55 protein-coding genes, 1 tRNA gene, 4 pseudogenes and 1 riboswitch (1 of these 61 only partly in view) are annotated in these 45541 nt (G+C 58.4%); of the genes and pseudogenes, 20 read left to right on the forward strand and 40 right to left on the reverse strand.

Annotated elements, in window-relative coordinates:
• From ACVWXZ_RS04310 to glmU, 8 genes and pseudogenes are all read right to left on the reverse strand, one after another.
• On the reverse strand, positions 1–1163 hold the 5' portion of the coding sequence (locus ACVWXZ_RS04310; protein WP_414388748.1) for a 4-hydroxy-3-methylbut-2-enyl diphosphate reductase. 97 nt of this gene lie to the left of the window's left edge; only the first 1163 of its 1260 coding nucleotides appear in the window; it begins with the start codon at positions 1161–1163; the stop codon falls past the left edge of the window.
• Between the two features lie 197 nt (positions 1164–1360).
• On the reverse strand, positions 1361–1636 hold the full coding sequence (locus ACVWXZ_RS04315; protein WP_011434193.1) for a lipopolysaccharide assembly protein LapA domain-containing protein: 276 nt from the start codon (positions 1634–1636) through the stop codon (positions 1361–1363).
• Between the two features lie 52 nt (positions 1637–1688).
• Positions 1689–2135 carry a pentapeptide repeat-containing protein gene (locus ACVWXZ_RS04320; protein WP_414328976.1) on the reverse strand — a complete coding sequence of 149 codons (447 nt, stop codon included), beginning with the start codon at positions 2133–2135 and terminating at the stop codon, positions 1689–1691.
• A gap of 89 nt (positions 2136–2224) precedes the next feature.
• Entirely contained in the window at positions 2225–3073 is an 849-nt protein-coding gene (locus ACVWXZ_RS04325; protein WP_457482203.1) for an RNA-guided endonuclease InsQ/TnpB family protein, read from the reverse strand.
• A gap of 20 nt (positions 3074–3093) precedes the next feature.
• Positions 3094–3277 (reverse strand): annotated as a pseudogene (locus ACVWXZ_RS04330) (hypothetical protein); the annotation flags it as partial.
• Between the two features lie 48 nt (positions 3278–3325).
• Positions 3326–3787: an RNA-guided endonuclease InsQ/TnpB family protein gene (locus ACVWXZ_RS04335; protein ID WP_457403007.1), complete on the reverse strand. Its 462-nt coding sequence runs from the start codon at positions 3785–3787 to the stop codon at positions 3326–3328.
• 81 nt (positions 3788–3868) lie between these two features.
• A complete protein-coding gene (locus ACVWXZ_RS04340) occupies positions 3869–4375 on the reverse strand; it encodes a PPC domain-containing DNA-binding protein (protein WP_414355965.1) in 507 nt (168 codons plus the stop codon).
• Positions 4376–4414: 39 nt separating this feature from the next.
• A pseudogene (gene glmU, locus ACVWXZ_RS04345) lies at positions 4415–5767 on the reverse strand (bifunctional UDP-N-acetylglucosamine diphosphorylase/glucosamine-1-phosphate N-acetyltransferase GlmU); the annotation flags it as partial.
• Between the two features lie 138 nt (positions 5768–5905).
• Here glmU and ACVWXZ_RS04350 point away from each other — a divergent pair.
• The 5 genes from ACVWXZ_RS04350 (at position 5906) to ACVWXZ_RS04370 (ending at position 8545) form a co-directional block, all read left to right on the forward strand.
• A complete protein-coding gene (locus ACVWXZ_RS04350; protein WP_414344244.1) occupies positions 5906–6334 on the forward strand; it encodes an SHOCT domain-containing protein in 429 nt (142 codons plus the stop codon).
• Between the two features lie 145 nt (positions 6335–6479).
• Entirely contained in the window at positions 6480–6938 is a 459-nt protein-coding gene (locus ACVWXZ_RS04355) for an MAPEG family protein (protein ID WP_414344246.1), read from the forward strand.
• A gap of 151 nt (positions 6939–7089) precedes the next feature.
• Positions 7090–7359, forward strand: a complete 270-nt coding sequence (locus ACVWXZ_RS04360) for a hypothetical protein (protein WP_457403006.1) — start codon at positions 7090–7092, stop codon at positions 7357–7359.
• Between the two features lie 36 nt (positions 7360–7395).
• Entirely contained in the window at positions 7396–8076 is a 681-nt protein-coding gene (locus ACVWXZ_RS04365; protein WP_457482204.1) for an energy-coupling factor ABC transporter ATP-binding protein, read from the forward strand.
• Between the two features lie 256 nt (positions 8077–8332).
• On the forward strand, positions 8333–8545 hold the full coding sequence (locus tag ACVWXZ_RS04370) for a CP12 domain-containing protein (RefSeq protein ID WP_011434185.1): 213 nt from the start codon (positions 8333–8335) through the stop codon (positions 8543–8545).
• A 398-nt stretch (positions 8546–8943) separates the two neighbouring features.
• Here the strand turns inward: ACVWXZ_RS04370 and ACVWXZ_RS04375 are convergent, their stop codons facing one another.
• Positions 8944–9747, reverse strand: coding sequence for an FTR1 family iron permease (locus ACVWXZ_RS04375; protein WP_457482205.1), 804 nt, complete (start codon positions 9745–9747; stop codon positions 8944–8946).
• 49 nt (positions 9748–9796) lie between these two features.
• Positions 9797–10288, reverse strand: coding sequence for a peptide-methionine (R)-S-oxide reductase MsrB (msrB, locus tag ACVWXZ_RS04380; RefSeq protein WP_414384090.1), 492 nt, complete (start codon positions 10286–10288; stop codon positions 9797–9799).
• Positions 10289–10563: 275 nt separating this feature from the next.
• Here msrB and ndhN point away from each other — a divergent pair, with 275 nt between their 5' ends.
• The 7 genes from ndhN (at position 10564) to ACVWXZ_RS04415 (ending at position 17755) form a co-directional block, all read left to right on the forward strand.
• Complete coding sequence (gene ndhN / locus ACVWXZ_RS04385) at positions 10564–11007, forward strand: NAD(P)H-quinone oxidoreductase subunit N (RefSeq protein ID WP_414344253.1); 444 nt, start codon at positions 10564–10566, stop codon at positions 11005–11007.
• 88 nt (positions 11008–11095) lie between these two features.
• Positions 11096–12136, forward strand: a complete 1041-nt coding sequence (locus ACVWXZ_RS04390; RefSeq protein ID WP_457403003.1) for a Light dependent period protein LdpA domain-containing protein — start codon at positions 11096–11098, stop codon at positions 12134–12136.
• Between the two features lie 54 nt (positions 12137–12190).
• Entirely contained in the window at positions 12191–14062 is a 1872-nt protein-coding gene (locus ACVWXZ_RS04395) for a R3H domain-containing nucleic acid-binding protein (RefSeq protein ID WP_457403056.1), read from the forward strand.
• Between the two features lie 237 nt (positions 14063–14299).
• On the forward strand, positions 14300–14869 hold the full coding sequence (locus ACVWXZ_RS04400; protein WP_457403002.1) for a Uma2 family endonuclease: 570 nt from the start codon (positions 14300–14302) through the stop codon (positions 14867–14869).
• A gap of 213 nt (positions 14870–15082) precedes the next feature.
• Complete coding sequence (locus ACVWXZ_RS04405) at positions 15083–15535, forward strand: QcrA and Rieske domain-containing protein (protein WP_414330183.1); 453 nt, start codon at positions 15083–15085, stop codon at positions 15533–15535.
• Positions 15536–15628: 93 nt separating this feature from the next.
• Entirely contained in the window at positions 15629–16777 is a 1149-nt protein-coding gene (locus ACVWXZ_RS04410) for a glycosyltransferase (RefSeq protein WP_414384084.1), read from the forward strand.
• Positions 16778–16885: 108 nt separating this feature from the next.
• On the forward strand, positions 16886–17755 hold the full coding sequence (locus ACVWXZ_RS04415; protein ID WP_457403001.1) for a PRC-barrel domain-containing protein: 870 nt from the start codon (positions 16886–16888) through the stop codon (positions 17753–17755).
• Between the two features lie 143 nt (positions 17756–17898).
• Here the strand turns inward: ACVWXZ_RS04415 and ACVWXZ_RS04420 are convergent, their stop codons facing one another.
• The 24 genes from ACVWXZ_RS04420 to rplC all read right to left on the reverse strand — a co-directional run bounded on the left by ACVWXZ_RS04420 (position 17899) and on the right by rplC (position 31703).
• Entirely contained in the window at positions 17899–18207 is a 309-nt protein-coding gene (locus ACVWXZ_RS04420; RefSeq protein WP_457403000.1) for an alpha/beta fold hydrolase, read from the reverse strand.
• A 306-nt stretch (positions 18208–18513) separates the two neighbouring features.
• Positions 18514–19158: an alpha/beta fold hydrolase gene (locus ACVWXZ_RS04425; protein ID WP_457402999.1), complete on the reverse strand. Its 645-nt coding sequence runs from the start codon at positions 19156–19158 to the stop codon at positions 18514–18516.
• Between the two features lie 23 nt (positions 19159–19181).
• A complete protein-coding gene (gene infA / locus ACVWXZ_RS04430; RefSeq protein WP_011434173.1) occupies positions 19182–19406 on the reverse strand; it encodes a translation initiation factor IF-1 in 225 nt (74 codons plus the stop codon).
• 130 nt (positions 19407–19536) lie between these two features.
• A complete protein-coding gene (map, locus tag ACVWXZ_RS04435) occupies positions 19537–20310 on the reverse strand; it encodes a type I methionyl aminopeptidase (RefSeq protein ID WP_414344308.1) in 774 nt (257 codons plus the stop codon).
• A 38-nt stretch (positions 20311–20348) separates the two neighbouring features.
• Positions 20349–20930, reverse strand: a complete 582-nt coding sequence (locus ACVWXZ_RS04440; RefSeq protein ID WP_011434171.1) for an adenylate kinase — start codon at positions 20928–20930, stop codon at positions 20349–20351.
• Positions 20930–22228, reverse strand: coding sequence for a preprotein translocase subunit SecY (gene secY, locus ACVWXZ_RS04445; RefSeq protein ID WP_011434170.1), 1299 nt, complete (start codon positions 22226–22228; stop codon positions 20930–20932). The genes ACVWXZ_RS04440 and secY overlap by 1 nt, the downstream gene beginning before the upstream one ends.
• A gap of 152 nt (positions 22229–22380) precedes the next feature.
• Positions 22381–22833: a 50S ribosomal protein L15 gene (rplO, locus tag ACVWXZ_RS04450; protein ID WP_414355942.1), complete on the reverse strand. Its 453-nt coding sequence runs from the start codon at positions 22831–22833 to the stop codon at positions 22381–22383.
• A 38-nt stretch (positions 22834–22871) separates the two neighbouring features.
• Positions 22872–23408 carry a 30S ribosomal protein S5 gene (gene rpsE / locus ACVWXZ_RS04455; RefSeq protein ID WP_414344276.1) on the reverse strand — a complete coding sequence of 179 codons (537 nt, stop codon included), beginning with the start codon at positions 23406–23408 and terminating at the stop codon, positions 22872–22874.
• Between the two features lie 18 nt (positions 23409–23426).
• Complete coding sequence (gene rplR, locus ACVWXZ_RS04460) at positions 23427–23795, reverse strand: 50S ribosomal protein L18 (RefSeq protein ID WP_414349593.1); 369 nt, start codon at positions 23793–23795, stop codon at positions 23427–23429.
• A gap of 31 nt (positions 23796–23826) precedes the next feature.
• Entirely contained in the window at positions 23827–24372 is a 546-nt protein-coding gene (gene rplF / locus ACVWXZ_RS04465; protein WP_011434166.1) for a 50S ribosomal protein L6, read from the reverse strand.
• Between the two features lie 33 nt (positions 24373–24405).
• Positions 24406–24816 (reverse strand): 30S ribosomal protein S8, encoded by a 411-nt coding sequence (gene rpsH, locus ACVWXZ_RS04470; protein WP_011434165.1) that lies wholly within the window; start codon positions 24814–24816, stop codon positions 24406–24408.
• Between the two features lie 46 nt (positions 24817–24862).
• Positions 24863–25405 carry a 50S ribosomal protein L5 gene (gene rplE, locus ACVWXZ_RS04475; RefSeq protein WP_414328930.1) on the reverse strand — a complete coding sequence of 181 codons (543 nt, stop codon included), beginning with the start codon at positions 25403–25405 and terminating at the stop codon, positions 24863–24865.
• A gap of 66 nt (positions 25406–25471) precedes the next feature.
• The gene (gene rplX, locus ACVWXZ_RS04480; RefSeq protein WP_414349594.1) at positions 25472–25870 is read right to left on the reverse strand and encodes a 50S ribosomal protein L24; all 399 of its coding nucleotides are present in this window, start codon (positions 25868–25870) and stop codon (positions 25472–25474) included.
• Positions 25870–26238 (reverse strand): 50S ribosomal protein L14, encoded by a 369-nt coding sequence (gene rplN, locus ACVWXZ_RS04485; RefSeq protein WP_011434162.1) that lies wholly within the window; start codon positions 26236–26238, stop codon positions 25870–25872. Before rplN ends, rplX begins: the two co-directional genes overlap by 1 nt.
• The gene (rpsQ, locus tag ACVWXZ_RS04490) at positions 26235–26486 is read right to left on the reverse strand and encodes a 30S ribosomal protein S17 (RefSeq protein WP_011434161.1); all 252 of its coding nucleotides are present in this window, start codon (positions 26484–26486) and stop codon (positions 26235–26237) included. Before rpsQ ends, rplN begins: the two co-directional genes overlap by 4 nt.
• Positions 26486–26707, reverse strand: a complete 222-nt coding sequence (rpmC, locus tag ACVWXZ_RS04495) for a 50S ribosomal protein L29 (protein WP_457387575.1) — start codon at positions 26705–26707, stop codon at positions 26486–26488. The genes rpsQ and rpmC overlap by 1 nt, the downstream gene beginning before the upstream one ends.
• A gap of 13 nt (positions 26708–26720) precedes the next feature.
• Positions 26721–27188, reverse strand: a complete 468-nt coding sequence (gene rplP, locus ACVWXZ_RS04500; protein WP_011434159.1) for a 50S ribosomal protein L16 — start codon at positions 27186–27188, stop codon at positions 26721–26723.
• A 55-nt stretch (positions 27189–27243) separates the two neighbouring features.
• Positions 27244–28014, reverse strand: a complete 771-nt coding sequence (rpsC, locus tag ACVWXZ_RS04505; RefSeq protein ID WP_457385386.1) for a 30S ribosomal protein S3 — start codon at positions 28012–28014, stop codon at positions 27244–27246.
• Between the two features lie 42 nt (positions 28015–28056).
• Positions 28057–28431, reverse strand: a complete 375-nt coding sequence (gene rplV / locus ACVWXZ_RS04510) for a 50S ribosomal protein L22 (protein WP_457387574.1) — start codon at positions 28429–28431, stop codon at positions 28057–28059.
• Positions 28432–28476: 45 nt separating this feature from the next.
• Positions 28477–28758, reverse strand: a complete 282-nt coding sequence (gene rpsS / locus ACVWXZ_RS04515) for a 30S ribosomal protein S19 (protein ID WP_414331934.1) — start codon at positions 28756–28758, stop codon at positions 28477–28479.
• Positions 28759–28824: 66 nt separating this feature from the next.
• Complete coding sequence (rplB, locus tag ACVWXZ_RS04520) at positions 28825–29709, reverse strand: 50S ribosomal protein L2 (protein WP_457393077.1); 885 nt, start codon at positions 29707–29709, stop codon at positions 28825–28827.
• 49 nt (positions 29710–29758) lie between these two features.
• A complete protein-coding gene (locus tag ACVWXZ_RS04525; RefSeq protein ID WP_457393075.1) occupies positions 29759–30058 on the reverse strand; it encodes a 50S ribosomal protein L23 in 300 nt (99 codons plus the stop codon).
• The gene (gene rplD / locus ACVWXZ_RS04530; RefSeq protein ID WP_457393073.1) at positions 30051–31043 is read right to left on the reverse strand and encodes a 50S ribosomal protein L4; all 993 of its coding nucleotides are present in this window, start codon (positions 31041–31043) and stop codon (positions 30051–30053) included. Before rplD ends, ACVWXZ_RS04525 begins: the two co-directional genes overlap by 8 nt.
• 15 nt (positions 31044–31058) lie before the next feature.
• Positions 31059–31703: a 50S ribosomal protein L3 gene (gene rplC / locus ACVWXZ_RS04535; RefSeq protein ID WP_011434152.1), complete on the reverse strand. Its 645-nt coding sequence runs from the start codon at positions 31701–31703 to the stop codon at positions 31059–31061.
• A 470-nt stretch (positions 31704–32173) separates the two neighbouring features.
• On the opposite strand from rplC, the gene ACVWXZ_RS04540 reads away from it, so the two are divergent.
• The 4 genes from ACVWXZ_RS04540 to ACVWXZ_RS04555 all read left to right on the forward strand — a co-directional run bounded on the left by ACVWXZ_RS04540 (position 32174) and on the right by ACVWXZ_RS04555 (position 36658).
• The gene (locus ACVWXZ_RS04540; protein ID WP_457482206.1) at positions 32174–34186 is read left to right on the forward strand and encodes a hypothetical protein; all 2013 of its coding nucleotides are present in this window, start codon (positions 32174–32176) and stop codon (positions 34184–34186) included.
• 68 nt (positions 34187–34254) lie between these two features.
• Positions 34255–35385, forward strand: a complete 1131-nt coding sequence (locus ACVWXZ_RS04545) for a hypothetical protein (RefSeq protein WP_414329181.1) — start codon at positions 34255–34257, stop codon at positions 35383–35385.
• Between the two features lie 184 nt (positions 35386–35569).
• Positions 35570–36106, forward strand: a complete 537-nt coding sequence (locus tag ACVWXZ_RS04550; RefSeq protein ID WP_457402991.1) for a hypothetical protein — start codon at positions 35570–35572, stop codon at positions 36104–36106.
• Positions 36107–36142: 36 nt separating this feature from the next.
• Positions 36143–36658, forward strand: coding sequence for a MogA/MoaB family molybdenum cofactor biosynthesis protein (locus tag ACVWXZ_RS04555; protein WP_457402989.1), 516 nt, complete (start codon positions 36143–36145; stop codon positions 36656–36658).
• A 28-nt stretch (positions 36659–36686) separates the two neighbouring features.
• Here ACVWXZ_RS04555 and metK read toward each other — a convergent pair whose 3' ends face one another.
• From metK to ACVWXZ_RS04575, 4 genes and pseudogenes are all read right to left on the reverse strand, one after another.
• The gene (metK, locus tag ACVWXZ_RS04560) at positions 36687–37946 is read right to left on the reverse strand and encodes a methionine adenosyltransferase (protein ID WP_041436796.1); all 1260 of its coding nucleotides are present in this window, start codon (positions 37944–37946) and stop codon (positions 36687–36689) included.
• A 38-nt stretch (positions 37947–37984) separates the two neighbouring features.
• A complete protein-coding gene (locus ACVWXZ_RS04565) occupies positions 37985–39196 on the reverse strand; it encodes an RNA-guided endonuclease InsQ/TnpB family protein (protein WP_457402986.1) in 1212 nt (403 codons plus the stop codon).
• Between the two features lie 339 nt (positions 39197–39535).
• Positions 39536–39647, reverse strand: a riboswitch (SAM riboswitch).
• A 67-nt stretch (positions 39648–39714) separates the two neighbouring features.
• The gene (locus tag ACVWXZ_RS04570) at positions 39715–40044 is read right to left on the reverse strand and encodes a hypothetical protein (protein ID WP_414380886.1); all 330 of its coding nucleotides are present in this window, start codon (positions 40042–40044) and stop codon (positions 39715–39717) included.
• Positions 40045–40118: 74 nt separating this feature from the next.
• Positions 40119–40302 (reverse strand): annotated as a pseudogene (locus ACVWXZ_RS04575) (hypothetical protein); the annotation flags it as partial.
• A gap of 219 nt (positions 40303–40521) precedes the next feature.
• Here ACVWXZ_RS04575 and cobO point away from each other — a divergent pair.
• Positions 40522–41262, forward strand: a complete 741-nt coding sequence (gene cobO, locus ACVWXZ_RS04580) for a cob(I)yrinic acid a,c-diamide adenosyltransferase (protein WP_083757680.1) — start codon at positions 40522–40524, stop codon at positions 41260–41262.
• A gap of 16 nt (positions 41263–41278) precedes the next feature.
• The gene (locus ACVWXZ_RS04585; protein ID WP_457482207.1) at positions 41279–42682 is read left to right on the forward strand and encodes a cobyrinate a,c-diamide synthase; all 1404 of its coding nucleotides are present in this window, start codon (positions 41279–41281) and stop codon (positions 42680–42682) included.
• Here the strand turns inward: ACVWXZ_RS04585 and ACVWXZ_RS04590 are convergent.
• The gene (locus ACVWXZ_RS04590) at positions 42679–43926 is read right to left on the reverse strand and encodes a URC4/urg3 family protein (RefSeq protein WP_457482208.1); all 1248 of its coding nucleotides are present in this window, start codon (positions 43924–43926) and stop codon (positions 42679–42681) included. The two genes, ACVWXZ_RS04585 and ACVWXZ_RS04590, sit on opposite strands and share 4 nt — an antisense overlap.
• A gap of 485 nt (positions 43927–44411) precedes the next feature.
• Here ACVWXZ_RS04590 and ACVWXZ_RS04595 point away from each other — a divergent pair, with 485 nt between their 5' ends.
• Positions 44412–44759 (forward strand): DUF1815 family protein, encoded by a 348-nt coding sequence (locus ACVWXZ_RS04595; protein ID WP_011434143.1) that lies wholly within the window; start codon positions 44412–44414, stop codon positions 44757–44759.
• Between the two features lie 310 nt (positions 44760–45069).
• On the opposite strand, the gene ACVWXZ_RS04600 is transcribed toward ACVWXZ_RS04595, so the two are convergent.
• A tRNA-Glu gene (locus tag ACVWXZ_RS04600) sits at positions 45070–45142 on the reverse strand.
• A 289-nt stretch (positions 45143–45431) separates the two neighbouring features.
• On the opposite strand from ACVWXZ_RS04600, the pseudogene ACVWXZ_RS04605 reads away from it, so the two are divergent.
• A pseudogene (locus ACVWXZ_RS04605) lies at positions 45432–45541 on the forward strand (transposase); the annotation flags it as partial.

The following is a 45541-nucleotide window of genomic DNA, read 5'->3' on the forward strand; positions in this document are numbered from 1 at the left end:
CCGATTTGCACCGGCCCATCGGGTAGCCACCCTTCGGTAACTGTCGGGTCTTGGTGAAGGGGCTTGTGACGGATGCGGTTGTTGGGTTGGATGCAGTCGGGGCCATCGATGTGGAAGGAAGGCAAGCCCTTGGCCAGGGCAATTTCCTGCAAGTGGGTGGTATTCGAGGAATTAAACCCCCCGATCACCACCACCACATCCAAAGGTTGCTCCAGCAGCTCGAACATGGCGTCCTGCCGCTCTTGGGTGGCATTGCAGATGGTGTTAAAGCTCATGAAGTGGTTGTCTAACTCCTGGGGGCCATATTTGCGCAGCATGGTGGTCTCAAAGAGCTTGGCAATGGCGCGGGTCTCCCCCTCTAGCATGGTGGTTTGGTTGGCAATGCCGATCCGCTCCAGATCGCGATCCGGATCAAAACCGGGGGAAGTGGCCTTGCCGAAGCGCCGCCGAAATTCTGCCGCATCTCCGCCCTGCAAAATGTAGCGGGCGACCCATTCCGCTTCTTCCAGGTTCAGCACCACCAGATATTTTTCGGCAAAGGAGCTGGTGGCTACGGTTTCCTCGTGGTTGTACTTGCCGTGGATGACAGAGGTAAATTGGGCCGCGCGGTGCTTGTCCACTTGGTTCCACACGCGGGAAACCCAGGGGCAGGTGGTATCGACGATCTCATTGCCCTGCGACCGGAAAAACGCCATTTCCGAGGCACTCGCCCCAAAAGCAGGCCAGATCACCACATCTTGGGGCCGGATCTGAGAAAAGTCCTTCTTGCCGTCCGGGCCTTTCTCCACAAAGCGGATCCCCATCTCCTTCAGATGCTGGTTTACCAGAGGGTTGTGGATGATCTCGTTGGTGATCCACAGTTGCCGATCCGGAAAGCGTCGCCGCGCTTCATAAGCATATTCCACCGCCCGTTCCACGCCCCAGCAAAAGCCAAAGGCCCTGGCCAGGTGAATGGTAATGTCGCCCCGCTGATAGCGGTAGGACTGGGCACGGATTTGCTCCACAAGGGGGCTTTTGTAGGTGGTTTGCAGCTCCAGTTGAGCCTGATCCTTGTGTTCTTCAAATCCCTTGGCAAAGTAGGTGCTGGATCCGCGCAGGGCTTTGCGCAGGGCCCGTGGGTCTTGGGGAGAGCTATCCGGGGAAGTAGGTTGGAAATAAGCCATGGTTACGGTTGGAGATACGCACTGATCAAGCAGACGGCGAAGGGATCCTTTCTCAGCTTACGCCCAGTCTCAGTCGGCGAGCTATTTCGGCACGCTTTCCTCAGGGCCACCGACAAAATCGTCCAGCAAGTCAACGGCGGGATCGAAGCCGTTGAGCCAAAGCCAGAAAGCAGAGGGATCCCTTTGGGAATTGGCCGTCATTGGGGCGGTTGATCCTGCATTTCCAGTTGGCGCACCCGCTCTTGTAATTGGCGGGCGGTGGCAGAAAAGCTGCGCCCAGGCCAGAGGAGAGAGCCCAGCCCCACCGTCAACAGGCCCAAGCCGACAGCCGCGGCGATGAGAAATCCCAAAGGCAGCTCCACCGAGCGCCACATTAAGAAATGTACGGTCAGGGTGGTGGGGTTTTGCCCGGCCAGGACTGCCACTCCCAAAGCCAGCAGCAGTGTCAAGACCAAGTTGAACAGCAGCAACATCAGGGATCCCGTCGCAACAGTTCCATTCTGCCTTGTCTGCTAGGGGGGTGGCTCAAGCCCGCACACTCCCGTCGGGTAGGGTGGCTCCGCTGAGGTCAGCGCCGGTCAGCACTGCTCCGCCGATTTTTGCCCCGCTTAGATCGGATCCCTGCAGTTGTGCACGGGTTAGCTTGGCTTCCCAAAGGTAGGCACCGTGCAAGTTGGCTTCCCGCAAGTCGGCAAAGCTGAGATCCGCGCCGATCAAGTTGGCTTCCCAAAGATTGGCCCCGCGGAGGTTGGCCCCCATCAAGTTGGCCGAGCTGAGATCGGCGCCGCGCAAATCGGCTTCCTGCAGGTTAATGCCACTCAGCTTGCCAAAGGAGAGGTTGGCCCCTCTCAGATTCACCCCTTGCAAGTTGGAGCGCACCAAGTCCACCCCCACCAGGTTGGATTCTTGAAAGTTGCGCTCGCCAGAGGCATATTCTGTCAGCAGCTCGTCAGCAGTTGTCACTCGGGGCATGGCCGGATACTGCCATCCGTGCGTTAAGCTTAACAATTTCTGGCTGCTCAACGGGGTACTGATGACCGCTCCGAAAGACCTACGAAACGCTAACAAACACTTCCAGAGTGTTCAGTGCCTGTCGCGTCTCTGCTTTCTTCCTGCTTCCACGACTCGTGACTGGTAGTAAGCTTCAGGCTTACCACCCCGCCAGAGGAATCTCCACAGGCGTCTCTTTCCCCAGAGCTTGGGGTAGTTGAGCGCTTTAAGTAGCACTCAAAATACCACCGCACCAGGTTCAGCGCTGCATTGCGGTCGCGGTCTATCCCCAGACCACAACACGGGCAGCGAAATACCCGCTCGCTGAGTGGCATCTTCTGTTTGTGGCCACACCGTGAACACAGTTGGCTGGACGGATAAAACTTATCCGCCACCACCACCTGACAGCCGTAGAGCCGGGCCTTGTACTCTAGCTGTCGCCGTTCGCGATAGCGGGACGGAGTCCTCAGCTCGTAGAACCCACAGTCTGACAGGGATCCCGCCAGTTTGCGGTTCTGGAGCAGGTTCCTCACCTGCAAGTCCTCTATCACCACCACTCGGTATCTCTTGGCCAGGTAAGTCGTCAGCTTGTGCAGATTGTCTTGCCGATCGCGTAAGCGGGACGGAGTCCTTATGTCTGCCACCCGCTTGTGAGCTTTGCCCAACTGCACCACCGCCTTCTTGCGGTTGGCAGAGCCTTTCTGCTTACGGCTCAGCCGCCGTTGCAGCCTGACCAAACGCCGCTGGGCCTTGCGGTAGGGCTTGGGATTGGGAAACACTTCCCCGCCGGAGCAGGTGGCCAGGTGATGGATACCCAAATCCACTCCCACCACCTCTCCGGTCTTCTCCACCTGGGGTGTTGGAGCTTCGTACTTGAAGGAGATGTACCAATGTCCGGCTGATACATTTACGCTGAACACTGCTGAACATCACTGTTCAACTATGCAGCGATAGCATTCTGTTTGTTTCCAACCAGAATGGCGGTATCCCGCAAAGCTTTGAGTAGAATACCCAAAGCGCAGTTTCCGTGTCGTCTTACTACCAATTTTCTGCTTTGCTTTGGCTACCATGTTGGCAGACTCGAAAGTAAACAGAAAGATCAACTGGTAGTAATCCGTACTGAACATATTATACATTATTTTCAGTATAGTTGAGCTTATTATTGACTAGAGTCATGCTCTCAAGCTAACAACCACGTTCTTGGGTGTGGTCACCGGGAGCAGCTCTGCGCAGCGCAGCCAACCGAAGATAGGTACCTTGATGCGGTTGCCAGAAGTGCGAATACTCCCTTCCAGGTAAAAGCTGTCTCGCACTCCCTTGCGTTTGAAGCGGGGAAACTTCCCCAACCCACCCCGCCAGCGCTTAAGGGCTTGCTCCAAGTTGCGTAATGCCTGCTGAGGGGCGCATTTGGAGACCTGGTAGTACCAGCGATGTTCTTTCTTCGCCTCGGCCAATAGGCGCTTGTGCAGGTCAATGGCGGTGGGAAGTTTTTGCTGGTTCTCCAGGGCTTGCCGACAGACTTCTAAGCCCCAGTTATAGGCGTGGCGGGCTACCCCAGCGTGTTGGGCGGCTAGAGTTGTTTGCTTGCGGTTAAGAATGAGTTGCGTCCGAAAACCCAGTAATATGCCCGCCACACCGCAAAGCGTCCATGAGTTCCGTGAAGCTTTCGGCTTGGCGCTCACAAGCCCCCTTTAGCTTTAGGTAACTCATGTTGACTACTGTAAGCTTTTCGGCCTGCTGTTGTCAGCCTCTGGTTTTGTCTGCTGGTTTTGCTGGGGTTGGGGGGGTGGGGACGGCCAGCAGGGATCCCCTGCCACGGGTTGGATGTGCAACTCCAGGTAGCCGGTGGCCGGATCCGGTTGACGGGAGAAGCGATACTCCGGGCTGTCGGCGAGGACAATTTCGGCGGTGGTGTAGATGAGGCAGCCGGGGCGCAGGTGTCCCCCCCAGGTTTGGCCTCGGGCATCGGCAACGGTGAGATGGAGATGGACTCCGTCAGGGCACAGGGATCCACTCAGGGCCAGGATCTCCAGGCGTTCCGACAGCAGGTGATCCCCCATTTGGTCGGCCAGGCGCAGGATGGCTTGGCTGAGGCTGCCGACAGCGCTGAGGACAAACCCCGCTTGCAAGGGCTGCTGCCGGGCCAATCGCTCTAGTTCCTGCTTGAGATCTTGGCCGGGGAAGAGGCGCAAGGGATAAATCTTGAGGGATCCCGGTGGCATGGGCTGGGGCTCCTGGGGGCGGGAAGAGCGGATCCCAAGTCGCCAGCCGGGCTTGACCACCGGGCGGGAGCGAGCGATCACCAAGCAGTCATCCGGCAGGGGGTAGCGGGCAGGAATGGTGGAGCCGGCAGCAATGGTGACATTGGATCCCACCTGCAAAGGAGCCACCAGAACCGAGTTGGCGCCTGTTTTGCTGCGATCCCCAATTTCGGTAGAGTGCTTTTGCTGGCCGTCGTAGTTGGCGATGATGGTGCCCGCGCCGATGTTGACCTGGGATCCCAGCTTGGCATCTCCCAGGTAGGCCAAGTGGGCGGCATTGCTGTGGGATCCGATCTGGGTATTTTTGGTTTCCACAAAGTTGCCGATGCGGCAGTGATCCCCAATCTGGCTGTGGGGGCGCACGTGGGCGTAGGGGCCTATCCAGACGTGGTTGCCGATGCGGCTGTGGCTGACCACCGAGTAGAGAATGTGACACCCAGATCCAATCTCGCTGGACTCGATCCAACTGCCCGGCCCCAGGCGGGTTCCCGGCCCAATGCGGCACACCCCTCGCAGATGGGTTTGGGGCTCGATCACCACATCGGGGGCCAATTCCACCGTTTCCTCGAGGCTGCTGCTGTCGGGATCCACAAAGGTGACCCCGGCTTCCATCCAGGCTTCCTTGAGGCGATCCTGCAAAATCTGGTACGCCTGGGCCAGTTGGCGGCGGTCGTTGATGCCCACAATTTCTTGCGGATCGGCAACATCCAGAGCGATGGCTTTGCCCACCCGCTTGACGGCATCTGTTAGGTAGTACTCCTGCTGTGCGTTGTTGCTGTTGAGATGGGGCAAAACCTGGGCCAGAGCCGGCCAGTGGAAACAATACACCCCACTGTTGATGCGGCGATTTTGCCGTTGGGCCGGGGTGCAGTCTCGCTCTTCCACCAGTTCCAGCACCCGCTGTTGGGCATCGCAAAATACCCGCCCATAGCCATAGGGATCCGCCACCTGAGCCGAGAGCAAGGTTACCTCTGGGTTCATCTGGCGGTGGCGCTCCACCAGAGCTTGCAGGGTTTCTGCCCGCAGCAGGGGCACATCCCCGTTGATCACCAGCAGATCCCCCTGAAAACCGCCCAGGACGGGCAACAGCTGTTGAACGGCGTGTCCGGTGCCCAATTGCTGGGCCTGCTCCACAAATTCAACCGGGTACTCCCGCAGGGCTTGGCGCACCTGCTCCTGTTCATAACCCACAATCACCAGACAGCGGTGGGGCTTTAACGTCAGCACCGTGCGCAGCAGCCGCTCGATCAAAGACAGAGATCCCAGCTTGTGCAGCACCTTGGGCAGCCGTGATCGCATCCGGGTACCTTTGCCCGCTGCCAAGATCGCTACCGATAGCTCCCGCTCTGCCATGTTCCTTCCCCGAACCGCCCCCATCAAGTATAGGCGGCGGGATGCTGCTCAAAAATCTTCTGAGGTTGGATCCAAGTTCCTGAGCCCTGTGCGGCCAAAACTGAGCTAGCTTAATGGCACATCTAGCTGGTGCAGTCTATGGCCGAGAGCAGGGGCCCTGATATGCCCCCGCAGGAACGTCGGCGGTTGGTCCGAGAGGTGGCCGGTTGGCTGGCGATGCTGGGGGTGCTGATCCCAGGGTTGCAGCGCTTCTATATGGGGCACCAACGCTGGGGCTGGGGCTACTTGGTGGCGGGGCTGATGGTGTTCGTTCCTTCCATCCCGCTGCAGATCCTCAGCTACGGGGTACGCGCCCTTTGTTTGCTGGAAGGGCTGTGGATCCTGACCATGAGCAATGCCGATTTCGATTTTCGATTCAACCGAGAGTTGATCGAGCTGGAATGGACCAGTGTGGAAGGGCGAGAAGCCCGGGATCCCGAACAGCAGTTGGAAAGCCTGTTGAAACAGGGCTTGATCACCCGCGCTGAATATGAGGAGCGCCGCCGGCAAATCCGCAAGATCTCCTGACCCAAGCATCAATCACCAAATCAGGCTTCTGCCCGGCTGGCCAGCCCGGTAGATAATGGTTCTGGTGTTGGTTTTCCCGGCAATAGCTCCTGCCCGAGCTGGGCTCCTTCCTCTCCCCTGTTATCTTGCACCGTCCTTTTGCCTTATGTTGCCAAGCCTTCCTCTCGCAGCTATCCCCCTGTTCTCTATTGCGGCAGCCATGCTCTTGGTCTATCTGCCCATGGGGGTGGTGGGCTATGCCCGTGCCCGCGTTGGCTACGACCTGCATGCTCCTCGGGCTATGTTTGATAGGCTACCTCCCTACGGGCAACGGGCCACCTGGGCCCACGCCAACGGGTTTGAGACCTTTGGGATGTTTGCGGCAGCAGCGTTGATCGCCTACATCACCGGCCCTCACTCGGATCCCTGGTATTTTGGCCTCAGCGGAGATGAAGGGGTAGCTGTGCTGTGTGGGGTGTTTCTGCTGGCGCGGCTGCTCTACAACTTTTTCTACATTGCCGATATTCCCATTGGGCGATCCCTCTCCTTCTTGGCGGGATCCCTGGCCACGTTGGGCCTGTTGCTGATTAGCCTGCTGCCTTTTCTCGGCACCGGCCTGGCCTAATCTGGCGAGAGAAACTCCCCCGTCATTTGTTGAGCCTGCCGGTACCCTGGCCCAACCTGCGATACTGGAAAAGGACTTCGTCCTGCTGTCGCCAACGGCGTCCTCTGGGTGCCTCTCTTTTGTCCCACGGCCCACTACGCAACGGTCAGCCATGTACACTCTGGAACTGCTCCTGAAAGGGAACCCTGCCCCCATCGTTGTCCACCAAAAAGAGGAAGAAGCGGCCAACCGGGCCTACCAAAGCATCGTCAATGCTCTGCAGAGTGGATCCCCTCAGAGTTTGGAGCTGACCTGCGACCGCACCGGCAAAAAGGTGTTTCTGCTCACCGGTGAGTTGTGTGGCGTGCAAATGACTTCTAAGTCGAGCAGCGCCAGCCCCATGGGAACCCGTCCCGGTTTTTTGGCCCAGTTGCAAAGCTGAGGACAGCCCTTTTCTCTCTGCCGCTAAGGGATCCCCATGTCTGAGGTGGCCATTCGGGTGGAGAGCCTAACCTTTGCTTGGCCGGAACGTCCGCCGGTTTTGCAGGCGTGCAGTTTTGTCATTCCCAAGGGCCAGTTGTGGATGGTCTTGGGGCCCAATGGCAGCGGCAAGTCCACTTTGTTGCAACTGTTGTCCGGATCCCTGACCCATCCCCAGCCCCTTTCGGGCCACCTGGAGATTCGCGGTCGGCTGGGCTATGTGTTTCAAAACCCGGATCACCAACTGTTCATGCCCACGGTGGGAGCCGATGTGGCCTTTGGCTTGGGAGCAGAGGCTCTGACCTTGGCGGAAATTCACCAGCGGGTGGAAACAGCCTTGGAGCAAGTCGGATTAAAGCACCTGATCCGTCGGCCCATCCACGGCCTCAGCGGCGGACAGAAGCAACGAGTGGCAGTGGCAGGGGCTTTGGCCCGGCGCAGCGAGGTGCTGCTTTTGGACGAGCCGACAGCCCTGTTGGATCCCGACAGCCAGGCGGATTTGCTGCGGTGCATCCGGCAACTGGTGGATCAAGAAGGCATCACCGCCCTCTGGGTAACCCATCGGCTGGCGGAACTGGAATGGGCAGATGGGGCGATTTTGCTCTCGGAAGGTCAAGTGCGTCAACAGGGATCCCCAGAGCAGGTGCGGCAACGGATTGAACAACTGTTTGGGGCCTGAGGGATCCCTGCGCATCCTGATCCCAAAGAGATCGCGAAAGCGCAGCTGCACCCCCCTGCCGTCACTGTTTAGAATGGGTAATGTATCCGGTTGATCAATTCGGTTGGCACAAGGTCATTATCCTGAACTTATTCCCCGTCTGGATCGGCTGGTTTCTACTTGTTGATCCGGGATTACGCTGGATCCCTGCAGATTTGCGTCAGCCGGTTACATCAGCGGGCCACCGGCCCCATCTAGTCTAAAGGAGCTTGAGAACATGGGACTGTCTGAAGTGATCGCCAAAGAGCTGGAAAATGCTCGCAACGTCTGCTCTGAGTACGGCGAAGGGGATCCCCACTGCCGTGCGGCCTGGGACGCAGTTGAAGAAGTGCTGGCAGCTCGCAGCCACCAGCCGAGGACTCCCAGCAGCCTAGAGCAGCACTGCGCCGAAAACCCAGATGCTGTTGAATGCCGGGTCTACGATACCTGATTCTCGGGAACCCCACAGAGTGGATGCTCTCTGTCGATTCCGTAGCGATCGACAGGGTTTCCTACTGGGGATCTCCGACAAAATCCAGCGGCCTGCCGGATCCCTGCCGGTAGGCTTTGCTTTCTTGGACTGGAAGGCTTGACTGGGTGCGGTTTCAGGCGCGACGTACAGAGCGCTTTCTTTTTAGGGTCATTTTGATTCAAACCAGGACACTGCACCCGCACTTAAAACGTTAGATGCACAGGGCCAGAAGGCTTTTCCCAGTACCTCGGTCGCCTTGTCCCAACCTGAAACGACTATGAAATTGTGACCTGCATCATTGCCATCCATCAAAACCAGGACAGGGATTCATCAAACTTATGGCTTGTGGGATCCCCAGTGCCGGTGGAGAGCGTTTTTCACGAAGAAAGCCTCTGAGCAGAATCAGCCCGCAGCCATTGCCTCACCCACAAGGCGAAAGCTATTCCCAGCAGCACCAGTTGGGGGAGCAGCGTCTGCCAAGTGGGATATATGCCCAGCCAGCGCAGCTTTGGGATCCCAACAAGAGGAGTGATGGGCAGCCAGTCCGCCACCTGTAGAGCGTGCAAGCCACTGCCCAAAAACTTAAAGCCCAAGTAGAAAATCAGCAGACTTAGACCCCGGAAAAAAACTCCCAGCGGCAATTTCAGCCCCACCTGCAGCAGCAAGATCGCCAGTGCCACCAACACCAGGGATCCCAGGCCGATCCCCGCCCAAAAATCTTTTGCCGAGAGGGAAGGGGCCAACCCCACATAAAACAGCACCGTTTCCGCCCCCTCGCGAAACACCGCCACAAAGGCCAGAAAAGCCAAGGAAAAAACCTGACCCGTGGCCAGTGCCGCCTGCGCCTGTTCCCGCACAAAGGTTTGCCAAGAAGCCACTGCAGCCCGGCGGTGCAACCAAAGGCTGACCGAGAACAACAAACCTGCTGCCACCAGCCCGGTGATCCCTTCCAGCACCTCTTGTCGCGTGTGGGTGAGCATCTGCTGGAAAAACAGCTTCACCAGCAGACCGAGCATCACCGCTGCCAGCAAGCCCGCGGATCCCCCTATCCACACCCAGCGCTTCTGAGCCGATTGCCCGCTCTTGCTCATAAGGGCCAGCAGTGCCACCAGCACCAAGAGAGCTTCCAGGCCCTCCCGCAGCAGAATCGAAGCAGCATCCAGGAACGTGTAGTCCGACATAGGCTCACCCAGACAGGCGGCTCAGTTTTAGCTGGAGCCAAGAGGATTTCTAAGTGGTGGCTGGGATGAACTTGAGGGCAGCAGAATTGATGCAGTAGCGCAAACCCGTGGGTGGGGGGCCATCCCGAAACACATGCCCCAGATGCCCACCGCAGTTAGAGCAGTGGACTTCCGTGCGGGGCACAAACAATTTCCAGTCCGTCTTGGTGCCGATCACATGGGGAGCAATCGGCTCCCAAAAGCTGGGCCAACCGGTGCCACTGTCGTACTTGGCCGCTGAGGAAAACAGCTCCTGCCCACAGCCGGCACAGACATAGATACCTGGGGCCTTGTTGTCGTAGTAAGCGTTGCGGAAGGGGGGCTCAGTGCCCTCTTGGCGCAGCACATAGTATTGCTCTTCGGTGAGCAGTTGCCGCCACTCGGCGTCGGTTTTGGTGAAGGGATAAGTCTGTTGGGCCATTGCTCTTTGCTCTCCTGCTAAGCTGAGTGGTGCTGTAATCAACCCGGCCACCGCCAAGGTCAACAGCTCGCGTCGTCGCATGATGAGGTTCATCTGTTGTCGCTGTGTAAGTGGCGGGGAGGCCATCCCTACTAGGGGGATCCATCCGCCTTTGTCCGCCACCTGTGGGTTGAGACCTGCAAGCAGGTTACCCGTATCTTAACCCTTCTTTACGCTCCCTTCTGCAAAACAGGGAGATAGCCAGTATTCTATGGGTTCCATTGGCAGCTTCTATCCCCAGCTTCAGGCGCCATCCCGTTACAATGAGCGCAGGTGGGCTGCTTGTCCAACCCTAGACGAGTCATGGAGTTCTTCCTATGCTGCTGGTCGGCTCAGGTGCAAAGTTTGTGCAGCAACTGGAGCAATCTGGGGCTTTGGCCATCTTTGTAACCCCAGAGGGGGGATCCGAAGGGCACTACCTGCGGCGGCTGCGCGGAGCCGGGTATGAGGTGGTCACCCTCTCCAGTAAGGGAATCGGGGATCTGGCCAGCTATTTGACGCGCATTCATGGGGTACGGCCTGCCACGCTGGGCAAATCGGAGCGGCGCACCTATTTCTTTCCCGCGTTGATCGAGCAGTATCGGGCCACCTTGCCCCCAAAAGCTAAGGGGTTGGTGTTCTGGTTTTACGAAGGGCATGTGTTCAGCCAACAGGAACTCTCCTACCTGGTGAAGCTGAGTCGGGAAGACAAGGGAGTGAAGTTTGTGGTGGAACTGGGCCGAGAACGGTCAATTCGTTGGCAACCTCTGCAGAGCGCCTGAGCCTCTCTTCAGGATCCTCGAAATTTCTTTGCTACCATCTCAAATAGATGGCCTGCGGCTCAGATTCCCATCCTGCTAGCGGCTTCTTGTGCCTGTGACCTTGCCAACCGCCTCGCTGCAACAGGGTACCTGGTTTAAGCTGATCTGCGGCGCAAGTTTCCACCACTTGCCCTCGGTTCGGGAGCTGGCTTTCCTTTACACGCTGGCCGGGGCAGATTGCATTGATGTTGCTGCCGATCCGGCCATAGTGCGGGCCGCTCAAGAAGGGATCCAACGGGCACAAGCCGAAGATCCCCAGGCGGGGTTCCCTTGGTTGATGGTCAGCGTCAATGACGGCGAAGACGTCCATTTCCGCAAGGCGGTGCTGACGGCTCCCGTCTGTCCTGCCGACTGTCCTCAGCCTTGTTTGGCAGTCTGTCCTCCCCATGCCTTGACACAGGCAGCCCTTCCTGCTCAAGTCCACATCCAGACAGAGCTGTGCTACGGCTGTGGGCGCTGTGAGCCGGTTTGCCCCCACCGGCGCATTGCCACCTTCGGCTACCAGGTCGCTTTGTCAGAAGTTTTGCCGCCTTTGGTCGAGCTGGGCATTCAAGCGGTGGAGATTCACACCTGCATTGGTCGCCAGAGGTCATTCGAGCAATTGTGGGGATCCCTGAAGCCCTGGCTACCTCAGCTCCAGGCAATCTCAATTAGCTTTAACGATGGCCCGGGCCTAGAGGCTTACTTGAGGGATTTGCTGGCTCTTATGGATCCCTTGCCGGAAGTGTTGATCTGGCAGGTGGATGGCCGGCCTATGAGTGGCGATATTGGAGCTGGCACCGGCAAAGCTGCCCTAAAGTTGGCCGAGAAGGTGCTGAACATGGGCCTGCCCGGCTATGTGCAATTGGCAGGAGGAACCAACGCCCAAACGGTGCCGCTGTTGGATCCCCGGTGGCCGGTGGCGGGGGTGGCCTTCGGCAGCTATGCGCGACAGTTGGTGTCAGCCTATCTGGAAGAGCCAGCTCACAGCTCATCGGAGTCAGGATGGAATCCTGGATTGGTGGCAGGGATCCCGTTGGCAAAGCAGTTGGTGCAGCAAGTAAAGCGGCGATCCGTTGCTTTTAGGCAAACCTGTTTTTCCTGCGTTTAACGACGTTGCTCAGCCATGAGTTTCCCCGTACAGCCCTCAACCCCAAGTCCGTCGATGGATCCGGAAAGTGCTCCGCACCGCTTACGTGAACGTACCGGCTTTCCCGGCCAGGTTCAATACAGCGACGACCTGAGCAAGCTTTTGGATATCCTGCCGGCTCCAATTCGCGAGCGCCTAGAACAGCATCCTCACCTGGATCGATTGGTGGAGGTGGTGCTGGATTTGGGCCGCCGTCCCGAAGCCCGCTTCCCCGGCTTTGCCGATTACCTCTCCGAGGACGTGATCACCCGGGCCGACTTGGATCAGGTGATCAGCCGGGTTGGAGAGTTCAGCAGTGACAACCGCGCAGGCATTGCCTCTACCCTGCACCGGATCAGTGCCATTCGCAACCGCCAAGGCACAATCATTGGCCTTACCTGTCGGGTGGGTCGCTGCGTTATCGGCGTGATCAGCATGATCCGCGACTTGGTGGAACAGGGGCGCTCCATGCTGTTGCTGGGCCGACCAGGGGTGGGCAAAACCACGGCCTTGCGGGAGATTGCCCGTGTGCTGGCGGATGAGCTGGGCAAACGAGTGGTTATTATCGACACTTCCAACGAGATTGCCGGCGATGGCGATGTGCCCCACCCGGGCATTGGCCGGGCCAGACGGATGCAGGTGGCCAGCCCAGAGCTGCAGCACAAGGTGATGATTGAGGCAGTGGAAAACCACATGCCCGAAGTGGTAGTTATCGACGAGATCGGCACTGAACTGGAAGCTTTGGCCTCTCGTACCATTGCCGAGCGGGGGGTACAACTGGTGGCCACCGCCCATGGCAACCGCATCGACAACCTGATCAAAAATCCCACCCTCTCCGACTTGGTAGGCGGGATCCAATCCGTCACCCTGGGAGATGAAGAGGCGCGGCGGCGCGGCTCTCAAAAGAGTGTGTTGGAGCGCAAAGCTCCCCCTACGTTTGAGATTGCCATAGAGATGCTGGAGCGATCCCGCTGGGTCATCCACGAAGATGTGGCCGCCACTGTGGATCGTCTCTTGCGCAACCGCGAGCCGCTGACCCAAACCCGCAGTTTAGACGAACGCGGCCAGGTGGTGATAGTCACGAATGAGCGCCCGGCCCTATCTGGCCCCCAATGGCCCCCCGCCGGCAGCACAATCTCCGCAGCACGGGAGCGGGGAGGATGGCAACGCTCTGGACGGATGGAAGCTCTGCCTTCAGAGCCGCTTGAAAGTCGCTCGCAGCAGCAAGGAGAATCGGGTTTGCTCCTGGAGAGGCGAGAGGACTCCGTCCCGCTAACGCCAGCGGGATCCCGTCCTGCCCCTCAGGTGGTGGCCGAATCCAAAGCGGAATCCGGCTCTGACGAAGAAGAAGATTTGGACTGGGAGGGATCCGCCCTAGCCCCGACAGGACGGCAGCAGAATCCGGATGGGCCGCTGATGATCTACCCCTACGGAGTGAGCCGCTTCTACCTGGAGCAGGTGATCCAAACCCTGAAACTGCCGGCGGATGTCACCAAAGACCTGGATGGGGCGGACATTGTCTTGGCCTTGCGATCCCAGGTGCGCAGCCGTTCCAAGATCCAGCAGATGGCCCACTCCCGCCAGATCCCGATTCACACCGTTAAGGCCAATACTCTGATTGCCCTGGCCCGCGCCCTGCGCCACATCCTCAACATCGAAAGCGAAGATGGATCCGATTCCGACCTGGAGCTGTTCATTCGCGCCAGCTCAGGCGATGAAACCGAAGCTCTGGAAGAAGCCCGCCTGGCGGTGGAGCAAATTGTCATTCCCAAGTCTCAGCCGGTGGAACTTTTGCCCCGTTCGCCTCTGATCCGCAAGCTCCAACACCAGTTGGTGGAACATTACCACCTGCGGGCCCAAAGCTTTGGCGAAGAGCCCAACCGCCGCTTGCGCATCTATCCCAACTAGCCCCACACGATAGCGCAGCCAATAGTCCAGCTCTAGAGAACCTCTATCCATTGAGCCGTCGTGGTTAGAGAGGAAGGACTCCGTCTCGCTTCTGTGAACGGGATCCTGGGCTAAGATTTGGCTACGCCAAGTGCGGTTCCCGCTGTTGCGACAGCGTTGCAGTTGTCGGCCCAGTGTCGTAGGTACAGCAGCAGGGTGCCCTGGGCATAGCACCATTTATTGCTATAGGGATAGCTAATGACTGCTACAGAAGTACGCTGGACCACTCGGGATATCGAGGCTCTTCCAGAGAATGAATGGATCCGCTACGAGATCATCGACGGAGAACTGCTGGTGACTCGCTCTCCTCATCACAAACATCAGCACATTATCGGGTGTTTGTTCTCCGCACTGCATCGGTGGTCGCTAGAAACAGGATTGGGAGAACCCTCAATCATGCCAGGGATCCTCTTTTCCGAATTTGATAATGTGTCTCCCGATGTTGTTTGGGTTAGTTATGAGCGGCTATCACAGATTCAAGATGAAGCAGGACATTTTCGGGGTGCCCCTGAGCTGGTGGTTGAAGTCCTATCACCTGGAAAAGTTCATAAGGATCGAGACCGCTTGGCAAAACGGAAACTCTACTCTGTGCATGGGGTGCAAGAGTACTGGATCGTCGATCGGCTGGCTCAGAGAGTAGGGGTGTATCGCAGACAACAGGCCCAGTTGGTCTTGGTAGAAACGCTGTTGGCTCAGGATGCGTTGTCTTCTCCCCTGTTGCCCGGCTTTGCCTGCGCGGTTGCTGAGCTGTTTACCTCTCGATCCTAAGCTCCAGCAGTGCAAGAGCCCATCCCCGGTACTCAAGCAACGAAGAGGGCTACTGCGTACTCTAGCCGGAAAAAGTGCGGCTTGGCCCTGGCCGAAACTGTTCCGGTGTAACAAAATGTTAAGGGCAGCATTTGTACGGGGATCCCTTCTGAAGGGGCCGGTCTTTTGCTGGCTCATGACCTACATTTCGCACACCTCCAAGGACACATAGCCATGTACAACAATCGTCGTGGTTTTCTTCGCTGGCTGGCTCTCGGTTTTGGCTCGTTGGTGGGTTGGTTACCTGGGTTTACCCGGCGCCGTTTTGCCCTGGCCCAGGGAACTGCTTCTGGCTCTAAGGCTTCTGAGCCGGAGTTTGTGAAAGTTGCCACTCTGGCCGATCTCAAAGATGGCCCCTTCAAGGTGGAAAACGCCTTTGGGAAAAACACCGCCACCCTCTGGCTGGTCGGGGATCCGCAAAAAGAAGATTCTCTGCTGGCTTTGGATGCCGCCTGTCCCCATGCGGGGTGTGATGTGAACTGGCGGGGGGAGAACTTTGTCTGCCCCTGTCATGGCTCGGCTTTTGCTGCCGATGGCAGCCGTACCCGTGGCCCGGCCAAGGCAGACCTGGCCATCTACAAGGTCAAGGTGGAGAAGGGAGAAATTTTTGTAGCCAAAGCCTCATAAAGTTCTGGGCAGGCTGTGGGCTTTGAGGCCAGGCAAAAGGAGTCGGGTATCCGGATTGAGAAGACAATGGGCTGAGCTACCGAGGCTCTCCCTATGGCTCGTCCCTACCGCTATCTGTTCCTCTCCACCCCTGTTGGACCTCTGGGATCCGGGGCCGGTGGTGGTGTGGAGCTCAATCTTGCCAACCTGACGCGTGTCTTACTCCAGATGGGATCCCAAGTGCGGGTGTTGGCCCCTGTGGGATCCCGAATGGCGGAGTTGCCGGAGGAGGTGATCGAGCCGGTGGCGGGCCTTCCCCCGGCCTATGCGCAAACCCAGCGCCGCGATCAGCCGGTTCTGATCCACACCCCCTCTCTGCTGGCCAACCTGTGGCAGCGGGCTGCCCACCTGCAAGATCAGTTCGATCTAATCGTGAACTGGAGCTACGATTGGCTCTCGTTTTATTTGACGGATTTTTTCCGCACCCCGGTGGCCCACATCGTCAGCATGGGATCCCTCAGCGATGCCGTCGATCAGGCTCTAGAGCACATTGCCCATCGCTACCCTGGTCGGCTGGCGGTGCATTCGCGGGCGCAAGCCCAGACCTTTGCCTTTGCCCGAGCCGAGATGGCGGCAGGTCGGGATCCCTTTGTCTATCTGCCCTGCGGGGTGGATCTGCGCCTCTACGACTTTGTGCCCCAAGGGAATGGATCCCTGTGTTGGATTGGGCGCATTGCCTCCGAAAAGGGCCTGGAAGACTGTGCTGCCCTAGCCGAGAAGACGGGAAGGCCGGTGGTGATCCTAGGCCACCTGCAAGAGCCAGGCTACTGGCAGCAGATCCAAGAGCAGTACCCGCATGCCCAATTGGATTACCGAGGGTTTTTGCCCACCCCGCAAATGCAGCGGATCTTGGGGCAATGCTCAGCCTTGATCATGACCCCCAAGTGGGTGGAGGCCTTTGGCTTGGTGGCGGTGGAAGCTTTGGCCTGTGGCGTGCCGGTGATTACCTACCGCCGGGGTGGGCCCGCGGAAATTGTCAGCGATGGAGAAACCGGCTGGATCGTCGAGCCGGACAACGTGGCAGCTTTGGCAGAGGCTGTAGAGCGCCTAGATCACATCGACAGGAGCCGCTGTCGGCAACGGGCAGAAGAGCACTATTCCCTGGGCGCGATGGCAGAGCAGTTTCTGGCCTGGAGCAGGCAGATTGGCCGGGATCCCACCTGGGCAGCCCGCGAGGGAGGAGACAGGCAGTGGTACTATTAACTTACTTAATTCTGGCGAACTGTGTCAGACACGCAGCCCAACAACGGGAACGTTTTGACTTACGACGGGGAAACCATCATGACGACTGGGAAAGGATCTGTTGCGCTGGTGCGATCAGAGGTTCGTCGGCGGTCACAGGTTCTGGGAACGCAGGTGATCAGCCAGGGCAACGCAGCCCGGCTTGGGGTAGTCAGCGAAGTTTGGGCGGATCTGGAAGCCAAGCAGGTTCTGGTGCTGGGGGTGCTGGAAAAAGCCCTTGCCGGATCCCCCCGTTTGATGGAGCTGCGGCAAGTAACAGCGTTGGGTCAGGATGCAGTTCTTGTCCCCAGCGAAGAAGTTTTCGATAACTTGGACGATAACTTGGATTTGGAGGGCCTGAGTCGCGTGGTTGGCAGCGAGGTGGTAACCGAAGAAGGGATCCGCCTTGGCAAAGTTAAAGATTTTGAGTTCAACTCCGTCTCCGGCATCATCACGGGCTTGGTGCTCTCCAACCTTGGCCTCACCTTTTTACCCGGCTTTATCCTCAGCACCTATCTGCTCTCCACCGATGAGATTGTCTCTGTGGGCGGGGATCGCCTTATTGTTGCCGATGGCGCTGAGACCCGCCTAACCCAACTGGCCAAGGGGATTTTGGAAACCCTGGGAATCGGTAAGCCCCCTTGGGAAGCCGGAGTTAGCCCGGCTCCTGCCCTGCCCAGTGCTGTCGAGAGTCCCGCCGTTGAGGAGGATTACGAAGAAGAATACGACGAGGAATACGAGGCCGAAGAAGAAGACGTTTACGCAGAAGAAGAGCCTGAACCTGAGCCGCAGCCTGTGCGTCCACGCCCGCCTGAGCCCGCACCCGCCCCCGAACAACCGGCTTGGGAACAGGAGTATGCCAAAGAAGAGGCCCCTCCTTCTGAGCCTGCCCCTCCTCCTTCCAGCTCCACTCCTGTGGATGGTGATCCCTGGGAAGATAAGGCCGGGGAGCCCACTTGAGTTGCCGGGCTTGTATCAACTCCCCTCTGCGCTCGGGATGGTCACGTCAACCGAGAGCACGGCCCTTACCCCTGGCGCTAGGGCTGCTTCTTGCGCCAATCTTCCACTTTTTTCTGCCAAGGGGCAAAGGGATCCCCTGTCCGTCATCCCGGTAGAGCAGGATCGGCTTCGGCCAAGAAGCGCAAAGCCACCGACAAAAAGGTCTGCGGCGCTTCAATGTGCGGAAAAGCAGCCCCTGGCAACCGGTATATCGGCACCTCCGGGCGCAAAGCGCGATACCGCTCTGCCTGTTCTGGGCCGGTGAGGCGGTTCTGTTCTCCCCAGACCAGAACCATGGGCTTGGTCACCACGCGAAAGTCGTCTTCGATGGGCAAGTTGAGCTTGCCGGTGAGAAAAGAACGGGGGGCAAATTGAGCCCCCGCTTGGTGAGCTGCCTGGTAATAGTAGTCCACCACCCCATCATCCAGGGCGTAGCTGGGGGAGCATGACTCTAGTCAATAATAAGCTCAACTATACTGAAAATAATGTATAATATGTTCAGTACGGATTACTACCAGTTGATCTTTCTGTTTACTTTCGAGTCTGCCAACATGGTAGCCAAAGCAAAGCAGAAAATTGGTAGTAAGACGACACGGAAACTGCGCTTTGGGTATTCTACTCAAAGCTTTGCGGGATACCGCCATTCTGTTTGGAAACAAACAGAATGCTATCGCTGCATAGTTGAACAGTGATGTTCAGCAGTGTTCAGCGTAAATGTATCAGAACAAGCTCTGCTCTGTAAACAAGCGTACACTCCAGGGGGCGGTGATGCCGTTGTAGAAGGCCAACCCCAAAACGGGCAGGCTGAGGAATCCATAGGCAATCTGGGCCAAAGGGATCCCGAGGGCATCGGGGATGAGGCTGTTGTCTCCCAGAGGGGCGATGAGCAGCAGCTTCTGCCAATGGTGGGGCTGTAGGCGGGCCGAGCGCAGCACAAACCCTGCCGAGAGGGAATTGGCAATGACGTGACACGGTCGCCCGATCACCTGCTGGACAAAATCCCCGATCATCTCGGCATAGAGGCTGCCGGTGTACTCCAAATCTGGACGTTCTGAGTTGCCCCACCCCAACAAATCCAGAGCATAGACTTGATAGTGCTGCCCCAGCTCCGCCATAATGGCACGAAACTCATAGCTGGAGGAGCCTGCCCCAATGCCGTGCAACAACAACAACGGCTGGCCGGATCCCATGACCTTGTAAAACAGGCGATGGCCGCGCCAGAAGTGATGCCTTTCCTCTCCCGGCAGCAGGCTCTGCAGAGGCTGAGTTTGGGAAGAGATCCAAGCGTTGAAAACGGCTAGAGCACCCAAGCCGCCGACAGTAGTCCAGAGCCCGATCTTGAGAACTTGGCTCAGCTCTTTCATCCTCAGCAGCCTAGCTAGGGAACCTACTTTTTCTTAAGGCGGTAGGTGATGCGCCCTTTGTTGAGGTCATAGGGGCTCAGCTCCACCTTGACCCGGTCGCCGGGCAAGATCTTGATGTAGTTGCGGCGAATTTTGCCGGAGATATGAGCGAGCACGTTGAAGCCGTTGTCCAGATCCACTCGGAACATGGCGTTGGGCAGGGATTCGGTAACAACCCCCTCCATTTCAATGGCATCTTCCTTAGACAATGAGCCCTCCCAAAAACGACATAACAAACAACAGAACAATCCACAGCCGCGACGACACGCGCTGTTAAGAAATGAAAATATACTCCATCTCTTCTATCCTAACCGTTGCAGTCCTTCATCAGGGGATCCCTTAGGACTGAAAAGGCGTGCGATCGGTCAAAATTTCTGCTCCAGACTCGGTGACCAAGACCGTGTGCTCAAACTGAGCTGACCAAGAGCCATCTACTGTGACCACCGTCCATTGGTCTGGCAACACTCGGGTTGCCTCTCCCCCCGCATTCACCATCGGCTCAATGGCCACTGTCATGCCGGAGCGCAGCTTGGGATTGGGCAGATCGCGGGTGCGATAGTTGGGAAACTGCGGCTCCTCGTGCAGGTTGCGCCCCACCCCGTGACCAACATACTGCTTCACCACAGAATAGCCCCGCCCCTCGATGTAATCTTCAATGGCACCCGAGACATCCTGAAGCCAAACGCCGTGGCGCACACAGTCGATGCCCGTCTGCAGGGCTTTGGCCGCAGTATCGATCAGATCCCGAGCTGCGTCGCTCAGGGGTTCCAGGCCGATGGTGATACAGGAGTCCGCATGCCAGCCCTCGACGATGGCACCAAAATCCACTTTGACCACATCTCCCGGCTGCACCACTTTACGGGGACTGGGGATCCCGTGCACCACCTCATGGTTGACACTGACACAAACGCAGGCGGGAAAGCCGTAGTAGCCCTTGAAACTGGGCAAAGCATTGAGTTGGGCCACCCGTCTCTCAGCATAGGTATCGATATCTGCCGTAGTCCAGCCCGGCTCTAGGCGCTCCGCGATTTCCTGCAATACTTGGGCCACCACCCGACCGGCCCGCCGCATTTTCTCCACTTCGCGGCGAGATTTGATCTCAATAAGCTGCATGCCCCGCCGCTGGGAGGGATTTCCAGCTCCTGCTCTGATCACGCCGTCCTCCTGAAGCCTTCCAAAAGAGCCTGCAGATGTTCCTGTACGGATTCCATCGGCTGGTTGCCGTTGACCCGCTGCAAGCGCCCCTTGGCCTCATAAAAATCAATTAGGGGAGCCGTCTGCTGCCGATAGACCTCCAGACGCTTGAGAATCACCGACCGATCCGCATCATCGCTGCGCCCCTGTTCCTTGCCCCGGGCCAGCAGCCGGGCCACCACCACCTCATCCGGCACCTCCAAGTTGAGGACGTAGTCGTAATCTTGTCCCAGCTCTTGCAGCAGCTCTTCCAAGGCTTCTGCCTGGGCTAAGGTGCGAGGAAATCCATCCAGGATCCAACCCTGCTCCGGAGACTGCTGCAACTGCCCCTTCACCATCCCGATCAGCACCTCGTCAGGCACCAGCTCTCCCGCATCCATGTAAACCTTGGCCTGGCACCCCAGGGGCGTTTGGGCTTTCACCTCGGCCCGCAACAGATCGCCTGTGGAAATTTTGGGCGTGTGGTAAATGGCCGCCAGCCGCTCCGCCTGTGTACCTTTGCCCGCCCCCGGCGGCCCCAGAAAGATCAACCTCGGCACTACTGTTTGACCATCCCTTCGTAGCGTTGTGAGATGACATAAGTCTGGATCTGCTTGGAGGTCTCGATCGCCACCCCCACCAAAATCAGTAGCGAGGTCGCCCCCAAACCTTGGAAAGTGGTGATGCCGGTTGCCCGTTCCACCGTCGTCGGGATGATGGCCACCGCGCACAGGAACAAAGCCCCCAGCAGCGTCAGGCGGTTGAGGATCCCTTCGACATACTCGGCAGTGGCCTTGCCCGGGCGTACCCCTGGAATGCTGGCCCCCATCTTCTTCAAGTTTTGAGCCAGATCCACCGGGTTGATGAGCAAAGAGGCGTAGAAGTAGCTGAAGAAGAGGATCAGCACGAAATAAAAAGGAATGTAGAACCAGGAGGTGGGGGATAGGAAGTTGGCCACTTGCACCAAAGTCAGGTTTTGGGTGTACTGGGCCAGGGCCAGAGGCAGGGACATCACCGAGTAGGCAAAGATGATCGGCATCACCCCCCCTTGGTTTAGCCTCAGGGGCAGATAGCTTTTCTGCTCGCGGAACAGCTTGTTGCCCACCTGGCGCTTGGCGTAGACGATAGGGATCTTGCGGCTGCCTTCTTGGACAAAGACAATGCCGACAATGGTGACCAAAAAGATTGCCAGCAACAGCAAGATGCCACCGATGGTGCTGCTATCGGCACGGGCCAGGCTAATAGTCTGTCCGAGGGCACGGGGCAGAGTGGCAACAATGTTGACGAAGATCAAGAGCGAAGGGCCACTTCCCACCCCTTTCTCCGTGATCATCTCTCCCAGCCACATCACAAACAGGGATCCCGCCGCCAGAGCCAGGGTGGTGGAGGCCATGAAGGCCAACTCATTGGTGGTACTGGCAAACTCCCGCACCCAAAAGGAAATGCCAATGCCCTGGATGATGGCCCAAACCAAGGTGACATAGCGGGTGTACTGAGAAATCTGCCGCCGCCCCTGTTCTCCCTCGTTTTTCTGCAGGTTCTCCAAGGCTGGAATGGCCGAGACCAGCAACTGCATGATAATTGAGGCATTGATGAAGGGCAGGATCCCAAGGGCGAAAATTCCCAAAGCAGAAATCCCCCCGCCGGAGAAGACATCCAGCAAGCCAAACACAGGGCTGTTGGCAGCTTCGGCGGCAAAGCGGGCCCGATCGATACTGGGAATGGGGATGTAAATGCCCAGTCTGACCAACAGCAGCAAGCCCAAGGTGAGAAACAGACGGCTGCGCAGGCCAGAGGCCATAGCCATCTGCATAAAGGTCTCTTGGGCAGAGGGGGCGGAACCTCGTGTGTCAACCATAGGGAAGAGAATCTCGCGGGAGCAAAGGGCAAGGTTAGCTATCTACCACTCTACGCTGCTGGTGGAGCAGTCGGCAAAATCAAAGCAAAATCAAAAAAGTGCAACTCAGCGCCACCCGGCAGAAGCCGGCCAGAGCAACGGGAAGAAGGGGTTTAGGATCCCAAGATTTCCACCCGACCTCCGGCTGCCTCGATCTTGGCTTTGGCTGAAGCGGTAATAGCCGCCGCCCTGATCGTCAGGGGCACGCTGACTTCCCCATCTCCCAAGATCTTCAGCGGGCCATCGTTGGTGGTGACGATCCCTCGTTCCATTAAGCTTTGCAGGCTGACCTCGCTGCCGGCAGGCAGATCCGCCAAGGCGCGCAGGTTGACCAGGGTGTATTCCAGACGCCGCGTGTAGCGGGGGAAATGCTTAAGCTTGGGCAAACGCCGGTAGAGGGGAGTCTGCCCCCCTTCAAAGCCGGGTCGTGTACCACCCCCCTTGCGGGCCTTTTGCCCCCGCATCCCCTTGCCACAGGAGGCCCCCTGCCCGGCAGAAACGCCACGACCTAGCCGCCGCCGCCGCCGCGTCGAACCTGCTTGAGGCCGAATGTCTTCCAGTCGCATGTCTACCTCTAGCTCACTTGCTCAATATCACCTGTCCATCACTTGCCCAATAGGCGGCGCACATCGATGTCTCGGTCTTGGGCCACCTGCTTGAAGGTACGCATCCGCCGCAGCGCATCGATGGTGGCACGGGCATTGTTAAGGGGGTTGCTGGATCCCAGTTGCTTGGCCAAGCTGTTGCGTACACCCGCCAGCTCCAGAACGGTGCGGACTGCCCCCCCTGCAATGACGCCTGTGCCAGGAGCTGCTGGCATGACCAAGACAGTGGCACCGCCGCCTGCCCCCTGCATGGGATGGGGTACGGACAAACCTTTGGTGAGGGGCACCTCAATCAGGTGTTTTTTACCGTCCACAACTCCCTTGCGCACTGCTCCGATCACATCGTTGGCTTTGCCCACGCCAACCCCGACTTGGCCCCGCTCGTTGCCGACCACCACCACAGCGCGGAAGCTCAACTTCTTGCCGCCCTTGACCACCTTGGTGACGCGGCGAATCTGGATGACCCGCTCTTGCCACTCCGTGGGCTGCTCTTCGCGGCTTTTCTTGCTTCTGCGACGTTCCCTCTGCTCAGCCATGTGCTGTGTCCTCAGTAGCTAGAACTGTAACCCTGCTTCTCGGGCAGCTTCTGCCAGGGCTTGAACGCGCCCGTGATAAAGCTTGCCCCCCCGATCGAAAACCACGCGGGAAATGCCCATCTGTAAGGCTCGTTCGGCAACTGAGCGGCCCACCAAGGCAGCCGCTTCTTGAGTAGCCGTCCCGGTTTCTTTGAATTTTTCGCGCAGCTCCGTGTCCAAGGTGGAGGCGGAGGTTAAGGTATGCTGGGCTACATCGTCGATCACCTGGGCGTAGATGTGTCGATGGGAGCGAAACACGGCCAGGCGAGGCCGCTCGGCAGTGCCAAAGACCTTGCGGCGAATGCGTCGATGACGACGTTGGGTGGTGATTTTGCGGCTGGTTTTCATAGGACTCCGTCCCGCTTTCGCAATGGGCTATTTACTTCTTCGCTTTCCCGGATTTACCCGCCTTGCGGCGAACTTGTTCCCCTAGATAACGGATCCCTTTCCCCTTGTAGGGCTCCGGAGGCCGGACCGCTCGGATGCGGGCGGCAGTATTGCCCACCAGTTCTTTATCTGTGCCTGAGACAACAATGATGTTGTTTCCCTCAACGGCAATTTGGATGCCGGGGGGAAAGGGGATCTCCACAGGGTGACTGTAGCCGACGTTCAAAACCAACTTGCTGCCTTGGATGGCAGCCCGGTAGCCCACGCCCACCAATTCCAGCCGCCGCTCAAATCCCTTGGATACTCCATCGACCATGTTGGCGACCAAGGTGCGGCAGAGGCCGTGCAGTTGGCGGGCAGGACGAGAATCGTTGAGACGGCTGACCGTGAGCATCTGAGCGTTTTGCTGGACTGTGATCAAGGGCGGCAAACTGCGGGACAGTTGACCTTTCGGGCCTTTCACTGCAATGTGTTGGCCGTCGATCTGGATCTCCACCTTGGCAGGAAGGGCGATGGGGCGTCTACCGATACGGGACATGGGAAAAACTCCTGACCAGAGAAAACTTAATGTCTAGTAGACAAGGCAGAGGACTTCGCCGCCAATGCCCTGCTTACGAGCCTCCCGGTCGGTCATAATGCCGTTGGAGGTGGAGATGATGGCAATTCCAATTCCTCCCAGCACTCGGGGCAGCTCTTTGTGGTTGCGGTAAACCCGCAGGCCGGGTCGGCTCACCCGCTTTAGACCATTGATGATGGGCCTGCAGTTGCGGCCTTTGCCTTTGTACTTCAATCGCAACACCACCCGGGCTTGGATCCCTTCTCCCTCCTCCTTCCATTCGCTGACGAACCCTTCCTCATGAAGAACGCGAGCGATGCTGCGGGTCATGCGGGTGGCCGGAACTGCCACCGACTCGTGCCGAGCCATGGTGGCATTGCGAATGCGGGTGAGCATATCGGCGATCGTGTCGTTGGTGTGGGCCATCAGTGCTCCTCGGAAGATCAATCAAGGAAACTCAGGGTGGGCAAAGCTAAGAGGCAAAGGGCATGCCAAAGGCTTTGAGCAGGGCACGGCCCTCTTCGTCGGTTTTAGCAGTGGTCACAATTGAAATATCCATACCTCGCAACTGATCTACAGAGTCATAGTTGATTTCGGGAAAAATCAGTTGTTCGCGGATGCCCAGGGTGTAGTTGCCTCGTCCATCAAAGGCTTTGGGGCTGACGCCGCGGAAGTCACGGATACGGGGCAGAGCAATGTTGATCAGGCGATCCAAAAACGCATACATGCGCTCCCGCCGTAGGGTTACCATCAGGCCAACCGGCATGCCCTTGCGAATCTTGAAGCTGGCAATTGCCTTTTTGGCGCGGGTGATCACCGGACGCTGACCGGTGATGGCGCTGATCTCGGCAATGGAGGATTCCAGAGCCTTGGCATTTTGGGAAGCTTCCCCCAAGCCGCGGTTGATCACGATCTTCTCCAGGCGGGGCACCTGGTGGATGTTGGTGTAGCCCAACTCCTTTTGCAGCTTGGGGACGATGACGGTGTTGTAGTGGATTTGCAGACGCTGGGGCATGGTGGCTTCTCCTTGTGGCTCTGGGCTGGGTCAGAGCCAAACCAATGGTGGAAAGGGATCAAAAGCTTAGTCGAGAATCTCACCCGTTTTCTTAAGGACGCGAACCTTGCGACCATCGGCGGTGATTTGATAGCCGATACGGCTGGCCACCTCCTGCTTCTTGGAATAGGCCATCACTTTGCAGACGGGAATGGGAGCTTCCTTGGTCTCAATTCGGCCACTTTCCCCTTCTCGCTGGGGTTTACGGTGGTAGGTAACAATGTTAACCCCTTCCACCAAAACCATGTTGCGCTCGGGAAAAACGCGCAGCACCTCGCCGATTTTGCCTTTGTCATCGCCGGAGATCACCTGCACGGTATCCCCTTGCTTGATACACATTTTGTAGCGCAGGCTGTTGCGGTGCTTGCGAATGCCGGGGCGCCGAACTAGGCGCTGAATTTGGCTGGGTTTGAGGGGGCGAACCATCAGAGTACCTCCGGGGCCAGGGAGATGATCTTGGTGAAGTTTTTCTCCCGCAGCTCGCGGGCTACAGGGCCGAAAACACGAGTTCCACGGGGATTGCCATCATTGTTGATGATCACGGCGGCGTTGTCGTCGAAGCGGATGCACATGCCGTCAGGGCGACGTACCGTATCGACGGTGCGGATAACAACGGCCTTGACAACATCGGATTTTTTGACGGGCATGTTGGGCAGGGCATCCTTGACGACACCAATGATCACATCGCCCAAGCTGGCGTAGCGACGGCCACTGCTGCCCAGCACGCGAATACACATCATCTTGCGAGCACCGGTGTTGTCGGCCACCGTCAGCATAGTTTGCTGCTGAATCATAGTTTCTTCACCTCCCTCAGGATTTCGGCAACTTGCCAACGCTTGGTGCGGCTAAGGGGACGGGTTTCCGTGATGCGCACCAGATCCCCTTCTTGACAGCGGTTTTCCTCGTCGTGGGCCTTAAACTTCTTGGTCTTGACGACGATCTTGCCGTACTTCGGGTGAGCAACTCGATTTTCCACAGCAACAACCACCGTTTTTTGCATCTTGTTGCTGACAACAATGCCAATCTTCTCCCGAACAGCCATTACTCCTCCTTGGTTGGGCGTTTGCCCCGCTTACGCTCTCCCTCCACAATTAGTAGTTGCGCCAGCTTGTGTTTGCGCAGCCGGATGAGATGGGGCTGGTTCAACTGCCGCGTGGCCTGCTGCAAACGCAGCTCAAACAGCTCTTTCTTGACGGCGTAGATTTCGTTGCTCAGCTCTTCGTCCGATAAAGCACGGGCATCAGCAATTTTGGGCATGGGCATGGCTGAACTCTCCTCATACACTGCTGGTGGCCACCTCTGAAGCCGTTGCCTGGGCGGGCTCTGGCTTTTCAAAGTCGGCTTTGGTTACAAACTTGACCTTAATGGGCAGCTTCTGGGCGGCAAGGCGCATGGCCTCGCGGGCGATAGGCTCTGCCACTCCCCCCATTTCGAAGAGGATACGGCCCGGCTTGACGACACAAACCCAGTACTCAGGGTTGCCTTTGCCGGATCCCATGCGGGTTTCCGCGGCTCGCTGAGTAACGGGCTTGTCGGGAAAGATGCGAATCCAGATTTGGCCGCCCCGCCGAACATAGCGGGTCATGGCTCGACGGCTGGCCTCGATCTGTCGAGCTGTAATCCAGGCGGGTTCTAGGGCCACAAGGCCGTATTCCCCAAAGTTGATGCGGTTGCCACGGGTCGCTTTGCCTTTCATGCGCCCGCGCTGTTGCTTGCGGTACTTGGTGCGTTTGGGGCTTAACATGGCCGTTCCTTAAGTCAACTGCGATAGGGATCCCTGGACGTTCCGGTGTTGGCCCTCAGGCCTCCTGAGCCGAGCGATCTTCAAAGGTGGGCCGCCGCCGCTGCTGCCGACGTTTGGGCTGTTGCAGGGGAAACTTCTGTTCGTGGCGTTCCTGCCCGGGCAGAACTTCCCCTTTGAAGACCCAGACCTTGACCCCGATGATGCCGAAAGTGGTGTGGGCGAGGTGCTCGGCGTAGTCGATGTCGGCCCGCAAAGTATGCAAAGGGATCCGCCCCTCCCGCGTCCATTCGGTGCGGGCAATCTCGGCCCCGTTGAGACGCCCGGCAATTTGGATTTTGATCCCTTGTACGCCTGCCCGCTGGGCCCGTTGGATTACCTGGCGCACGATGCGGCGAAAAGCAATCCGCCGTTCCAACTGTTGGGCGATATTTTCCGCCAGCAAGGTCGCTTCGGCGTCGGCACGGGTGACCTCTACTACATTGATGCGAATGGTTCGTTCGCCGCCACCTCGTGAACCAGGGCTTTGTCCCGCTAGCGCGGACAGCTCTTTCTGTAGACCTTGGCGCAAAGTCTCTAGGCCGGATCCGCCCCGACCCACAACTACCCCAGGGCGAGCAGCCCGGATCTCCAGGTCAATTTGATCCGCTTTGCGCTCGATTTGGATATCGGCCAAACCAGCACTGCTCAGTTGCTTGGTCAGGTAGGTGCGAATCTGGTCGTCCTCCTGTAACAAGGCTGGGTAGCGGGCTGGATCGGCAAACCAGCGGCTGCGATGCTCCTTAATCACGCCGAGGCGGAAACCGGTGGGGTGGATCTTCTGTCCCATGGTGGTGTCGGTTGAAGGGTAAAGGGCTAGAAATACAGGAGGTTAAGAGGCCGTCGCCGCTTCAGCTTCCTCTATGGGCCGGACGGCGATGGTGATGTGACAGGTGCGCTTGCGAATGGGGTAGGCCCGCCCTTGGGCGCGGGGGCGAAACCGTTTCAGGACGGGCCCCTGATCAGCATAGGCCTGGCTGATCACCAGATCCCAGGGATCCAAGCCGTTGTTGTGCTCTGCGTTGGCCACCGCCGAGCGCAGCACCTTACGAACCGGCTCACAGGCAGCGTAGGGCATGAACTCCAAAAGAATCAGGGCATCGGCATAGGTGCGCCCACGGATCTGATCCAACACCCGCCGCACTTTAAAGGGGGACATACGGATATAGCGGGCTACCGCTTTAACCTCAGGGGATGAATCGGCCATGGCCCTCTCCTTGCCTACTCGATACTTTCCTGTTCGTTATTCCTCTCAACGGCGAGCGGCTTTTTTGTCGCTCCCCGCGTGACCGCGGAAGGTACGGGTGGGAACGAATTCCCCCAGCTTGTGACCCACCATCTGATCGGTGATGTAGATGGGCACGTGTTGCTTGCCGTTGTGAACGGCGATGGTGTGGCCGATCATGACCGGCAAGATGGTGCTGGCCCGCGACCAGGTCTTGATCATGTGCTTCTCGTTGCGCTCGTTCATCTTCTCCACCTTGAGAAGCAGCTTGGCATCCACAAAGGGGCCTTTTTTCAGCGAACGTCCCATAAGAACCTCAACCGTTTGATAAGCAATTCACTGTCGAAAAAGCTTCGGGGAGCGAATGGCCAGCGGCTACTGAGCAGCCCTTCCGCCCTTGTCCCGGCGGCCTCCGCGACGGCGACCGCGCACGATGAATTTGTTGCTGGGCTTGTTGCGTTTGCGGGTCTTGTACCCCAGGGTGGGCTTGCCCCAAGGGGTGACAGGGGTACTGCGGCCTATGGGGGCTCGCCCTTCCCCGCCGCCATGGGGATGATCCACAGGGTTCATCACCGAGCCACGCACCTTGGGACGGCGCCCCAACCAACGGCTACGACCCGCCTTGCCCAGGCTGATGTTGTTGTGGTCAACGTTGCCCAGTTGGCCGATGGTGGCGTAGCACTCGCCGCGGATCATGCGGACTTCGCCGGAGGGCAGCTTGAGGGAGACATATTTGCCTTCTCTGGCCACCACTTGAGCGCCAGCCCCGGCGGCGCGAACGATCTGCCCGCCGCGACCGGGATACAGCTCCACATTGTGAACCACCGTTCCCAAGGGGATCCGCTCCAGGGGCATGGCATTGCCGATCTCAAAGGGGGCCTCTGGCCCGGCCATGATGGTGGCTCCCACCTCTAGGTTGCGGGGAGCGAGGATGTAGCGTTTCTCTCCGTCTTCGTATTCCACCAAGCAGATGTGGGCGCTACGGTTGGGATCGTACTCCACAGTTTTGACGGTCGCCGGGATCCCCCGCTTGTCGCGACGGAAGTCGATGATGCGGTAAAGCCGCTTGTGGCCACCACCGCGGTGCCGGCAGGTGATGACGCCACGGTTGTTGCGCCCTTTCTTGCGGTGAATAAATTGCAGCAGCGACTTTTCCGGTCTGGGCCGCTTGCCGTTCTCGTCACGGGACAGCTCCTCGAAGTCAGAGACCGTCATGTGACGGGTGCTGGGGGTGTAAGGTCGGAGAGTACGAATGCCCATGGCTCGGGTAGGGGTGGGGGATGGGATGACAACAACTCAAAAAGGGGGGTTAGGTGTCCGGGAAGAGGGTAATGGAATCTCCCTCGGCCAAGGTCACAATGGCTCGCTTGGGACGGGTGCGATAGCCAACGAAGCGGCCCACCCGCCGCTGCTTGCGCGGGGGCTTCAGGGTGTTGACGGAAGTGACTCGCACGCGGAACATTTCTTCGACAGCAGCTCGGATGAGCGGCTTGGTGGCAGTGGGCAGCACTTCAAAGACGTATTTGCGCTGCTCCTTCAAGGCGGTTGCCTTTTCGGTGATGACGGGGCGCAACAGGACGTCGGCCAGGATCCGCTTGCTCTCAGTCATCGCTTTCCTCCTCTGCTGGGGCTGTTTCGGCCTCTTCTACCGTTGACGGCTCTGCTCCTTGAGCCAGTTCTTCTGCTGGATCTTGGGGCTCTTCGGTTTGCTCTTCTGGCCCCTGCGGATCTGCTGGACGTCCTTGGAGGGCAGCTTGGTTTTCCTGGGCCTCAGGTTGGGCTGGGGTTTGCTCTGCTTCCTCGTGTTCGCTTTCTGGAACGGCCTGATCTTCCGGCCCATCTCCGGGCAGGGCCTGATCTTCGGCTAGGTCGGCCTGAGGTGCATCCTCAGAGGGAGTCTCCAGAACTGCCGGCGCAGCGTCGGATCCCCAACGGGCCTTGAGTTGCTCTAGGGCAGAAACGGTGATCAGCACCCAATCGACGTTGAGCAGATCGAAGACGTTGATCTGATCCAGGCCAATCAGCTTGACGCGGGCGATGTTGCGCACAGCCCGCTCTACCGCTTCCGAGCGTTCGGCAACGATGAGCAGAGCCGATTGATCTTCCATCACCCCCCAGCGCAGCAAAGCCTGGGCCACAGCACGGGTTTTGGGCGGGTTGAGCTGCTCCTGGAAATCCTCCACGACGATCAGGTCTTCCACCCGACTTTGCAGAGCGGTGCGCAGGGCCAGTTGCCGTTCTTTGCGGTTCATGGCCAGGTTGTATTCCCGCTTGCGGGGGCCGAAGATCACCCCCCCTTTGCGCCAAAGTGGGGAGCGGATGGAGCCGGCACGGGCCCGACCGGTGCCTTTCTGCTTCCAAGGCTTGCGACCGCCGCCGCGCACCTCAGCTCGGGTCTTGGTGTGGGCGTTGCCCTGACGAGCATTGGTCATCTGCCGGCGCAGTGCCAGATAGAGGATGTGGGCGGCTGTTTCGGGACGAGCAACTTTGAGGCTCAGCTCCGCGCTGCCCACCGTTTCCCCTTGCCAATTTTTCACCACACAACTTGCCATGGTTCCCTCGTCTTTGCGGATGCCGGTCAACCTTGGTTTCACCCAGGGATCCCTCCCCTAACGCTTGTTGCCCACCTGCTTGGCAGGGGTGATCTCCAGCAGCCCTCCTTCTACCCCGGGCACGCAACCCTTGATCACCAGCAGATCCCGCTCTGGATCCACCTGCACCAACTGCAATTTGCGGGTGGTGACTCGGCCACCTCCCAACCGCCCCGCCATGCGCATCCCCGGAAACACGCGGCCTGGGGTTGTACCGGCGCCAATGGAGCCCGGTCGGCGGTGGTTTTTGGAGCCGTGGGACATGGGGCCACGACCGAAGTGGTGGCGCTTTTGATAGCCGGCAAACCCTCGCCCGATGGAGGTACCGGCCACATCCACCAATTGGCCAGGGGAGAACATCTCGACGGTAATTTTCTGCCCCAACTGGTAGGCTTCTGGCTGGTCAACCCGGAACTCCCGCAGGTGGCGCAGCAGCTCTGTCACCCCCGCTTTGGTGAGGTGGCCCCGCTGCGCCCGCGTGAGATGCTTTTCGGCAGTGGGCAAGTAGCCCAACTGAATGGCGTTGTAGCCATCTGTGGCTTGAGTTTTGATCTGGGTCACGGTGCAAGGCCCCGCCTGCACGACAGTGACCGGAATGGCCAGCCCTTCTGGAGAGAAGATCTGGGTCATGCCGACTTTTCTTCCGAGGATGCCAAGTGCCACAAGAACCTCCAATCGAGCCTGAACGACTCGTTTTCATCAACTGAGAGCCAGCTCACTCCGACAATCGGCTAGCCGTTCGCGAAGCGGGCCGTAGGCCAATGGCTCAGTTAGCCGGATGGATAGGCATACAGCAATAGCGTGGCAGCAGGAAGCTCAAGACAAAGCTGAGTCTGCCGGCTGAGGCGAAAGAGCAAGGTAGGGATCCCCCGAGGCCAAGTTCAGCGCCGGCAACGCTGAGCCTTTTGCTTAGTTCACCCCCAAAGCTGCACGCCAAACTGCTTTTGTTGAGAGCTGCTCAGACTTACCTGCTAAAGAGGCAGTATCTGGTGTAGCAGCGCGCCGGGTCGCCAAAGCGGATGGACTCAGTTGGCAACGGAAAACAATCATAATGAAGCGAAGGCCCGTTTGTCCAGACTTTTGCTGAGAAAATGGGTTGGTTGGAGAGGCCGGAGAGGGTAAGGGCAGCTCAAGTGGAAGAAAAGAGCCATTGGCCAGGGAAGCCATCTCCCTTCCAAAGTGTGATGGGCTGGGCAGGCAGTGGGCTGACCCAGGCTTGTGTGGATCACTATCGAAGTTTGTTGCAGGCAGGAGCCGATCCGGGCCGGGTCTTGTTTTTGGTGCGGAGTCAACGGCAAGCGGATGAGGTGCTGCGGCGCTTGCAGCAGTCCAGTTCGGGCTTGGTGGGGCCGTGGCGGATCGAAACGTTCTTGCAGCGGGTTGGGCGCTCTCTGGCCGATCATTGGCCGCAGGTGTGTGCCCGCCTTCCTCAGTTGCCTCCTCAGTTTGAGCCGATCCCCTTGGCCAAAGATCTCACTCAATTTCTCTGCGAACGAGCCTGCGCTTTGTGCCCTCGGCATGGGGAAGCCTTTGCCGGGGTCGGGCTCAAGGAGTTCCAGATCTGGGATCAGATCAGCAGTGCTGCTTATATTGCAGGGGCTTCGGGTTTGCCGGCAGAAGAGGTGGGATCCCGGCTGGCCCAGGCTTGGCCAGAGGAGGCAGATCCGCGGCGGGCAGAGGCTTTGCAGGCAATGGGCTGCTGTGTGGGTCGGCTGTGGGAGGCAGCGCTTCGGTTGGGATCCTTGGATTTTGGTCTGCAAATTCGGCTGTTTGGCGAACACATCCTGCCGCTAGCGGAGTTTTGGCAAGAGTGGGATCATCTGATCGTAGATCAGGCGGAAGACAGTTGCGGGGTGGCGCTGGAGTTTTACCGGCAGGGGCAAGCCCATTTGCAAAGCCAATTTTTCAGCTACACCCTCGGCGGCGGGGTCTCTTTGACCGGGATCCCAGAGGCAGTAGCTGACTTCTTGATGGCAAAAACGCAGGTTCAGTTTCTGGAAGGGAGCCATCGCGCCTCAGCAGGCATGATCCGCTTGGGGGTGCAGATTGCGCGGGTGTTGGATCCCCAGTTTTCCCATCCGCTGCCCGAGCCGAGGGGGGGAGAGCTGCCGAGGGTGCAAACGCTGGAGGAGGAGACCCAGTTTGCGGCGGTGGAGGTGATGGTTGCCCAAATTCGCCGGCTTTTGGGGGCCGGGATCCCTGCCCATCGCATTGCTGTTTTGCTGCCCCGTATGGATGCGGGGGTGAGCCTGAGCTTGCAGGAGCAATTGTCGGAAGCGCCAGTTTTGCCGATTGCCCCTTTCCCGGCGTTGATTCGCTATCCCTTGGTGCGGGCGGTGCTCACAGCAGCAGAGTTGGCTCACCCTGAGTGGGGTGCTTTTCCCACTTTGCCAGCTTGGCGGCTGATGTTGAGCTGGGTGCTGGGGCTGGATCCCATCCGGGCAGCTCTGTTGGCCGAAGATACCTGGGATCCGGTGGGGCGTTCTCTGCGTCCCCGAACAGCAGTACGGCAGCCGGAGCGAGTAGGGTTTGCCAACCTGGAGCGCTACCAGCGACTGTTCGATTGGCTGCGCGGCTATCGTCCCGGCCCTTCATTGGCCGCTTTCTTCCAGCAGTTTTTTGCCGATCACTTGGCCTCGGTGATTGCTTCCCCTCAGGATCAAGAGCTGCTGCGCGTGTTGATGGAAGCGGCACAACGGTTTCGTCAGGCCTTCCCTGCCGAAGGGGATCCCGCCTTTTTGGCCATGATCCGCTCGGGACAGACCCCCAGCAGCAGCCGCTTCGAGCCCGACTATTCCCGTTACTTGGTAGTTGCAACTCCGGGGGCCTACATCACTCGGGGTTTGGAGGCGGATTACCAATTTTGGTTTGATATCACCAACCCCAGCTGGTCCCGCTCCCTCTGGCATGTGCTCTACAACAGCCGTGTGCTGACGCCGGAATGGGACGGGGAGGTTTTCGATGCGGCGCGGGATTTACAGGCGCGTCAACAGATTTTGGCCCGCACGCTGCTGAACCTCTGTTGCCGCACTCAGAAGGGGCTGTGGCTGGTGCGCTCCAATTTTAATTATCGCGGCGAGGAGAACACCAGTATTCTGGACTACCTGATTTTGAAGGGGTTGAAGGCCATGGCAACCGCCGGCTAAGGGAGAGCCTATCCTGAAAGGGTGCTGGCAACTCAGGCCTCCAAGAAATCGGGGGATGCACTGCAGGAATGGTCAAAGGCAAGGGTTTTAGAAGAGCGGCGCAGCCGCCCCTCTGGCTGACACGCACCTTGGAGTGGCAGGGCAAAAGGGAAGAAGCACTGGTCCTTTTGGCCAATTGGCTGGCGGATCCCTTCGGCGATGGAGACATGCGCTACGTCTTGCGCCGCCGCCTGCTTTTGCTCTTAGACAGCGGTGCAACCCCCAGCGAGTTGCAAGCTTTTCTCGACCGCCACGGCGAGCATCCTCTGGCCGCCGCCGTCCGCTATGCTCTGGCGGTTCGCTTCGCCCGCGAACACCGCTACGACCTAGCCCTGCAGCTGACGGAAAATCTGGCTTTGGATGCTGTGTTGGATCGCTACCCCTTGCTGGATGGCGGCTACTGGCTGGACGACTGGGATCCCGTGCCCGCCAGCCGCACCCCTCTGCAACCGAAAATCCAGGCCCAACGAGAACGCTGGCGCCAATTGAGCCGTTGGCAAGCCCAATCCACTCCCCAACAACGCTATCAACTGGCCGCCCACTGGGCCGCTGCCGACGGTTGGCGCAATGGGTACCTGTGGCTGTTTAACCAAACCCGTGCCGGTGGCCTGAGTGGGGATGCTGATGGAAGCGCGCCGCCGCAACCAGCTTCCTCCAGTTCTCTATCGGACTATCAGCGGGCCAATCACCATGCTGTAGCAGCAGAGTTACTCGGCTCTGTGCTGGCGGATCCCACCGCCCCTGCCCATCTTCAGGAAGAAAGCCTGTACCGGCAGGTGCTGATCCTCTACCGCCAGTACACCACCTACCCTCCCGAGGAAACGGCAGCCATCTATCCGCTGCCGGGCTTCCCCCCAGGAGTGACAGAAGATACCAGCTTGTTCGACACGTCACTGCCGGACTACGTGGATCCTGGCAGCCTCAGCTACAGCTACTTTCTGGAAGCCAAAGCCCTGCAGGATGGCTATGCCCGCCAGGCGATCTACGCCGGCAATGAGCTGCTGAACCGCTTCCCCCAGAGCCGCTATGCTGGGGATGTGCTCATGGCTCTGTACGGCCTGACGGGAGATGTCGCCTTCCTAGGACGGCTGCTGACGCAGTTTCCTGATAGCGAGCGCGCTCTGGAGGCAGCGCTTGAGCTGGGGCCCGTCAGCCACTGAGTCTTTAAGCGTACCGCAGCTTTGCAGCTTTATAGCCTCTTCACAGAGCCTTCATGAAAGGCAAATAGGGGTATTCTTGGACGAGAGCTGTCTTGCGAGATCCAGGGAGAAAGGCTTTATCTCCCCTTTGTCTCGGCGGATCTGGACTAGCTTGAGTTGAGTTTCCTTGGGCTGCCATGGGCTGATGGATCCTGCCACCTTTCTGGAGCACTATGGGTTTGAGCTGGAAGGTCAACCCAGCCAGGTTTGGGTGGAGCGCTGGAGCCAGTTGTTCCCGGATCTTTGGATCCCGGCAGCCTTGCTAGAAGCCCTCTACCAGGGGCGGTACAAGGCCGCCTCTGTGGAGCAGCTTCTCCGCCTTTGGCAGCGTCGCGGCTCTCCTCATCTTACCTTTCCCCCAGAAATCGGCCAGTTCCTTTGGCAGGAGCAGCAGGAGCGGATCCGCTCTTTGGCTGCGGCTGCCTTTGCCTGTTCTCCTCTGCCGCCGGTACCCCCCGCGGGATCCCTGTTTTCCAGAGAACCGGCCATATCTCTAAACTTGTTGTTGGAGCAGTTGCAGGAGCTTCCCCCCAAGCTGCGCCGCCTGCTCGCCCAGTCCCCTCGTGCCGGTGGGACAGAGTCCTCATCGTTCGCGACAGAGGTGCAGAGCACATTCCCGGAGATTTCGCAGACGGTCGTTGACCCTCCAACTCCTGCCGAGCCCCCTCAGGGACAGTCTTGATGGGCTTGCCACTCTCTTTCCTCAGGGATCCTGGCCATGAACTTTCCCCTCGATTGCGACAGCGGTGCGGAGCACATTGCCTCCTTGCCCTGTGGGGTGATCACCGTCAGCGACACGCGCACCCCTGAAACCGATCACAGCGGCCAGTTTATCTGCACAGCCCTCCAGGAGTCCGGCCACCGGGTGGAGAGATATTGCATTCTCCGAGATGAACCGCAGCTCATTCGAGAGCAGGTTCAGGATTGGGCCGGATCCCTGCCGGTGATCTTGTTGAATGGTGGCACAGGCATCGCCCCCCGCGACACCACTTACGACGCCATCGAGGCTCTCCTGGAAAAGACCTTGCCCGGCTTTGGGGAGATCTTCCGCCAGCTCAGCTATGCCCAGATTGGCAGTCGGGCCATCGCCTCTCGGGCCATCGCCGGGATCCACGGAAAGTGCTTGATCTTTTCCATGCCTGGCTCCCCAGCAGCCGTGCAACTGGCTATGCGCAGCCTGATCCTGCCGGAGCTACCCCACCTGGTTAAGCAACTGCACCAGGGCAAGCATTGAGGCAGCAGGCCGTCTTAGTGATCCCCTCTTAGGCCAAGAGGGCAGTCGCCTTGGCAAGAGCCTCCTCCCGCAGCAGAGCGGCTTTATCGGTGCGCTCCCAGGGCAGATCCAGGTGAGTTTGCCCGAAGTGACCATAGACCGCTACATTTTGGTAGAAGCGTCCCCCCCGTTGGCGGGGCAGCTCCCGCAGTTGGAACTGGGCCAAAATGGCTGCCGGCCTCAGATCGAAGTGGCGCTGCACCAGCCGCAACAGCTCTTCGTCGGGGATGCGCCCTGTGCCAAAGGTTTCCACCAAAATGTTGATGGGGCGGGCTACCCCAATGGCGTAGCTCACCTGCACTTCACATTTTTGCGCCAAGCCAGCTGCCACGATGTTCTTGGCCACGTAACGAGCCGCATAGGCAGCGCTGCGATCCACCTTGGTGGGATCCTTGCCGGAGAAGGCCCCGCCCCCATGGCGAGAATAGCCGCCGTAGGTATCGACGATGATCTTGCGTCCGGTCAGGCCCGCATCTCCCTGAGGGCCGCCGATGACAAACTTGCCGGTGGGATTGGTGAGGAAGCGGGTGTGGCTATCCGGCTTGATGGGCAGCTCGGCAAACACCGGCGTGACCACTGCCTCCCAGAGATCGGCGCGGATCCGCTCTTGCACCGCCGCCTCTTCCGTAATGGCGCCAATCGTGGGTGTGTGCTGGGTGGAGATGAGCAGGGTGTGAATGCCCACCGGGCGACCTTCCTCATAGGCCACAGTCACCTGCGTTTTGCCATCCGGGCGCAGATAGGGCAGGGTGCCGTTTTTGCGAACCGTGGCCAACTGGCGGCTGAGGCGGTGGGCCAAGCTAATGGGCAAGGGCATCAACTCGGGAGTTTCATCGCAGGCAAAGCCAAACATCAACCCCTGATCCCCGGCCCCGACCAAGTCGAATTGATCTTCCTGGGAGCCGCGACTTTCCAGGGCCATGTTCACCCCTTGGGCAATATCGGGAGATTGCTCATCGAAAGCCACCAACACCGCGCAGCTTTCGGCACAAAACCCATTCTTGGCATCGGTATAGCCAATTTCGGCCACCTTGTCCCGCACCAGACGGGTGAAGTTGACCTGCGCTTGCGAGGTGATCTCCCCGGTCAACAAAACCAGGCCCGTATTGACCACCACCTCGGCGGCCACCCGACTGAGGGGATCCGCCGTCAAGAGGGCATCCACGATGGCATCGGAGATCTGATCGCAGATTTTGTCGGGGTGCCCCTCCGTCACCGACTCCGAGGAAAACAAAAACGACTTGGACAACGAACCTTCTCCTTAAAAGCTAGAACTGAGAACGTAAACTACCCGACTCCGACCGCTAAAGCGGTACGGAGCGGGCTTTCAGTAGCCCTGAGCCTGCTCTGCTCTACCAGAGAACAAAACAAGCCCGGACCTCTAGGCTGGTTTACGACAGCCCCCAAGAGCGCAATCACATTCGCACCATTCAAATCCGCATCCCCTTCCCATCCACAGTGCCCACACTTGAACGACTTGCCACTGCGGTAGGATTGCGCAGGATCGGGATGGATGTGCAAACACCAGTGGCAGGTCTGCGACGTGTAGGCGGGCGGCACAAGAATCAGAGAAACCCCTGCAACCCTCGCCTTGTACTCCAGAAACTGACGTAGTTGGTAGAACGCCCAACTGTTGGCCCTGCGCCGCTCGGCTTTGCTGCGCGGCTGTTGATTGACTCTTTTCCGGATCCCTGTCAGGTCTTCCAGAGCAAGAGCGCTGTTGGTAGCTTTTGCCCTAGAGACAATAGCTTTGGAGATGCGATGATTGACCCACGCCTGAAAGCGCCTCTCCTTGCCAGACAGCCGTTGCAACAGTTCTCTGCATCTGCGCCGCGAACTGCGGGTGCCCTTACTGGCTTTGCGTTGGAGTGCCGCCCTCAGCTTGGAGTAGTGGTCTCGGATTCGGTTCAACTGCTGTCCATTCCAGTTGTCCCCCTCTGACGTATGGGCAATATCCGTCCTGCCCAAATCCACCCCCAGCACTCTATCCGTGCGTTGCGGTGGGCACGGTTCCGTTTCCACACAGATTTGAATGGAGTAGGAGCCGTCTTTGCGCTTGACCAGAGTGGCGGATTTGGGATTGGAGCCCGCCAGCCGTTCTCTCTGGTAGCGGCCAATCGCCAGCTCAAAGCGCTCTCGACCCTCCACCGTGGTCAGCGACACCGTCCAGTCTTTCTCGCGGAACGAAAAGATACGAGCGTCGTAGGTAGCGAAGCCTCCTTTGAACGCTTTGACGGGGCGGTTTTTCTGTTGGGCAACTTTACGGGCACCGGCCAGCCGTCTGCAGACCTGCTGAGCCAAGTTACTGGACAAGCCGAACCGGGCACGGATTTCGCGGTAGCACAGAGATTGAAGTTTAACGGCGTTGGTGACTTTCTCGGGCGTGTTTTGGTTGACCCAGTTCAACGCCTGCACAAAGGCATCCATTGTCGCGTCCAACTTTGCGGCTTGCGACTGGGACACCTTGAGCTTACAGGAGACGGTCAGAACTTGGGTCATGGTTCTATCGTAACTTCCGCATTCCTCCCGACACTGACCCTACGGGTATAGTGCGGGGCTCCTGCGATTTCTAGCTGAACAAAAAACAAGGCTCACCCGCTCGTTCATTATCCGTCGGAGAAAGAGCCAACCAGGGATCCCCAGGTGCTCCGCACCAGCCCCAACTCAGCCAGAGGAAAGGCCCAGCAACCAGCAAGCGTTCTGCACCGCTGACGCACCAGCACTGCCGCGAAGGCCTTGCCCCGCTGCCGCGACCAGAGCTATGGGAGCTGCTAAAGGATAAAGTTGCCAGAAAAGTCCCCCGCCAAAGAGGGCTATCCTCTAGAGAAAACTTTATTGCCTTTATCTTTCGGTTACTGACTAACCGCAGGAATTGGCACCGTAGCGGAGGCTTCCGCCGGGTTGCCGCAGCTTCATTGGGCCTGGTCCCTCAGTCTGCTCTGGATAAAGAACGGAACTTGTCCCTATAGTACCCCCAACCTCCGCCCATTTGTCAAAAAAATAAGCTGTGGGCGGCTTCAGCCAAACAGACCCTGCCACCAGTCTGTCCCCTGAGCGGCTTTGAGAAAGAATGCGCCGGCCAAGCCCAGGGGGGAGAGAACGCCGAGAAAGCCAACTGTCCCCAATCCCCAAGCCAAGCGGTGCAGATGCTTTTTGTCGGCAGGATTTGGCGTCGTTTCGGCTGAGATGGCCAACAGGGATCCCAAGGCTGCCAATAGGGATCCCCCCAGACCTGCAAAGTAGCTGGGCGCTAGCCACGGTTGCAACTCGGCGGCAGATACGACTTGGATGCGGGGCAAGACTTGAAAACACCCTATTGCCAGCACTGCCCAGATGAAGCAGTACATTAGCAGGCTATCTCGGAAAGCAGCAGCCGGTTCTGATACATTTACGCTGAACACTGCTGAACATCACTGTTCAACTATGCAGCGATAGCATTCTGTTTGTTTCCAAACAGAATGGCGGTATCCCGCAAAGCTTTGAGTAGAATACCCAAAGCGCAGTTTCCGTGTCGTCTTACTACCAATTTTCTGCTTTGCTTTGGCTACCATGTTGGCAGACTCGAAAGTAAACAGAAAGATCAACTGGTAGTAATCCGTACTGAACATATTATACATTATTTTCAGTATAGTTGAGCTTATTATTGACTAGAGTCATGCTCTCATGATCCCAGCCAATGCAACCAGATGAGGGATTAGGATGGGGGCGGTCTGCTGTGGGGGAACTTGAGTTTGCCCTAACAGTCGCGTCAGCGGTGCAGTTCCCCTGCCGTAGGCACAGCACCTTCCCCTCAGCTTGTGTGGCGAATCTCAATTTTTATGATTATGGCCCAACCCGCCCTGTCTGGCTGGCCTGCACCGGCTTCGGGATCCCAGCCCCTCTCGACAACAGAACTTGAGGACGCTTGCGATAGCGGTGCGGAGTCTTCACCGGGCGCAGAGGCCGACCCAAACTGGCGGCATCGCCAAAGAATGCAAAAACGCCAGCAGATCCAGCGGCAGCGTCTGTCGGGCATGCGAGATGACAAGGGCTTGATCATCGTACACACCGGGCAGGGCAAGGGAAAGACCACGGCTGCCTTTGGCATGATCTTCCGCGCCCTCGGCCAGGGATTGTCGGTGGGGGTGGTGCAATTTATCAAGGGGGCCTGGGATCCAGGAGAAGCCAAGCTATTGCGGAAATTGGCCGAGCATCCAGAGCTGGGCCTGGGGAAAATAGCTTTTTACGCCATGGGAGAGGGCTTTACCTGGGAAACCCAAGACCGGGAGCGAGACATCGCCCATGCACAGGCGGCCTGGGAAAAGGGGCGGGAGCTGTTCACCAGCGGGGAGTTTCAGTTGGTGCTTCTGGATGAGATCAATGTCGCCCTCAAGTTGGGATATCTCTCGCCGGACAGGGTGTTGGCCGGGCTAGCGGAGAAACCGGAGCGGGTTCACCTGATCTTGACGGGGCGGGGCGCGCCGGCAGCGTTGATCGACCGAGCCGATCTGGTGACGGAGATGACTTTGGTCAAGCATCCCTTCCGTGACCAGGGGATCAAGGCGCAAATCGGCATCGAGTTCTAACCCTTGGGCAGGAAAGATGGCCATTCTGCTGGCGGCGGCAGCAAGCGGCAGCGGCAAAACCACCATCACTCTGGCTCTGTTGGCCGCTCTGAGGCGACGGGGCCTGCGCATCCAACCTTTCAAGGTGGGGCCGGATTACATTGATCCTCTGTTTCACACGGCGGTGAGCGGGATCCCCTGTCGCACTTTGGATCCCTTCTTGACCGACGAGGACTTTGTGCAGCGCTGCTTTCGCCACCATTGCCAGGGCAAGGATGGAGCCATTGTAGAGGGGGTGATGGGCCTCTTCGATGGACGAGCGCCGGGATCCCTGCCCCTCCCCGAGGGCGGAACGGAGCCTTTTTTTGCCAGCAGCGCCCATGTGGCCCGCCTGCTCGGGATCCCTGTGGTGCTGGTGATCGATGGCAGCGGCATGGGAACGACGGTGGCCGCTTTGCTCTACGGCTTGAGCCGCTGGGATCCCCGCCTCTCCATTGCTGGGGTGATCTTCAACCGGGTGGCCTCGGAGCGGCATGGACAAATCTTGCAGCAGGCAGCGGCTGCAGCGGGGATCCCAGTCTTGGGCCAGTTTCCCCGGCGGGAGGATTTGCGGTTGCCCAGCCGACACCTGGGGTTGGTGCCTGTCTCAGAACTGGATCACTTCCCCCACTGGCAAGCTGCCTGGGCCGAGCTGGCCGAGCAACACGTCAATTGGGATAGCCTATTGCCCCTCATTCGGAGGCTTCCTCCAGCGGTAGGAGAGCTGTGGCCAGGGATCCCCCCTCTCACCGAAAGGACTCCGCCCCGCCGCTGCGAACAGGTACGGGTGGCGGTGGCCCAAGACCACGCCTTTAACTTCTACTACGCCGACAACTTGGATCTGTTGCGGGCCTGTGGAGCCGAGCTGCTGGAGTATTCCCCCCTCCAGGTGGGGCTATGGCCACCGGAGCCCTGTGACGGCGTGCTGCTGGGGGGAGGGTTCCCGGAATTGTTTGCAGCACCTCTATCTGAGAGAATTAACCAACAACCTCCCCCGCCCACCCACCCACCCCTCTACGCCGAGTGCGGCGGACTGATGGTGCTGGGCCAATCCCTCACCGATTTTCAGGGAAAGACCTACCCGATGGCCGGGCTGTTGCCCATCACAGTAGACATGGCCAACCGGCTATGTTTGGGCTACCGCGCAGCTGCCGTTTTGCGCCCAACCCTGCTGGCGCCAGCCGGGGATCGCCTGCGCGGGCATGAATTTCACCGCTCCCGCAGCACCCCTATCTCCCCAAGCCCAATCTATGGCTGGGGATCCCCCGCCCAGCTTCAACAGGAAGGATGGGCCACCGAGCGTCTTCACGCTTCGTACCTGCATCTGCACTGGGGATCCCGTCCTGATTTGGCCCTGAGATTATTACAGAACTTCTTAAGAATCTCGAAAGGGGATCCCTAAAAAACCGTGCCATCGCTGAGCAGTTGGATGGGGGGAGAAGCATCTGGCCTAAGCTGGGCCGCTATTTGCCGTCCTGCCGTCCAGGTTCCCCCTTGCAGTATCTTCACCAGGGGCAACTCTTGGGCAGAGCAACCCAGTCTTTCCCGGATTAAGGAGGCAACTTGATCCAGCAAAATCACCGTCAGGGCCCGCCACTCCACAATCACCGTCGAATCTGGAGGATACGGTTGCTGACCAATCTCCGGCTGCTTAAGTTGGATCACCCCCAAATCCACAAACAACCCCCCGTTGCGATACTCCGCCAAACCCGTCAGCTCATCCAAACCCCAGATCGGGATCCCCTCCTGCTGCAACGGCTCCAGCAGAGAATAGGTCATCCACTGCAACAACTTGTGAAAAGGCACCCAATGGCTCCCCGGCTCCGTTTGGGGCAGGTGGGGATAGGGCCAGACATCCCCCAGAGGGATCCCGGCCAGCGAGACTCGCCCAGGCCAAATGGAGCTAAACCCCCTCTGAACTGCCTGGAAGACCTGTGCTGCCTCGATCCCACCGCTGGGATCCTCAGGCTGGATGGCGTCCCACAACCGGCCTGGACGAGGAAGATTGTGACCAGATCCAAAGTAATGAGGTTGAGCCCGCAAAGTTTGTGCCAACCTTTGCAGCAGTTGCCAGCGCCCCTCCAGTCCCAGTAAAGGATTTTCCGGCCCCACCTGGAAAGCTGCTGCCAAATCCGCCAAGGTGATCCGCTCCAGGCCTGCCGCATCCACCTGCAGAGGCTGCTGGGGATCGCTGGAAAACCCACCTTGCCAGAACCAGTCGAAACTGGCCAAGGCCAAACCTTCGGAACGACCCACCACCGTCTGACTTTCTGGATCCCGGTACTTCCAGGCAGAGCCTGCCCCTGCGTCCAGCAACACGCTGACGATGGCCAGATCCCACTTGCATCGCAGCCGCTCCAGCGGATCCATGTCTTTAAGTCGATTTTCCAGACGGGTTAGGCGCTCCCCGGATCCCACCTGAAAATGTTGCCAGCGGCTGTGGAAGGGAATTTCCCCGTTGGGATAATGGGCCCGCATTGTGGTGATCACATAGTCGGCTACGGATCCCATCCGGTTCAGGTCGAGGCGAAAGTGCTCTGATTCATCGGCCAAAACCCTTTCAAATAGCAACTGACAGCGATCCCGAATGGCTTGGGGACTCTGAAAATAAGCCACTCGTTTTTCCAGATCAACAGGTGTCAGCATCGAGCCGTTCCTTCTCAATTGTCCATGCCGAGAATTTTCTCAGCATAATCGGGCGGGAACCCACCTTGATCTGCATTCGTCTGCAAGCCTTGGCCCACTTGACACTCCCGCCGGTCTCTTGTCAAAAGACCGCGTCTTACTTCGCGATCGGTGAGACCCTTGCAAGAGAAAGCTTTGAGGCAACTGTCCTGCTGACACGAGCAGCCCTGAGCCATTTTGAGAAAAGACTGGGCCAAGCACTGGGTGAGGATCCCGATAGATAAGAGCATTGACTCGAGGTAAATTTTGATGTCTTTGTTAAGAGAAGTGTTGAATACTACATTTCCCTGAAGTAGACTTTGCCTACTCTGTGGCCTTAATCACTTCCTTGAGGGGTTGTCGATTGTTATGATAGATGTAATCCTAGTCCTAAGCATAAATTACTAGTTAGGTCATTTGCAGCTAGGCTGAGCCCCAAAAGTGCCAATCCGTTAGGGAGGAGTGTGATGTTCACACGGTTGGCGGAACAATACCGCAGCTATGTTCAAGATCTGGTGATGAGTTTGCAGGCTCTGGCCATCGTTTTGGAGAAGCGGGGCTACCCAGCCTCTTGCTACACCTGTGGTACGTCTTTCGAGAGTGCCTCGTTTATGGTCAGCTTACGAGAGGGGCACCTAATCCGCTTTTTGGTTTCCGAATGCTCCATTAGCTGGACAGAAATGCGGGATGACCGAGAGCTCATGAAATTGGAAGGAGCAGAGGCGATTCGCCAACTGCAAGAGCTGGCAGAGCTCATCAAAGACGAGCTGTTGGTCGCCGCCACGCCGGCTGAAGCTCTGGTGGCCAGCACCTGATCCTGGCAGGCCCTAGGTCTGCTCAAACCCAAGCCGTAGCCGATTGGACAACTAAGCCTAACCTTCTAGGCCGCTGCTTTGGAGATTTTTCCCCTGTTGAGGAGTAAGGGTGGAATAGGGATCCCCCTCGACGGAGTGGCAGTTGGCTGGCTGCCCATGCCGCTTGTATGGGGATCCCAGATGACCCGCTCTCCCAGCTTGTATCTGGAGTGGTTTGTGGCGGCAAAGCCTCTCTGAGTAAAGTCTGAGTAAGGTGTCACCGCTGCCAGGGATCCCCTGTTGACGGCTTCATCTTATAACTCTGACCCAATACCCCCAAGGGGATTCGAACCCCTGTCGCATCCGTGAAAGGGATGTGTCCTAGGCCTCTAGACGATGGGGGCGCTCTCCGACAAGGCGATCCTAATCCTAAAGAAGGATAAGTAAGCTTGTCAACCTTTTAATCTGCATCCCCAGACCCACGCCCTGCCAAGTTCAGAATCAAGATCCCCAGCAAAGCCAGGCTCAGCAGGCTGGCAATCACAATCGGTTCATCTGGGATCACGTCCATCTTGGCTTCACCAAATTTTCGGGCTGGAGGCCCGCACCATAGCCGCAGGCTTGGTGTCGGGAGGAAAGCCCTCCTCCATATAGGTTTGCTGGTCAAAAGTCTGGATAAACTACAATAAGCCCATGAGCCAGACTATCTCGGTACGTTGCAAGCTGATAGTCCCTGTAGAGTTGCGTCAAGAAATTGACCGCACTTTGCAGGGCTTTGCGAATGCTTGCAACCAGATTCTCGA

It is taken from the genome of Thermostichus sp. MS-CIW-38, from assembly GCF_054058415.1.

Bases quoted from the DNA above. Each gene is read 5' to 3' on its own strand.
- ACVWXZ_RS04370 (WP_011434185.1), top strand. From the start codon at position 8,333: ATGGGACTGTCTGAAGTGATCGCCAAAGAGCTGGAAAATGCTCGCAAC.
- ACVWXZ_RS04550 (WP_457402991.1), top strand. From the start codon at position 35,570: ATGGATCCTGCCACCTTTCTGGAGCACTATGGGTTTGAGCTGGAAGGT.
- msrB (WP_414384090.1), bottom strand. From the start codon at position 10,288: ATGCGACGACGCGAGCTGTTGACCTTGGCGGTGGCCGGGTTGATTACA.
- rplP (WP_011434159.1), bottom strand. From the start codon at position 27,188: ATGTTAAGCCCCAAACGCACCAAGTACCGCAAGCAACAGCGCGGGCGC.
- rpsQ (WP_011434161.1), bottom strand. From the start codon at position 26,486: ATGGCTGTTCGGGAGAAGATTGGCATTGTTGTCAGCAACAAGATGCAA.
- rplX (WP_414349594.1), bottom strand. From the start codon at position 25,870: ATGGTTCGCCCCCTCAAACCCAGCCAAATTCAGCGCCTAGTTCGGCGC.
- rpsC (WP_457385386.1), bottom strand. From the start codon at position 28,014: ATGGGACAGAAGATCCACCCCACCGGTTTCCGCCTCGGCGTGATTAAG.
- rplR (WP_414349593.1), bottom strand. From the start codon at position 23,795: ATGAAAACCAGCCGCAAAATCACCACCCAACGTCGTCATCGACGCATT.
- ACVWXZ_RS04405 (WP_414330183.1), top strand. From the start codon at position 15,083: ATGTACAACAATCGTCGTGGTTTTCTTCGCTGGCTGGCTCTCGGTTTT.
- ACVWXZ_RS04375 (WP_457482205.1), bottom strand. From the start codon at position 9,747: ATGTCGGACTACACGTTCCTGGATGCTGCTTCGATTCTGCTGCGGGAG.
- rpsS (WP_414331934.1), bottom strand. From the start codon at position 28,758: ATGGGACGTTCGCTGAAAAAAGGCCCCTTTGTGGATGCCAAGCTGCTT.
- ACVWXZ_RS04350 (WP_414344244.1), top strand. From the start codon at position 5,906: ATGGCCGAGAGCAGGGGCCCTGATATGCCCCCGCAGGAACGTCGGCGG.
- ACVWXZ_RS04565 (WP_457402986.1), bottom strand. From the start codon at position 39,196: ATGACCCAAGTTCTGACCGTCTCCTGTAAGCTCAAGGTGTCCCAGTCG.
- ACVWXZ_RS04590 (WP_457482208.1), bottom strand. From the start codon at position 43,926: ATGCTGACACCTGTTGATCTGGAAAAACGAGTGGCTTATTTTCAGAGT.
- rpsE (WP_414344276.1), bottom strand. From the start codon at position 23,408: ATGGCTGAGCAGAGGGAACGTCGCAGAAGCAAGAAAAGCCGCGAAGAG.
- ACVWXZ_RS04410 (WP_414384084.1), top strand. From the start codon at position 15,629: ATGGCTCGTCCCTACCGCTATCTGTTCCTCTCCACCCCTGTTGGACCT.
- rplN (WP_011434162.1), bottom strand. From the start codon at position 26,238: ATGATTCAGCAGCAAACTATGCTGACGGTGGCCGACAACACCGGTGCT.
- ACVWXZ_RS04555 (WP_457402989.1), top strand. From the start codon at position 36,143: ATGAACTTTCCCCTCGATTGCGACAGCGGTGCGGAGCACATTGCCTCC.
- rpsH (WP_011434165.1), bottom strand. From the start codon at position 24,816: ATGGCCCACACCAACGACACGATCGCCGATATGCTCACCCGCATTCGC.
- rplV (WP_457387574.1), bottom strand. From the start codon at position 28,431: ATGGCCGATTCATCCCCTGAGGTTAAAGCGGTAGCCCGCTATATCCGT.
- ACVWXZ_RS04315 (WP_011434193.1), bottom strand. From the start codon at position 1,636: ATGTTGCTGCTGTTCAACTTGGTCTTGACACTGCTGCTGGCTTTGGGA.
- map (WP_414344308.1), bottom strand. From the start codon at position 20,310: ATGCAGCTTATTGAGATCAAATCTCGCCGCGAAGTGGAGAAAATGCGG.
- ACVWXZ_RS04365 (WP_457482204.1), top strand. From the start codon at position 7,396: ATGTCTGAGGTGGCCATTCGGGTGGAGAGCCTAACCTTTGCTTGGCCG.
- cobO (WP_083757680.1), top strand. From the start codon at position 40,522: ATGGCCCAACCCGCCCTGTCTGGCTGGCCTGCACCGGCTTCGGGATCC.
- ACVWXZ_RS04545 (WP_414329181.1), top strand. From the start codon at position 34,255: ATGGTCAAAGGCAAGGGTTTTAGAAGAGCGGCGCAGCCGCCCCTCTGG.
- ACVWXZ_RS04355 (WP_414344246.1), top strand. From the start codon at position 6,480: ATGTTGCCAAGCCTTCCTCTCGCAGCTATCCCCCTGTTCTCTATTGCG.
- ACVWXZ_RS04400 (WP_457403002.1), top strand. From the start codon at position 14,300: ATGACTGCTACAGAAGTACGCTGGACCACTCGGGATATCGAGGCTCTT.
- ACVWXZ_RS04395 (WP_457403056.1), top strand. From the start codon at position 12,191: ATGGATCCGGAAAGTGCTCCGCACCGCTTACGTGAACGTACCGGCTTT.
- rplB (WP_457393077.1), bottom strand. From the start codon at position 29,709: ATGGGCATTCGTACTCTCCGACCTTACACCCCCAGCACCCGTCACATG.
- ACVWXZ_RS04360 (WP_457403006.1), top strand. From the start codon at position 7,090: ATGTACACTCTGGAACTGCTCCTGAAAGGGAACCCTGCCCCCATCGTT.
- rplO (WP_414355942.1), bottom strand. From the start codon at position 22,833: ATGCGACTGGAAGACATTCGGCCTCAAGCAGGTTCGACGCGGCGGCGG.
- ndhN (WP_414344253.1), top strand. From the start codon at position 10,564: ATGCTGCTGGTCGGCTCAGGTGCAAAGTTTGTGCAGCAACTGGAGCAA.
- secY (WP_011434170.1), bottom strand. From the start codon at position 22,228: ATGGTTGACACACGAGGTTCCGCCCCCTCTGCCCAAGAGACCTTTATG.
- rplF (WP_011434166.1), bottom strand. From the start codon at position 24,372: ATGTCCCGTATCGGTAGACGCCCCATCGCCCTTCCTGCCAAGGTGGAG.
- rplE (WP_414328930.1), bottom strand. From the start codon at position 25,405: ATGCCCCAGCGTCTGCAAATCCACTACAACACCGTCATCGTCCCCAAG.
- ACVWXZ_RS04585 (WP_457482207.1), top strand. From the start codon at position 41,279: ATGGCCATTCTGCTGGCGGCGGCAGCAAGCGGCAGCGGCAAAACCACC.
- ACVWXZ_RS04525 (WP_457393075.1), bottom strand. From the start codon at position 30,058: ATGACTGAGAGCAAGCGGATCCTGGCCGACGTCCTGTTGCGCCCCGTC.
- ACVWXZ_RS04595 (WP_011434143.1), top strand. From the start codon at position 44,412: ATGTTCACACGGTTGGCGGAACAATACCGCAGCTATGTTCAAGATCTG.
- rpmC (WP_457387575.1), bottom strand. From the start codon at position 26,707: ATGCCCATGCCCAAAATTGCTGATGCCCGTGCTTTATCGGACGAAGAG.
- ACVWXZ_RS04320 (WP_414328976.1), bottom strand. From the start codon at position 2,135: ATGCCCCGAGTGACAACTGCTGACGAGCTGCTGACAGAATATGCCTCT.
- ACVWXZ_RS04340 (WP_414355965.1), bottom strand. From the start codon at position 4,375: ATGCCACCGGGATCCCTCAAGATTTATCCCTTGCGCCTCTTCCCCGGC.
- ACVWXZ_RS04570 (WP_414380886.1), bottom strand. From the start codon at position 40,044: ATGTACTGCTTCATCTGGGCAGTGCTGGCAATAGGGTGTTTTCAAGTC.
- ACVWXZ_RS04425 (WP_457402999.1), bottom strand. From the start codon at position 19,158: ATGAAAGAGCTGAGCCAAGTTCTCAAGATCGGGCTCTGGACTACTGTC.